Below are 48,659 nucleotides of genomic sequence, written 5' to 3'. Positions count from 1 at the left end.
GCGCCGGGACGCCTCACAAGCTTCAAGCGGCTGCGCCGGCCTCCGACCGGCGGCACGGGCGCAGGTCTTCGTCAGCCCAGCGGATCCGGCGCCGCCACGACCCCGTGCTCCGCCAGCTTCGCCTTGCCCCCGTCCGGGGACGTCAGCACCAGCGGGCCTGCCTCCGTGAGAGCTACCGAGTGCTCCCAGTGGGAGGACCATGTGCCGTCCGTGGTGATGACCGTCCAGTCGTCCTCGAGGACCTCGGTCCGCGGGGTGCCGAGGGACACCATCGGCTCGATCGCCAGGCAGAAGCCCGGGATCAGCTTCGGGCCCTTGCCCCGCTTGCGGTCGACGTAGTTCAGGAGGTGGGGGTCCATGTGCATCTCGGTGCCGATGCCGTGGCCGCCGTAGTCCTCGATGATGCCGTAGCGACCGCCGCCGGGCTTCGGCTGGCGGCGGATGTACGTCTCGATGGCCCGGGAGACGTCCACCAGCCGGCTGCCCTGCTTCATGGCGGCGATACCGGCCCACATGGACTCCTCGGTCACCCGGGAGAGCTCGACCAGCTCCGGAGCGTGACCCGAGCCCACGAACGCCGTGTACGCCGCGTCGCCGTGCCAGCCGTCCACGATCGCGCCGCAGTCGATGGAGATGATGTCGCCGTCCTTGAGGACGACCTCGTCGGACGGGATGCCGTGGACGACCACATCGTTCACGGACGTGCAGATCGTGGCCGGGAAGCCGCCGTACCCGAGGAAGTTCGACTTCGCGCCGTGCTCCGCGAGGACCTTGCGGGCGACCTCGTCCAGGTCCTTCGTCGTCGCCCCCGGCACCGCCACTTCGCGCGTGGCCGCGTGGATGGCGGCGACGACCAACCCCGCCGCACGCATCTTGGCGATCTGCTCGGGGCTCTTGATCTGCACCATGGGGGGCCTGCGCTCTCCGTCACTCAGGGGTCGGTCGGTTACGTATGTACACAACAGTACGGCCGTGGTGTCCGGAGGACTCCACGGCCGTACCTGGACGACGACTACTGGTCGTCGCCCTCGCGCTTCAGCGCCGCCAGCGCACGGCCGGTGACCTCGTCCACCGGGCCCATGGCCTCGATGGTCACGACCAGGCCCTGCGCCTTGTAGTAGTCGATGATCGGCTCGGTCTGCGTGTGGTAGACCTCGAGCCGCGTGCGGACCGTTTCCTCGGTGTCGTCGTCCCGCTGGTACAGCTCGCCGCCGCAGACGTCACAGACGTCGTCCTGCGCCGGCTTCTTGTACGTCACGTGGAAGACGTGCGCGGAGTCGTTGCGGCAGATACGCCGGCCGGCGATCCGCTTGACGACCTCCTCCTCCGGGGCCTCCAGGTCCAGTACCGCGTCCAGCTTGATGCCCTCGGTGGTGAGGAGCTCGTCCAGCGCCTCGGCCTGCGAGACATTGCGCGGGAAACCGTCCAGCAGGAAGCCGCGCTCGGCGTCCGGCTGCTCCATACGGTCCTTGGCCATGGCGATGGTGACCTCGTCGGGGACGAGGTTGCCGGCGTCCATGTAGGACTTCGCGAGTTTCCCGAGTTCCGTCTGCTGGCTGATGTTGGCGCGGAACAGGTCGCCCGTGGAGATGTGCGGAACGCGCAGCTTCTCGGCCAGACGTGTGGCCTGCGTTCCCTTTCCGGCGCCCGGCGGCCCGACGAGGACGATACGCATCAGCGGAGGAACCCTTCGTAATTGCGCTGCTGGAGCTGGCTCTCGATCTGCTTCACCGTCTCGAGGCCGACACCCACGATGATCAGGATGCTGGTACCACCGAACGGGAAGTTCTGGCTTGCCCCGAAGCCAACCAACGCCATCGTCGGTACAAGAGCGATCAGACCCAGATACAGCGAACCCGGCCAGGTGATCCGGTTGAGTACGTACGACAGGTACTCAGCGGTCGGTCGGCCAGCCCGGATGCCCGGGATGAAGCCACCATACTTCTTCATGTTGTCGGCGACTTCCTCGGGGTTGAAGGAGATCGCCACATAGAAGAACGCGAAGAAAACGATCAGCAAGAAGTACATGCTGATGTAGATCGGGTGGTCACCCTTGGTCAGGTTGGTCTCGATCCAGGTCTTCCAGCTGGACTGACCGCCGGAGAACTGGGCGACGAGAGCCGGGATGTAGAGCAGCGACGAGGCGAAGATGACCGGGATCACACCGGCCTGGTTCACCTTGAGCGGGATGTACGTAGAGGTACCGCCGTAGGACCGGCGGCCGATCATGCGCTTCGCGTACTGCACGGGGATCCGGCGCTGGGCCTGCTCGACGAAGACCACCAGGCCGACCATGACCAGACCGACCAGGATGACCGTGCCGAACTCGATCCAGCCGTCCGCCAGCGTGCCCTGCTTCTTGATGGCCCACAGGGCCGAGGGGAAGGTCGCGGCGATCGAGATGAACATGAGGATCGACATGCCGTTGCCGATGCCGCGGTCGGTGATGATCTCACCGAGCCACATGACCATGGCGGTACCGGCGGTCATGCAGATGACCATGGTGATGGTGGTGAAGATCGCGCGGTCCGGGACGATGCTCGACGCGACCGTGCAACCGGAGAACAGGGCGCCGCTGCGGGCGGTGGCCACGAGGCCGGTGCCCTGCAGGATGGCGAGCGCCACGGTGAGGTAACGCGTGTACTGCGTGATCTTCGCCGTGCCGGCCGAGCCCTCCTTCTTCAGGGCTTCCAGACGCGGGATGACCACGGTGAGCAGCTGAAGGATGATGCTCGCCGTGATGTACGGCATGATGCCCAGCGCGAAGATGGTGATCTGCAGCAGCGCACCGCCGCTGAACATGTTCACCAGACCGAAGAGGCCCTGGTTGCCGGACGCCTCGTCCACACACCGCTGAACGGACGTGTAGTCGACACCGGGGATCGGAATGTGCGTGCCGACCCGGTAGATCACGATGATCCCGAGCGTGATGAGGAGCTTCTTGCGCAGGTCGGGCGTCTTGAACGCCCGGGCGAACGCGGTGAGCACGGTGCCTCCTGCGACCCCCGCGCATCTGCGTCAAGGGTGACGGTCTTGAGGGTCCAATAAGAACAACGACTAAGAGCAACGACATGAGTAACGGTCGACTGCCGCTCAAGGTGCCCTCTTGAGAGAACCTTGTGAAAAGTGGGCAGTGCAGGTCACCTTACCCGCGACATAGCCGCCCTAGGAACGACCAACCGGGGATACCCCATTTGTGGGGTATCCCCGGTCGGGATCGCTCAAGTCATCGAGTCACCTGAGATGTCAGATGAGCTCGGTGACGGTACCGCCGGCGGCGGTGATCTTCTCCTTGGCGGAGCCGGAAACGGCGTCAACCGAAACCTGCAGCGCCACGGAGATCTCGCCCTGGCCGAGAACCTTGACGAGGCTGTTCTTGCGAACGGCACCCTTGGCGACGAGACCCTCGACGGTCACCTCGCCACCCTCCGGGTACAGCGCGGCCAGCTTGTCGAGGTTCACGACCTGGAACTCGGTCTTGAACGGGTTCTTGAAGCCCTTGAGCTTCGGAAGACGCATGTGGAGGGGCATCTGCCCACCCTCGAAGCGCTCCGGAACCTGGTAACGGGCCTTCGTGCCCTTGGTACCACGACCGGCCGTCTTACCCTTCGACGCCTCACCACGACCCACACGGGTCTTGGCGGTCTTGGCGCCCGGGGCGGGACGGAGGTTGTGGATCTTGAGCGGGTTGTTCTCCGCCATGATCAGTCGACCTCCTCGACCGTCACGAGGTGGCGGACGGTGTGCACCATGCCGCGGAACTCGGGACGATCCTCCTTGACGACCACGTCGTTCAGGCGCTTGAGCCCGAGCGAACGAAGGGTGTCACGGTGGTTCTGCTTGCTGCCGATGTACGACTTCGTCTGCGTGATCTTGAGCTGAGCCATTACGCACCAGCCCCGGCACGCGCACGAAGCAGAGCCGCGGGAGCGACGTCCTCGAGGGGCAGACCGCGGCGGGCCGCGATCTCCTCGGGACGCTGCAGACCCTTCAGGGCCTCCACGGTCGCGTGCACGATGTTGATCGCGTTGGACGAGCCGAGCGACTTCGACAGGATGTCGTGAACGCCGGCGCACTCGAGCACAGCACGCACCGGGCCACCGGCGATAACGCCGGTACCGGGGGAAGCAGGCTTGAGCAGGACGACGCCCGCGGCCTTCTCGCCCGTGATCGGGTGCGGGATGGTGCCCTGGATACGGGGGACCTTGAAGAAGTGCTTCTTGGCCTCTTCAACACCCTTGGCGATCGCGGCCGGCACCTCCTTGGCCTTGCCGTAACCGACACCCACGGTGCCGTCACCATCGCCCACCACGACCAGCGCGGTGAAGCTGAAGCGACGACCACCCTTCACAACCTTGGCGACACGGTTGATCGCGACGACGCGCTCAACGTACGCGGTCTTCTCGGCGGCAGCAGCGCCGCCGTCACGGCCCTTCCGGTCCCGCCGCTCGCCGCCACCGGCACCGCCACCGCGGCGCTGGGGTCCAGCCATTGGAATTACCTCTCTCTGTTTCCGCTAGCTACGGAGGCTCAGAACTTGAGCCCGGCCTCGCGGGCGGCGTCCGCCAGAGCGGCGATGCGCCCGGCGTACTGGTTACCACCACGGTCGAACACGACGGTCTCGACACCGGCGGCCTTGGCACGCTCGGCGACAAGCGCGCCGACCTGCTTGGCCTGCGAGGACTTGTCGCCCTCGCCACCGCGGACCGACGTGTCCAGGGTGGACGCCGACGCCAGGGTGTGACCCTTGATGTCGTCGATCACCTGGGCCACGATGTGGCGGTTCGAGCGGGTAACGACCAGACGAGGACGCTCCGCCGTACCGTTGATCCGCTTGCGGATCCGGATGTGACGGCGCTTGATCGCGGCGCGCTTGTAGGCGTCGCCCTTCAGGATCTTCTGTCCGTATGCCATGGCTTACTTACCCGCCTTTCCGACCTTGCGGCGGATGACTTCGCCCTCGTACTTGACACCCTTGGCCTTGTACGGGTCGGGCTTGCGCAGCTTGCGGATGTTGGCCGCAACCTCGCCGACCTTCTGCTTGTCGATGCCCTCGACCGAGAACCGCGTGGGGTTCTCGACCTTGAAGGAGATTCCCTCGGGGGCCTCGACCAGGATCGGGTGGCTGTAACCGAGCGCGAACTCGAGGTTCGAACCCTTCGCGGTCACGCGGTAACCGACACCACTGATCTCGAGCTTCTTCACGTAACCCTGGGTCACGCCGGTGATCATGTTCGCCACCAGCGTGCGGGACAGGCCGTGCAGGGCCTTGCTCTGACGCTCGTCGTTGGGGCGGGTGACGTTCAGAACGCCGTCCTCACCCTTGGCGATCTCGATCGGCGAAACGACGGTGTGGGTCAGCGAGCCCTTGGGGCCCTTGACCGCAACCGTCTGGCCGTCGATGGTGACGTCCACACCGGCGGGAACCGTGATGGGGAGCTTGCCAATGCGCGACATAGCTGTTTCCTCCGTTCCCTTCCGTTACCAGACGTAGGCGAGAACTTCTCCGCCTACGCCCTTCTTGCCGGCCTGCTTGTCGGTGAGGAGACCGTGCGACGTGGAGATGATCGCCACGCCGAGGCCGCCCAGCACCTTGGGCAGGGAGGTGGACTTCGCGTAAACCCGGAGACCGGGCTTGGAGATCCGCTTGATGCCCGCGATGGAGCGCTCACGGTTCGGGCCGAACTTCAGCTCGAGAACGAGGTTCTTGCCGACCTCGGCGTCCTCGACCTTCCAGCCCGTGATGAAGCCCTCCTGCTGGAGGATCTCCGCGATGTGAGACTTGATCTTCGATGCCGGCATCGTCACGGAGTCGTGGTACGCCGAGTTCGCGTTCCGCAGACGCGTAAGCATGTCTGCGATCGGATCAGTCATGGTCATGAATTGGCCTGTGGCCTCTCTCGCCGGGGTTTCCTGGTGCGCCATCCCTCTCCCCGATCCGAGACGGGACGGGTGCGGCGCGGTGGACCTACGGCGTAGTAAGTCGTACGGGCGACCGTCAGGACGCCCAACCCTCCCAGCCTAAGCCATGGAGAGGTGGGCGCCTGACACGCCCATTGCTTACCGAGAGACTCCGGGACCCCTGAAGTAGGGGTTTACCAGGAGCTCTTGGTCACGCCCGGCAGCTCTCCACGGTGAGCCATCTCACGAAGGCACACACGGCAGAGGCCGAACTTGCGGTACACGGAGTGGGGACGGCCGCAACGCTGGCAGCGGTTGTACGCCCGCACAGCGAACTTGGGCTTGCGAGCAGCCTTTGCGATCAGAGCCTTCTTCGCCATCTCGCTCACGCCTCCTTGAAGGGGAAGCCGAGGTGACGAAGGAGCGCGCGGCCCTCAGCGTCGTTGGTCGCCGTGGTGACCACGGTGATGTCCATACCCCGGACACGGTCGATCTTGTCCTGGTCGATCTCGTGGAACATGACCTGCTCCGTGAGACCGAAGGTGTAGTTGCCACGGCCGTCGAACTGCTTGGGGGACAGACCACGGAAGTCGCGGATGCGCGGCAGCGCGAGCGACAGGGTGCGGTCCAGGAACTCCCACATGCGGTCGCCACGAAGCGTGACGTGGGCACCGATCGGCTGACCCTCACGCAGCTTGAACTGCGCGATGGACTTGCGGGCCTTGGTGACGGCCGGCTTCTGACCGGTGATCGTGGTGAGGTCGCGAATCGCGCCGTCGATCAGCTTGGAGTCGCGGGCGGCGTCGCCCACACCCATGTTGACCACGATCTTGACGAGGCCGGGGATCTGCATGACGTTCTCGTACGAGAACTCCTCACGCAGCTTGCCCGCGATCTCCTCGCGGTACTTCGTCTTCAGACGCGGAGTGGTGGTGGTAGCCATCAGATGTCCTCACCCGTCCGCTTGGCAACGCGGATCTTGTTGCCCTCGTCGTCGAAGCGGTAACCGACGCGCGTGACGACCTTGTTGCCGTCCTTCTCCACGACCAGCTGAACGTTGGACACGTGGATCGGGGCCTCGGTGGTCACGATGCCGCCGGCCTGGGAGCCCTTGGCGGTCGGACCGGCCTTCGTGTGCTTCTTGACCCGGTTGACACCCTCGACCAGGACGCGGTCCTCGCGGGGGAAGGCCGCGATGACCTTGCCCTGCTTGCCCTTGTCCTTGCCCGTGATGACCTGGACCAGGTCGCCCTTCTTGATCTTCATGCTTACAGCACCTCCGGAGCCAGCGAGATGATCTTCATGAACTTCTTCTCGCGCAGCTCCCGGCCGACCGGGCCGAAGATGCGGGTGCCACGAGGGTCGCCGTCGTTCTTCAGAATGACAGCGGCGTTCTCGTCGAAGCGGATGTACGAGCCGTCCGGACGGCGGCGCTCCTTGACGGTGCGAACGATGACCGCCTTGATGACGTCACCCTTCTTCACGTTGCCGCCGGGGATCGCGTCCTTGACGGTGGCGACGATGACGTCACCGATGCCCGCGTAGCGGCGACCGGAGCCACCGAGCACACGGATGCAAAGGATTTCCTTCGCACCAGTGTTGTCGGCGACGCGCAGTCGCGACTCCTGCTGGATCACGTCTATCTCCTGTTTGTCTGCCGGTTCCCGGCAGGGGCCGCCTCTTCACGAGGGGAGCCCCTGCCGAGCCTGGCGGAACTGACCTGCGGGGTTTGCCGCAGGAATTACTTGGCCTTCTCGAGGATCTCGACGACGCGCCAGCGCTTCGTCGCGGACAGCGGCCGGGTCTCCGCGAGGAGGACACGGTCGCCGACGCCCGCAGCGTTCTGCTCGTCGTGCGCCTTGAGCTTGTTCGTACGGCGGATGACCTTGCCGTACAGCGCGTGCTTCACACGGTCCTCGACGGCGACGACGACGGTCTTGTCCATCTTGTCGCTGACGACCAGACCCTCACGGGTCTTGCGGAAGCCGCGGGCCTCTGCAGTCGCTTCAGTCACGTTGTTCTCACTCATCAGGCGCTCTCCACCGTCTCGATGCCCAGCTCGCGCTCACGCATCAGGGTGTAGATCCGCGCGATGTCCTTACGGACGGCCTTGAGCCGACCGTGGTTCTCGAGCTGACCCGTCGCCGCCTGGAAGCGGAGGTTGAACAGCTCTTCCTTGGCTTCGCGGAGCTTCGCAAGAAGCTCCTCGTCACCCAGTTCGCGCAGCTCGGACGCCTTGGTACCGGCCGACATCACGCTTCACCTGCCTCGCGCTTGACGATCCGGCACTTCATCGGCAGCTTGTGGGCTGCGCGAGTGAGGGCCTCACGGGCGATCTTCTCGTTGGGGTAGGACAGCTCGAACATGACCCGGCCCGGGTGCACGTTCGCGATCCACCACTCCGGAGAACCCTTACCGGAACCCATGCGGGTCTCGGCAGGCTTCTTCGTCAGCGGGCGGTCCGGGTAGATGTTGATCCAGACCTTGCCGCCACGCTTGATGTGGCGGGTCATCGCGATACGGGCCGCCTCGATCTGGCGGTTGGTCACGTACGCCGGCGTGAGGGCCTGAATGCCGTACTCGCCGAACGCGACCGTCGTACCGCCCTTGGCCTGACCACGGCGCTTCGGGTGGTGCTGCTTGCGGTGCTTGACCCTACGGGGGATCAGCATGTCGGTCAGGCCTCCGTTCCGGTGCTCTCAGCCGGAGCGGCAGCCGGAGCCTCGGCCTTGGGGGCCTCGGCAGCGGGAGCCGTCTGCGGCTTACGACCGCGACCGCCACGCTCGCCACCGCGGCCACCACGGCCGGCGGGGCGGTCAGCGCCGCCACGAGCCGGGCGGTTGCCTGCGCGGGCAGCGGCGTTCTCGGCGCGGACCTCGGCGATGTTCTTGACATCGCCCTTGTAGATCCAGACCTTCACGCCGATGCGGCCGAAGGTCGTCTTGGCCTCGAAGAAGCCGTAGTCCACGTTCGCGCGGAGCGTGTGCAGGGGCACACGGCCCTCGCGGTAGAACTCCGAGCGGGACATCTCGGCGCCGCCGAGGCGGCCACCGCACTGGATCTTGATGCCCTTGGCGCCCGCCTTCATCGCCGACTGCATGCTCTTACGCATGGCGCGACGGAAGGAGACGCGGGAGGAGAGCTGCTCGGCGACGGCCTGGGCCACCAGCTGAGCGTCGACCTCGGGGTTCTTGACCTCGAGGATGTTCAGCTGGACCTGCTTCTTGGTCAGCTTCTCCAGGTCGCCGCGGATACGGTCGGCCTCGGCGCCGCGGCGGCCGATGACGATGCCCGGGCGAGCGGTGTGGATGTCCACACGCACGCGGTCACGGGTGCGCTCGATCTCCACCTTCGAGATGCCGGCGCGCTCCATGCCGGACGTCATCATCCGACGGATGGCGACGTCTTCTCCGACGTATTCCTTGTACGACTTGTCGGCGTACCAGCGGGACTTGAAGTCCGTGGTGATGCCGAGCCGGAACCCATGCGGGTTAACCTTCTGGCCCATTACCGGGATCCTTCCTTGCTGCTGAGGACCACGGTGATGTGGCTGGTCCGCTTGCGGATCCGGTAGGCGCGCCCCTGGGCACGCGGACGGAACCGCTTCAGGGTCGGACCCTCGTCGACGTAGGCCTCGGAGATGAAGAGGCTGTCGGCGTCAGTGTGGTCGTAGTTGTGCGCGGCGTTGGCAATGGCGCTGTCAAGCACCTTGCCGACCGGCACGCTCGCGGCCTGCGGGGCGAAACGCAGGACCGCCTGAGCCTCCGTGGCATCCATGCCACGGATGAGGTCCACCACGCGGCGGGCCTTCATGGGCGTGACGCGGATGTACCGCGCCTGGGCCCTGGCTTCCATGGTTGTCCTTCCAGTGTCTGTCATGGTCATTCCACCCCGCGCTTAGCGGCGCTTCGACTTCCGGTCGTCCTTGACGTGACCCCGGAAGGTGCGCGTCGGCGAGAACTCGCCGAGCTTGTGGCCGACCATCGACTCGGTGACGAACACCGGAATGTGGGTCTTGCCGTTGTGCACCGCGATCGTGTGGCCCAGCATGGCCGGGATGATCATCGAGCGACGGGACCAGGTCTTGATGACGTTCTTGGAACCGGCTTCGTTCTGGGCGTCCACCTTCTTTACGAGGTGGTCGTCGACGAAGGGCCCCTTCTTGAGACTGCGCGGCATCTAAACCCGCTCCTAGCGCTTCTTGTTCGTCTTGCGGCGGCGGACGATGTACTTGTTCGAAGCCTTCTTCGGCGAACGAGTACGACCCTCCTTCTGACCCCAGGGGCTGACCGGGTGGCGACCACCGGAGGTCTTGCCCTCACCACCACCGTGGGGGTGGTCAACCGGGTTCATCGCCACACCGCGAACGGTCGGGCGGACGCCCAGCCAGCGCTTGCGGCCGGCCTTGCCCCAGTTGATGTTGCTCTGCTCGGCGTTGCCGACCTCGCCGACCGTGGCGCGGCAGCGCTGGTCGACCAGGCGGATCTCACCGGACGGCATGCGGAGGTGGGCCATCGAGCCCTCCTTCGCGAGCAGCTGCACGGAGGTGCCGGCGGAGCGGGCGAACTTGGCGCCGCCACCGGGACGGAGCTCGATCGCGTGGATCGTGGTACCGACCGGGATGTTGCGGAGCGCCAGGTTGTTGCCCGGCTTGATGTCGGCCCCGGGACCGTTCTCGACGCGGTCGCCCTGCTGCAGGTTGCGCGGGGCGAGGATGTAGCGCTTCTCGCCGTCCGCGTAGTGCAGCAGCGCGATACGCGCGGTGCGGTTGGGGTCGTACTCGATGTGCGCGACCTTCGCCGGCACGCCGTCCTTGTCGTGACGACGGAAGTCGATCACTCGGAAGGCGCGCTTGTGTCCGCCACCCTGGTGGCGAACGGTCACACGACCGGCGTTGTTACGGCCGCCCTTGCTGTGCAGCGGGCGGACCAGCGACTTCTCCGGCGTGGACCGCGTGACCTCGACGAAGTCGGCGACGCTGGAGCCACGACGGCCCGGCGTAGTCGGCTTGTACTTGCGGATTCCCATTTTTCAGTCCTCGTCCGATATCGGACGATCCGGACCGCCCTTAGGCGGTCGGACCGCCGAAGATGTCGATACGGTCGCCCTCAGCAAGGGTCACGATCGCGCGCTTGGTGCCGGCACGCTGACCGAAACCGGTCTTGGTGCGCTTGCGCTTGCCCTGGCGGTTGATCGTGTTGACCCCGGTGACCTTGACCGAGAAGACCGCCTGGACGGCCTGCTTGATCTGGGTCTTGTTGGCGTTCGGGTCGACGATGAACGTGTACTTGTTCTCGTCGAGGAGCGCGTAGCTCTTCTCCGACACGACCGGCTTCAGCAGCACGTCACGGGGGTCCGTGTACGCCTTGCTGGGCGCGGTGACGACGGTGTTCTTGCCCTCGGCCTCGTGGCGCTTCGCCTTGGCGAGGCGCGCGGCCTTGGCGGCCTTGGCGGCCTTGGGGGCGATGCTCGGGTGACGCGTAGCCATCAGGCGTCACTCCCTTCGGTGTCGTTGGCCTTCGGGCCGGCGACGAAGGACTCGAGAGCGGCCTGGGTGAAGACCACGTCGTCCGAGACGATCACGTCGTACGTGTTCAGCTGGCCCGGCTCCAGGATGTGCACCTGGGGCAGGTTGCGGGCGGACAGCCACGCGGCCTCGTCGGCGCGGTCGACGACCAGGAGCAGGTTCTTGCGCTCCGAGATCTTGCCGAACAGCGAACGAGCGGCCTTCGTGGAGGGGGTCTCGCCCTCGATCACGCCGGTGACGACGTGAATGCGGTTGTGGCGGGCCCGGTCGGTGAGGGCGTGACGCAGAGCGGCAGCCTTCATCTTCTTCGGGGTCCGCTGCGAGTAGTCACGCGGCTGCGGGCCGTGGACGACGCCACCGCCGGCGAACTGGGGCGCGCGGGTAGAGCCCTGGCGCGCACGGCCGGTGCCCTTCTGACGGTAAGGCTTCTTACCGCCACCACGAACCTCGCCGCGGGTCTTGGTCTTGTGCGTGCCCTGACGGGCAGCCGCGTTCTGCGCGACGACGACCTGGTGGATCAGCGGGATGCTGACCTTCTCCACGCCGAAGATCTCCGCGGGGAGCTCGACGCTTCCGGTCTTCTCGCCTGCAGGCGAAAGGATGTCAACAGTGCTCATCGGTACCTCAGGCCCCCTTGGCCGCGGTGCGGACCAGGACGAGGCCGCCGTTCGGACCGGGAACCGCGCCCTTGATGAGCAGCAGACCCTTCTCCGCGTCAACGGCGTGGACGGTCAGGTTCTGGGTGGTGACACGCTCGTTGCCCATGCGACCCGCCATGCGGAGGCCCTTGAACACGCGGCCCGGGGTGGCGCAGCCACCGATGGAACCGGGCGAGCGGTGCTTGCGCTGGGTGCCGTGTCCGGCGCCGAGGCCCTTGAAGTTGTGACGCTTCATGACACCGGCGAAGCCCTTGCCCTTGCTCTTGCCGGTCACGTCGACCTTGACGCCGGCCTCGAAGACCTCGGCGGTGATTTCCTGACCGAGCGTGTACTCGGCGGCATCGGCCGTCCGGATCTCGACGAGGTGGCGACGGGGCGTGACGTCGGCCTTGGCGAAGTGACCCTTGAGGGGCTTGTTCACCTTGCGCGGGTCGATCTCGCCGAAGGCGATCTGGACCGACTCGTAGCCGTCCACGTCGTTCGTGCGGACCTGGGTCACGACATTGGGGCTGGCCTTGACGACGGTGACCGGAACAACACGGTTGTTCTCGTCCCACACCTGCGTCATGCCGAGCTTCTCGCCCAGGATGCCCTTGATCTGCTTAGCCATTCTTCAGATCACCGGCCCCTAAAGCTTGATCTCGATGTCGACACCGGCCGGGAGGTCGAGTCGCATCAGAGAGTCAACGGTCTTGGGAGTCGGGTCGAGAATGTCGATCAGGCGCTTGTGCGTGCGCATCTCGAAGTGCTCGCGCGAGTCCTTGTACTTGTGCGGCGACTTGATGACGCAGTACACGTTCTTCTCAGTGGGCAGCGGCACCGGGCCCGCGACCGACGCACCAGTGCGGGTCACCGTCTCGACGATCTTCTTCGCCGAGGAGTCGATGACCTCGTGGTCGTAGGCCTTGAGCCGGATGCGGATCTTCTGTCCCGCCATGGCTACTCAGTAGTCCTGTCTCTTCTAACGCTCTGGAACCGGGTGTTCCCGTTACTCGTTCTCCGACCCACGCGGTCGGGTGTGTCGCGCTGTCACCGACACAGATGCCCCTTGTTCGAACATCCCTGCTGGGAAAGCACGGCCCTTCCGGAACCGCAAGCCGGGGACGAAAGGTCCACCGGGTGCCTGGTCGGTGCTGCACTGACACTTCCCGAAAGATTCCCGTACGTCCGCCCCAGCGCTGCCATCAGGCAGTTAGGGCGACGAGTACTGTGGGACTCGCTTCCGGTCCTCCCGGCGGGAGGCGCGCAGCATCAACACTCGACCGAGCAACTCGGACAGTCTGCCATATGGGGCACACCCTCCGCCAATCGAGCCGGAGAGAATACCCCGGGAGTGATGTAGGTCAAACGCGCGCCCTGACCCGCCCGGACCGTTGAGGGCCCAGGGCCCTATCGCATACGCGGGCGCCCTGTCCCCATATTTCAGCGAAACCCTCGCCCACCGAAGTCGTGACCGTACGGTCCGGAGGCGCACGCCTGCTGTTCCGGGCGGGCACCGGTGGGGAATGTTCGTGCTACCGAAGTCGGTGGCGTCATGAGGGGGACGATCGTGAAGCTGACAGTCGGATTGGTGAACGGCGGCGAGAGCGCCCCCCTGGAGTTGCTGTCGCTGTGCGAGTGGCTCACCGCCGAGGCCCGGGGTGCCCATGGGGCACGCATCACCCCGGGCGGGTCGGGGCCGGGGAAGATGAGCGGTACGGCGCTCGACGTTCTCGACATCGTCCTGTCCGGCGCCTTCGACGCCGCGTCGCTCACGGTGGCCGTCATGGCCTGGCGCTCCAGCCGCCGGGACGCCGCTCCCGTGCGCATCGAGATCGAGGGCGACGGCACGGTCGTGACCATCGCCGACGGCGGCGAGGAGACGGCCGCTCGCGTGATCGCGGCCCTGCAAGCGGCCCAGTCCCCCTCCCGTTCCGGTGAACGATGACCACCCTCTCCGACCCCGCCGGCTCCCGGGCCGTCCTCATCGGCGTGCACCACTACACGGATCCCGAGACCGACGACCTGCCCACGGTCGAGCCGGGCCTGCGGCGGCTGGCGTCGCTACTCGTCGACCCGGAAGTGTGGGGGCTGCCGCCCGCCCGGTGCGCCACGCTGAGCCAGCCTTCGCGTACCGAGGTGTTCGACGCCCTGCACTCGGCCGCCGCAGCAGCCGAAGACACCCTGCTGCTGTACTTCGCGGGACACGGCCTGCTAACCGGCAACAGCGAACTGCACCTGGCGCTCCCGCACACCACGCCGGACCGCCTGGACCACGCCCTGCGCTACGACGAGATCCGTTCGGTCGTGCTGAAGGCCAAGGCCCGATGCAAGGTGGTGATCCTGGACTGCTGCTGGAGCGGACGCGCGCACGCGATGGCCGTGGACGGCCGGATCAGCGACAGCACGGCAATCGACGGAGTCTTCATCCTGACCGCCACCTCCGGGACCCGACAGGCCCTGGCGCCGCCGGACGAACCGTACCCGGTCTTCACCGGGGAACTGATCTCGGTTCTGGAGCACGGCGTCGAGGACGCCCCGCCGCTGCTCAGCATGAACCACGTGTACGAGCGGCTGCGCCGTGGCCTTGCCGCTCGTTCGAAGCCGGTTCCGGAACAGACCAACAGCGCCATGGCCGGGAACGCCTGCATCGTGCGCAACCGTGCGCGGTCCTTGGGACCGGCGTCGATCGACTGGCCGCTCGTCCCGGACCCCGAGGCCGTCGCACACCACGCCGACGCCCCCGCCGCACTCCGAAAGTGGTGGGAATCCGTCACTCCGCCGGAACCGGCCCGGAACCGGCTGAGTGCCTGGGCGGCCCGCGAACGCGAGACCGGCGGACTGGCCGCCAATCTGACCGGGATCCACTGGCGTTCCCTCCGCGACACCGGCGCTGTCATGACACCTACTGCAGGGAAGGAATACGCCCGGCTCATGCAGGAGTTTTACCGTGCGGCCCCGGACATGGACCGCCTGGGTCGCGCCTTCACCGACTTCGCCCGCCGAGCGCCCCACACCGCCGCGAGCACACTGTGGGGCACGGGCATTCCGACCTTCCGCCGCAACCGAGTGCTCCTTCTGCGATATGCGGCACGAACGGAACCCGAGCTGGTAGCCGACCTGTTGCGGCAGGCGTTCGTCCGCTCCCCGCTGAAGGTCCACGACCTGTGCGACGCCGCGGGAATCCCTGCACCCCCGCTGCCCCTCACCCGCGACTTCCACCAACGGCTGACCAGCCACCCCGGCCAGCGCTGGGTCCAGTGACCTGCGGCTCGACTCACCCGACGACTGCCTACGGCCGAGGGAGGGCGTCCGCGCAAGACGGTCTGGGCGGAGATTCGTATGCCGTCGACACCGGAACCCGGTTTCCCGTGCTTCGGTGCCGGGGGCGGTCTTTCCCAAGGACCTCCGAGGTGAAATCACCTCACCAAGCCCCACCCCTCCCGCCCGCGGCTCAAACTCACTCCCGCGGGTGAATATGCCAACTCAGGTGGATTCGGGGCGGGTTGTCTGCCTTACGCTCAGCGCAACACCGCCGCAGACAAGCACGCAGACATGCGACGGCCCCCGCCGGGACGGCAATCCCGATGCGAGGGCCTGACCACCGAGGAAGGCACAAACTTCCTGATGGACACGGAAAACCCTAGCGCGCCCCCATGCGCCGAGTCCCGCATCCCGGGCAAAAACCACCCCTACGCGGCTGGACTCACCCACGAGAACGCCCGCCACACCGAACGCTTCACGGTGATCGGCAACCACCTCGCCCAGCACCAGGAGCTGTCGCTGCTGGCGATCGGCCTGGCCGTGCACCTCCAGTCGCTGCCCAAGGGCGTCCGTGTCGACATCAAGACCCTCGCCGCCCGCTTCCCCGAAGGCGCGACCCGCATCGCCGCCGCCCTGCGCGAACTGGAGACCCACGGCTACCTGCGCCGCGAACGCAGACGCAGCCCCGACGGCCGCATCACCACCCGCACGATCTCCTGCAACCGCCCCGGCCACCACGACCGCCGCCCGGCAACCGACCACGCGCCCAGGAAGCGCCCGGCACAGCCCCGCAAGGCCCTCCCCGCCGTGCCGCAGCCGGGTTACCGGTCCCCCACCCTCCTCCAGGCGGCCACCGACCTCCTCGCCGGCCTCCGCCGCCACGACCCCCGCCTGCTCCTCTCCGCCACCGACACGGAACACCTCGCTCCCGGCGTGGCCGCCTGGCTGGAACGCGAGGCCACCCCCACAGCCGTACGCCACGCCCTCACCGCGGACCTCCCGGACGACCCCCTACGCCGCCCGGCCGCCCTCCTGGCCCACCGCCTCACAGCCCAGCTCCCACCCCTACCCCCCTACCGGGCCCCGGCCACCCCACCGGACACCCGCCACCCCCTCCGAAACTGCGACAGCTGCGACCGAGCGTTCCGCTCACCGATCCCAGGACTCTGCCGTGCCTGCCACTGAGACCGTTCTGTCCCGTTCTCTGCCCCCAGGCCGGTTACTCTGGCCGCGGCACCGTCAGGAGGACACCATGAGCACTCAGGCCGACCACGGGCACGAGCTGATCCCCCGTCCCGAGCCGACTCCTGACGCCCTGCGTGCAGCCCTCACCGTCGTTGCCCCAGGCCGCCTGGACGAGATGCAGGCCATGAAGGACGACGCCTTTGCCAAGGCGGTCGAGTGGCAATCGCTCAGCCCGGTACAGAGCTGGGTCCTGATCTGGGCCAAGGAGATCGAGATCGCCCGCCGCCCGGACCTCTCCACCCGCTACGCGCAGGCGAAGAGCAACCTGGAACATGAAGATCCGGACATCGCGCGCGAAGCCCTCCGCGAGCTGAGCGCGGTCCTCGACGAGGCCCTGAAAGCAGTGCGCGAGTGAGCTGGAAGTGGGAATACGCCTTCGGCGCCGAAGAAGCCGCTCGTACTGTCCCTGCAGACTTCCTCACCGCCGTGGAACGCAAGGCCGACGAACTCGTCAGAGCGGCCGAAGCCCTCCACATGCACGGTCGGGCCCATGAAGGGATCGACCCGAAGGGCGGAGAAATCATCGTCGCCGGCGGCTGGTTCGGCTACCAGATCGTCGTCCGCAGCGAACGCGTCTACGTCGTACAGATCACCTATCTGGGGTTCTGAACCACCCAGCGCCGGACCGCCCAAGTCCGTTTCCTCAGGCTTCACTTGGGGGCGGATCGGCGCGATCATCGCGTCCATGTACAAGCGAAGACGTGTCCTCGGCACCTTCCTCGGCGTGACTCTCGGCACCGTCCTGCTGCCCGGGATCTCCACGGTCGGGGACGACCCGCCGTGGGCGGTGTTCACGTGCGGGGCGCTGTTCCTCATCGTCAACCAGCTGATCCACAGCTATCCGAGCGCCATCAGGACCTCGCCCCGGGGCTTGATCCTGGCCCTCGCCGGCGTCGGAGTCGTCCAGGACACGCTGCTCTGGCTGCTCGCCTCCTGGCTCGGCTCCCAACTGACCTACGGCATCCACGTCGACGGCTTCCTCGCCGCCCTGCTAGGCGGCCTCATCGCGCGCGTGACGGTCCTCGGGTGCATGGCGGTCGGGCCCCAGCCCGCAGTGGCCGAACACGCCTGAGCGGGCTGCGTGCGCACGCGAAAGGGCCCGTACGACCGGAGTCGTACGGGCCCTCTCAGGTGCTCAGCTCAGGCTGGAGCCACCAGGTCGATCACCGGACTTACTTGGTGATCTTGATGACCTGGCCGGCGCCGACCGTGCGGCCACCCTCACGGATGGCGAACTTCAGGCCCTCTTCCATCGCGATGGGCTGGATGAGCTGCACCGACATCTCGGTGTTGTCACCCGGCATGACCATCTCGGTGCCCTCGGGGAGGGTCACAACGCCCGTCACGTCCGTCGTACGGAAGTAGAACTGCGGACGGTAGTTGTTGAAGAACGGCGTGTGACGGCCACCCTCGTCCTTGGACAGGATGTAGGCCTGCGCCTCGAACTCGGTGTGCGGGGTGACCGAGCCCGGCTTGATGATGACCTGGCCGCGCTCGACGTCCTCGCGCTTGATGCCACGGAGGAGGAGGCCGACGTTCTCGCCCGCCTGGCCCTCGTCGAGCAGCTTGCGGAACATCTCGATGCCGGTGACCGTGGTGGTGGTCTTCTCGGTCTTGATGCCGATGATGTCGACGGTCTCGTTGACCTTCAGGACACCACGCTCGATACGGCCGGTGACGACCGTACCGCGACCGGTGATCGTGAAGACGTCCTCGATCGGCATGAGGAACGCCTTGTCGACGTCGCGCTCCGGCTGCGGGATCGACTCGTCGACGGCGGCCATGAGCTCGAGGACGGTGTTCGCCCACTCCGGGTCGCCCTCGAGCGCCTTGAGCGCGGAGACCTTGACGACCGGCAGGTCGTCGCCCGGGAACTCGTACTCGGAGAGGAGCTCACGGACCTCGAGCTCGACGAGCTCCAGGATCTCCTCGTCGTCCACCATGTCGGCCTTGTTCAGGGCGACGACGATGTACGGAACGCCGACCTGGCGGGCCAGGAGCACGTGCTCCTTGGTCTGCGGCATCGGGCCGTCGGTGGCGGCGACCACGAGGATGGCGCCGTCCATCTGGGCCGCACCGGTGATCATGTTCTTGATGTAGTCCGCGTGACCCGGGCAGTCGACGTGCGCGTAGTGACGCGTCTCCGTCTGGTACTCGACGTGCGCGATGGAGATGGTGATACCGCGCTGGCGCTCTTCGGGAGCCTTGTCGATCTGGTCGAAGGCCGAGGCCTCGTTCAGGTCCGGGTACTTGTCGTGCAGCACCTTGGTAATGGCGGCCGTGAGGGTCGTCTTACCGTGGTCGATGTGACCGATGGTGCCGATGTTGACGTGCGGCTTAGTCCGCTCGAACTTCGCCTTCGCCACTGGGGTCCTCCTGGGAGTGGTTCTGGTACGCCTTACTTCATCGGCGCCAGGTGATCTTTGCTGTCAAAGCCCGGGCCCGGGGCACACACCCATGAACGGTGACGAACCTGGGTGGATGCCCCTAAGGCTCCGGAGTCAAGCCTAAAGCGTGTGAACGGAGTGCGTTACTCGCCCTTGGCCTTCGCGATGATCTCCTCGGCGACGTTCCGGGGAACCTCGGCGTAGGAGTCGAACTGCATCGAGTAGCTTGCGCGACCCGAGGTCTTGCTGCGGAGGTCGCCGACGTACCCGAACATCTCCGACAGGGGCACCAGGCCCTTGACGATCCGGGCGCCCATCCGCTCCTCCATGGCCTGGATCTGACCACGGCGGGAGTTGATGTCGCCGATGACCTCGCCCATGTAGTCCTCGGGCGTGGTGACCTCGACGGCCATCATCGGCTCGAGCAGCACGGGGCTGGCCTTGCGCGCGGCCTCCTTGAAGGCCTGCGAACCGGCGATCTTGAAGGCGAGCTCGGAGGAGTCCACCTCGTGGTAGCCACCGTCGAGCAGGATGACGCGCACGCCGGTCATCTCGTAACCGGCGAGGATGCCGAACTGCATGGCCTCCTGCGCACCGGCGTCGACCGAAGGGATGTACTCCTTCGGGATACGACCACCGGTGACCTTGTTCACGAACTCGTACGACGCGTCGCCGCCCTCGATGGGCTCGATCGCGATCTGCACCTTCGCGAACTGGCCGGTACCACCAGTCTGCTTCTTGTGCGTGTAGTCGACCCGGTCGACCGCCTTGCGGATGGTCTCGCGGTACGCGACCTGCGGCTTGCCGACGTTGGCCTCGACCCGGAACTCACGGCGCATACGGTCGACCAGCACCTCGAGGTGCAGCTCGCCCATGCCACCGATGATGGTCTGGCCGGTCTCCTCGTCCGAGTGGACCTGGAACGACGGGTCCTCCTCGGCCAGGCGCTGGATCGCGATGCCCAGCTTCTCCTGGTCGCCCTTCGACTTGGGCTCGATGGCGACCTGGATGACCGGAGCCGGGAAGTCCATGGACTCCAGGATCACGGGCTGCTTGTCGTCGCACAGCGTCTCGCCGGTCGTGGTCTGCTTCAGACCCATGACGGCGACGATGTCGCCGGCGCCGACCGAGGCGATCTCCTCACGCTTGTTCGCGTGCATGCGGTAGATCTTGCCGATGCGCTCCTTCTTGCCCTTGACGGAGTTCAGCACGGCAGTGCCGGACTCCAGGCGGCCCGAGTAGACCCGGACGAAGGTGAGCTTGCCGAGGTGCGGGTCGCTCATGATCTTGAACGCCAGCGCCGACAGCGGCTCGTCGTCGGACGGCTTGCGCTTGACGACCTCTTCCGCGTCGTTCACGGCGTGGCCCTCGATGGCCTCGACGTCGAGCGGCGAGGGGAGGTAGCGCACGACCGCGTCGAGCAGGGGCTGAACGCCCTTGTTCTTGAACGCGGTACCGCAGAACACCGGGGTGACGGTGGTGTCGGCGGACTTGCCGGACGCGATGGTGATACGACGGATCGCGGCGTACAGCTGCTCCACGGAAGGCTCCTGGCCCTCCAGGTACAGCTCCATGATCTCGTCGTCGTTCTCGGCGACGGTCTCGACGAGCTTGCCGCGGTACTCCTCGGCAGCCTCGGTGTGGGTGGCCGGGATGTCGACGACGTCGTACATCTCGCCCTTCTCCGCCTCGGCGGACCACACGAAGGCCTTCATCGTGACCAGGTCGACGACGCCCTTGAAGTCGGCCTCGGCACCGATCGGGAGCTGCATGACGATCGGCTGCGCGCCAAGGCGGTTGCTGATCATGTCGACGCAGCGGTGGAACTCGGCACCGGTCCGGTCGAGCTTGTTGACGAAGCAGATGCGCGGGACGCCGTAGCGGTCCGCCTGACGCCACACGGTCTCGGACTGGGGCTCCACACCCGCGACGCCGTCGAACACCGTCACAGCGCCGTCGAGCACACGCAGGGAACGCTCCACCTCGACGGTGAAGTCGACGTGACCCGGGGTGTCGATGATGTTGATGGTGTGGTCGACATCGGCGAGCGGCCAGTGACAGGTGGTGGCAGCAGAGGTGATCGTGATGCCACGCTCCTGCTCCTGCTCCATCCAGTCCATGGTGGCGGCGCCGTCGTGGACCTCACCGATCTTGTAGGAAACGCCGGTGTAGAACAGGATCCGCTCAGTGGTGGTCGTCTTGCCCGCGTCGATGTGAGCCATGATCCCGATGTTGCGGACCTTGGCCAGGTCAAGTGAAGTGGTAGCCATAAGGCTTTCGTCTTCTCTCGGTCTCGTCGTGGGTAGCGACTACCAGCGGTAGTGCGCGAAGGCCTTGTTGGACTCGGCCATCTTGTGGGTGTCCTCGCGCTTCTTCACAGCGGCGCCGAGGCCGTTGGACGCGTCGAGAAGCTCGTTGAGCAGGCGCTCGGTCATGGTCTTCTCGCGACGGGCGCGGGAGTAGCCCACGAGCCAGCGCAGCGCCAGGGTGCTCGCGCGGCCCGGCTTGACCTCGACCGGAACCTGGTAGGTCGCGCCACCGACACGGCGGGACTTGACCTCGATGGTCGGCTTGATGTTCTCGAGAGCGCGCTTCAGCGTGATGACCGGGTCGTTGCCGGTCTTCTCGCGCAGGCCCTCCATGGCGCCGTAGACGATGCGCTCGGCGGTGGAGCGCTTGCCGTTCAGCAGCACCTTGTTGATGAGCGACGTGACAAGAGGAGAACCGTAGACCGGGTCGATGATGACCGGGCGCTTCGGGGCAGGGCCCTTACGAGGCATTTTTTACTTCTCCTTCTTGGCGCCGTAGCGGCTGCGGGCCTGCTTGCGGTTCTTGACACCCTGGGTGTCGAGGGAGCCGCGGATGATCTTGTAGCGAACACCCGGCAGGTCCTTCACACGGCCACCACGCACGAGCACGATGGAGTGCTCCTGCAGGTTGTGTCCCTCACCCGGAATGTAAGCGGTGACCTCGATCCCGCTGGTCAGACGCACACGCGCGACCTTACGCAGGGCCGAGTTCGGCTTCTTCGGGGTGGTCGTGAACACACGCGTGCAGACGCCGCGGCGCTGAGGGGAACCCTCGAGTGCGGGCGTCTTGTTCTTCTCGACCTTGTCCTGCCGGCCCTTACGGACCAGCTGCTGGATCGTAGGCACTACTTCTCCGGTTTCTGTGTGCCGATTTGTACAGCTAACCTGGAACATCGCCGACCCACGCGGTCGGGTGTGTCGAATCCGGCGGACTTCCGCCGCGAGGCAGAATGAGGCGCAGATTGCGGTGGCCGCTCCTTAGGCCCCGTGTGCGGTTGAAGACACGCACGAGGGCCAGGGCACACCCCAGGCACAAGGTCTGAGCGTACCTAGCGCACTGACTCCGGTCAAAACAAAAGCTCCGCCGTCGACACGCCGGAGGTTTACGAGCAGGTTCACGAGCGCTGCCTCGGCCTTTGTGCTACCAGAGCCGAGGACCCCGCGGAGCCCTCCCGTTCGGCCGGTTGCGCCGTTTCGGCGGGTTCAGTCGGTTCAGTCCGTTCCGCGGGTTCTGTCGCGGTGTCGTGGCCGATGAAATACGTCGGACGGTTCTGTACCGCCGTGTAGATGCGGCCGACGTACTCGCCGAGCAGGCCCACGCAGATCAGCTGGACCGCGCCGATGAACAGCACGCCGATGAAGAGGGACGTCCAGCCGGGGACGGTGTGCTGGAAGGCGTGGGCGCTCAGGGTGTAGGCCATCAGCCCCAGGCAGACCAGGAAGGCGAAGCCGCCCAGCCAGGTCGCTATGCGCAGGGGCGCCGCCGAGAAGCCCGTGACGCTGTCGACGGCCAGCCGGATCATCCGGCCGAGCGGGTACTTGCTCTGGCCGGCCGGCCGCGGGGCTCGCTCGTAGGTGACCTCGCCGCTGGGGAAGCCCAGCCAGGGCACCAGGAGGCGGTAGACGCGCTGCTGGTCCGGCAGGGCCTTCAGGGCGTCCACGGCGGCCCGGCTCAGCAGCCGGAAGTCACCGGCCTGGGCGGGCACGGACGGCCCGGCGAGCCGGCGCACGAGCCGGTAGTACAGGCCGGCCGTCCACCGCTTGAAGCTGCTGTCGCTGGCCCGGTCGGCCCGGATGCCGTACACGATGTCGAGGTGCTCGGCGCGAGCCAGCACGAGCATGTCGACGATCTTCTCGGGCGGGTCCTGGAGGTCGGCGTCGATGCTGACGACATAGGCGCCGACCGCCCGGTCCAGGCCCGCGGTGAGGGCGGCCTGGTGGCCCGAGTTGCGGCGCAGCCCGATGATGCGCAGTTCCGGCCAGCCGAGCCGGAAGGCGGCCAGCAGCTCGGCGGTGCGGTCGGTGCTCCCGTCGTCCACGGCGACCACCTCGTAGTCGACGCCGAGGCCCGCGAGGACCGGGCGCAACCGGCTGACCAGCGCGGGAAGGACCTCTTCCTCGTTGTACATGGGTATGACGACCGACAGGACGGCCGACGGGACGTTCTCCGCGGCCGTGGTCCGGGGCGCTTCGGCCACCCGTCCTCCCCCAAGCTGTGACGCACATGTGCGAGGCTGTTGCGATCTTATGACCACACTCTTGACCACTCTTTTTTGACCAGGCTTCACGATCATCACGATCATCCGGACCGCGGTGCCGCCCTGGGTGTCCGGCGGTCGGCCGAGGGGGACCCCAGCCATGAGCACGGCTTCCAGCGAGACGGCGACGGGCTCCGCCGTGCCCGACGGGCCGGAGGAGCGATCGCGAAGACTGCGCCGCCTCACCCTGCCGGACGGTGTACGACCGTACCTCGCCCCGCTGCTTCTCTACGGCGTCACCAAGCTCGTGGGGCTGACCGTCTTCGCCTGGCTCCTGGAGTGGGCCGACGACTACCAGGGGAAGAACCCGCGCTTCGGCGGCGGCGCCCACTGGTGGGACGTCCTCGCCACCTGGGACGGCTGGTGGTACCTCCAGGTCGCCGAGAAGGGGTACGACCCGGGTCCGCTGGAACCGCTCAAGCCCGGCGGACTGTTCACCGTCCAGCAGAACTCGGTCGCCTTCTTCCCGCTCTACCCGGGCCTGATCCGGGGCACGTCCGAGATCACCGGCCTGGGTCTGTACGGCTCCGGGATCCTGGTGTCCGTCCTGGCCTCCTTCGTCGCCGCCGCCGGCGTCTACGCCGTGATCTCGGCGCTCGCCGGGGTGCGGGCGGGCACGATCGCGGCCGGGCTGTGGGCGGTGGTGCCCGGCGCGGGCGTGGAGTGGGCGGTGTACTCGGAGTCGGTCTTCGTCGCCATAGCCACCTGGTGCTGCTACTGCGTGATGAAGCGCCGCTGGGTGGCGGCCGGACTGCTCGCCTTCGTGGCCGGGCTCAACCGGCCGACCTCCGCCGCGCTCATCGGCGCGGTCGGGCTGGCCGCGATCGTGGCCCTCGCGCGGCGGGAGAGCAGGCGCGAGCACGGGGTGTCGGGGCCCCTGTACGCGATGTTCGCCGCGCCGCTCGGCCTGCTCACCTACATCACCTGGGTCGGCCTCAGCTCGAACGACCTCACCGCGTACTTCACGCTCCAGCGCGAGGGCTGGGCGCACTACTTCGACTTCGGCAAGTACACGCTGGACGTGCTCGGCAACACGGCGGTCGGTCGCCACGACTACCTGTTCGCCTTCTCCGTACCTGACCTCCTCGGCGTGCAGATCGTGCTGGCGCTGCCCTTCCTGATCGCGCTGATGCTGCGCAAGAAACCGCCGCTGGTGCTGGTCGCGTACACGCTGGCGAGCGTGATCACCGTGCTGGGCACCCAGCAGATGTTCGGCAACACCGGGCGGTACCTGCTGCCCGTCTTCCCGCTGCTGCTGGCCCCGGCGGCGGCGATGAGCCGGCTGAAGTGGCCGAGCCTGGCGGTGTTCTTCGTGACGGCGGCGCTGGCTTCGGGGTGGTACGCGCACTATGTGATCTTCGAGTTGGGGATTCCGTAGCCGGACCCGGCTTCCGTGGCCGGCCCCGGCTTCCGTGGCGGTCAGTTCTTCCCGCGGGCCGCGCGTTCGGCGGCGAAGACGTCCTCCAGCCGGAAGAGCTGGGCGCGGCCCGCCTTGCCGGCCGGCCTGAGGTGACCCAACTGGACCCACTTGCGAATGGTGGCGGGCGCCACACCGACCTCCTGGGCGGCAAGGGGGCCGGGGATGAGGGTGGGACGGTCGGGGCCGGTCATGCGCGCGCCCACTCCCCCTCGTCCCAGGTGTGGCGGTAGGCCGGGTCGTCGTGGCAGCCGCAGTCGGGTTCGGGGCAGCGGCAGGCCGGGTTGACGCACAGGACGGCCGCGCGGTCGGGGAAGGCCCGCAGGGAGACGGAGTCGCACCAGGGGCAGCGACCGGCGACCCGTACGACAGTCTCGGTGTCGCCCAGCGCGCGGGCGCAGCGACGGGCCATCCGACGGGTCTCGTCGCGCACGTGCGCGGCCAGGACGGGGTCGGCGGCGATCCGGTCGAGGAGGGACGCGACCCTGCGCAGCCGCTCGGGCACGGAGGCGCGGCGCGGGCGGGGCAGGCCGAGCCGGTCGCGCACCGCCTCCTCGAGTTCGAGCACGCCGTCGGTGATGTCCCGGATGGCGTCGGAGACGTGCAGGCGGAGCGGGGCCGCGCCGTGGCCGGGGGCCACGAGGCCGTGACGCTGCTGGAGCAGCAGCTGCTCCTCGCGTTCCTCGCGGAGCCGGGCGCCGAGGTCGGCCGGGGGCCGCGGTGCGGAGGAGCGGGGGGCGGGGGTGGTGCGGCCCGGGACCAGTTCCGTGGACAACTCGGGGAACTGCTGGAGGAGGGTGCTGATCCAGAGGGCGGCCTGGGCGGTGGGGCGGTCTTCGTGAGCGGCGTGATCGTCGTGAGCGGTGCGGTCTTCGTGCGCTTCAGGCACGGGGGCCTCCCTGGACCGCCGGGAGGAGATGCGCGGGTACGGGGACCGGGCGGCCCGAGCGCCAGAGACGGCCGCCGCAGACGCCGTCGAATCCGCTCTCGGCCGGTGCCACGGCCTCCTCGCAGGCCCGGCGCACGGGGCAGTCGGCGCAGGCCCGGAGCGCGGGGGCGGCGTCCTTGGCCTTCTTGGAGAAGACGACCCGCGGGGGGAGCCCGACGCAGGCGGCCGCGGACTGCCAGCGATCGGTCGAGGCGGGTGGGCAGGAACTCGTTTCGGGCATGGACATGGGACCCCCCTGGGTTCGTGAACGAGCCGTGCTGAGTGAACGCCTCCCAGACTTACAGATTGCGTGCGCGCCCGCAACGAAATTCGGATGGCCCGCCTCCGTCACATCCACCGAATCTCCACGAACGGCGCGAATTTTCCTCAGTGCTTGCACGAGAGCACGTAATTCCGTGCGCGCAAGCAAGCTAAACTCTTGCCCACCCCCGAAGGAAGAGAGAAGGACGATGACCAACCAGGGCTTGGACGCGTTCGCCGCGTGGGTCGAAGACCTCATGCGCGAACGCGGCTACGACATCGACAGTCCACGCGGCGGCGGCAAGTCGAGAATCGCGGACGAGGCGGGCGTGCACCGCGCCGCGGTGACCCGCCTGCTGCAGCGGCAGAGCATGCCGGACCTCGAGACCACCCGCCGGCTCGCCCGCGTGCTCGGCGTGCCGGTCCGCGACATGCTCATCCGCTCCGGCCGGCTGACCGCGGAGGAACTGGCCGACCCCCACGACCACCTGGCCACCCCCGCACCCAGCGCGGAGTTCGGCCGCCGTCCCACGCTGGAGGAGGTCGCCGACCTGCTGGGCGTGCCCGCCGACCGACGGGAGATGTTCGTCAGGGTGGTGGAGCAGTTCCTGCCGAGCGAGGCGGAGGCCATACAGGGTCCGTCGACGACGCAGGGGGCCCGCGTGGCACATATGACACCGATGCATGAGGACCGGCGAGCCCTGCTGGAGACGGCGGCGGGCGTGCCCGTCTCCATCGACTGACCGGCAGTCCGACCCGCAAGCCGTTCCGCAAGCCGTTCCGCAAGCGGCTCCGCAGCGGTTTCGCAGCGGTTTCGATCGACGAGCGCCCGTGGGCCGACGGGAGCTCCGTTCGACGACCCGACCTGCCCTGGTCCGCCTGGCCCGCCCTGGCCTGGCCCGGCTTGTCCTTCTCGCTCGCACCACCCGCACCACCCGCGCGACCTGCGCCTCTCGCCTCTCCCGCACCTCCCCCCACAACTTCCTCGCCGATTTAGTTGCGTGCGCGCACGCTCCTCTGTCACAGTTGGTGCAGCGGCGGAGCTGTGCCCGCGAGCCCCGAGCGGGCCGCACCCGTCGCCGTACGCCGGGCCGAGGCGCCGTGCGCCTCCCCTTCCCCGCCCCCGCGCGGCGCCCGCCCGGCGACTTCCCTTCTTCCCGGCGAGGTGACCCGGCATGACCACACCCACCCCACCGAGCGCCTTCCCGGACGTCGAGGCCCTGGTCGTCGACATCCTGGAGGCCGACTCGGCGCTCTCCACGGCGTACGTCGCCGTCGATCCGCCCGAGAACTTCGACGGCACGACCGCCGCCGTCCTCGTCAACCGGCGGGGCGGCGCGTGGGTCGGCGAGCTGCACGTCGACCAGCCGCTGATCGAGCTGGAGGTGTACGGCCCGACCAAGCAGGCCGCGCACGTCCTGGCCAACTCCGCCCGCCGCGCGCTGCTGGCCGCGGCCGGCAACCGGTACGGCACGAACCTCATCACCGAGGTGGAGGAACAGGACGGCCCGCGCTGGCTGCCCGACTACCTCTACTCCGCGGCCAACCGCTACGTGAACGTGCTCAAGGTGTTCCTGGACGTCTACTGACGCCTACTGAGGCACCGCACCCGTAGAGCACCCCACAGACCGAAGGCCCCGCCGTCCCACGGCGGGGCCTTCGCCGTACCCGGACTGCTCCACCCCCGGGCGGCAGCACCACTCCACACCCCTCTCTATAAGGAGAACCATCCATGGCAGGCACCAACTCCTCCGAGATCCGCATCGCAGGCGTCGGCCGGCTCTACGTCGCCGCCGCCGACACCAAGGTTCCGACGACCTTCTCCACCGACCCGTCCACCGACTGGGCGGCCGGCTGGAAGAACCTCGGCTTCACCTCCGGTGAGGGCGTCACGTTCAGCAAGAAGGACAAGCTGGAGCCGGTCGACGTGTGGCAGGCCGTCAGCCCGGTGCACTTCGTGTACTCGGACCGCGACCTGACCCTGAAGTTCTCGCTGATGCAGTTCAACGAGGACACGCTGCCGTTCTTCATGGGCGGCGGCGCCGTCACGGCGGTCACCGGCTCGACCGGCGTCTACAAGTACGACATCGCCGACCGGCCGTACTCCGACGTCCGCGCCCTCGGCCTGGAGTTCACGGACGTCCGCGCCGACGACGGGGCCACCGTGACCTACCGCTTCGGCGTCCCGCGCGGCCAGGTCACGGCGGCGGACGACATCAAGCTGGCCCGCAAGTCGGCGGCCCAGCTCGGCATCACCTACACGGCGATGGCCTCCGCTGACGGTTCGGCGCTGGCCAGCTTCGTGATGAAGGACGCCGCGTACGCCGCGTCCTGACCCGCCGGGGCGGGACGGGCGCCGACCCCGGCCGCCCGTCCCGCCCCGGGCCTCACCTTCTCTTCTCCCTCACCCAAGGAGCGCTCATCACCATGGCCCGTTTCGACGTCAACGCCGCCCGCGCCCAGCGCCTCGAAGCCCTCGGCCGTACCTGGTCGTTCGAGCTCGACGGCGAGAGCTACACCCTGCCCACGGAGCTGACCCGCGCCACCGCGAAGGCGCTGCGGGAGCTCGACGACAACGACGTGGACGGGCTGCTCGGGCTGCTCATGGGCGAGCAGCAGTTCGCCCGCTTCGAGCGGCACGAGATCACCATGCAGGACATCGCCGCGATCCTGGAGGCCTACGGCAAGGAGACCGGGCTCGGCCTGGGGGAAGGCTGAGCCTCGTCGGGTTCGTCGACGAACACGCCGAGGCCCTCGAGGCGGACCTGCTCCGCTACTACGGGATCGACCTGCTCGACTGGCACCGCGAGCGCCTGACCGCGCGACGGCTCGCGGTGCTCATCGAGCAGTTGCCGCGCGACAGCGCCCTGAACCGGGAGCTGCACGGCGAGGCAGCCGAATGGTCGGTGACGGACCACCTGCTGGCCGCCGCCGTGGACCATCTGGCGGCCGCGAACTGGATGTTCGCCTGCGTCAACTCGGAGGAGGGGGATCAGCCGGAGCCACCGGCCCCGGTGCCCCGTCCGACGGGCCTGGCCGAGGACGACGACGTCACGTATGAGGAGTACGTCGAGCCCGACGAGGACACCGGAACCGGCCGGGAGCAGAACGCGACCGCGCCGGACGGGACTCCGTCGGCAGTCCAACTGGCCCGATTCTTCGGCTGACCGCTCTCCGGCCGACCGTTCGCCGGCCGACCGTTCTTCGGTTGGTCGTTCCTCGGGTGGTCGTTCGTCGGCCGACCGTTCCTCGACCGGTCGTTCCTCGGCCGGCCGCTCCTCGGCCGGCCGCTCCTCGGCCGACCGTTCCTCGGGTGGCCATTCCTCGGCCGGCCGCTCCTCGACCGGTCGTTCCTCGATTGGTCGTTCCTCGGGTGGTCGGCTCCGGTCAACCGGAGCCGGGGCCCGACGGCCCGCTCTCCTCGTCCCGGTGTCGGCCGCCCGCCCGGCCCTCCAGTTCGTCCGCGAGGGCCCGGGCCTTGTCGGAGAGTCGGGGCCGGACGTCGTCACGGACGACCGGCGCATCGGGCGGCGAGGGCTCCTCGGTCTGCCGGCGCCCCCGCTCCCGCCCGGCGGCTCCCATGTCGCCGGGCAGGGCCAGCGGGGGCACGCTCGGCCGGCCGTTGCGCCGGACGACCGGCCGCCGGTCGGAGGGCGGCACGCGCTTCTCCCGCACCTCGCGGGCGGAGAGCAGGATCTCCCTCTCGGCGCCGGAACCGGCCTCCGCCTCACCCCCACCGCCGACCTCATCGTCGTCGTGGCCCTCATGGACCTCATGGACCTCCCCCGCCGGAGGTGTCGGCGCCGGCAGCGGAGTTCCGTCCGCCACCGAGCGTTCCCGTTCCCCGCGCTGTTCGACTCGCGTCAGTTCGGACGGGGGGCGCAGAAGCTCGACATAGGGGAGCGGAATGACGTCGCCGCCCCGCTCACCACCGCCCGCGCGCTCATGCTGCTCGCGTTCGCCCTCGGCCCGTCTGGCGGCCCGGCGCGGACGGCGGCCGGTGCGGGCGTCCTCCTGGCCCTGGAGGTAGGCGGCGGTGATCCGCTCCTCGTACGCGCGCCGTATGGCGGGCAGTTGTTCGTCGACCATGTCGGCCCAACCGGCGCTGTACGCGGCGAGTTCGCGCCGGTCGAGTTCGCTCCGGGGAAGGACCACCAGATCGTCCGGTTCATAGCCGAGACGGAGGACCAGCTCCGAGACCCGCGCGATGAGATGCGGCAGATCGGAGGCTTGTTCGAGCCAGTCGATCGCATGCTGGTGCCGCACGTTGCTCGCGTCCCCGTCCACCCCGTAGGCCTTGCTCTCGTCCCCTGGCCCCATCGCGCCCCCCGCGCGAGGACGGCTGCCCCGTCACCGTCCAACGTTTCTGGCGAGCCCTCAGTTCCCTTGCTGGGCCCGGCTGTTCACCGTTTCCTTACCCGGAGGAAGTTCGGCCGGATCCTACTCCACGAACCTGGCACCACTCTGGGCGCATCCTGCATCACCGCAGGTCCGGACCACCGAACGACGGAGAGTCCTCGCCAAACACAAACGACCCCACGGGATTACTCGTACACTAGTTCGAACAACCGTTTCGAACGCCCCCGAGGCGCCACCTGAACCACTGCCCAGCGGACAGACCGGAAAGCAGGCCGATATGGCGACTGGCACGAGCAACTCCCCGAAGCAGCCGATCGACACCTACACCCGCCTCGCCCACCTCCTGCACACCACACCTCCCGACCGGGAGGCCGTGCTCGACCGGGTGTACGAAGAACTGCTCGCCCGGGAGTCCCGCGCCTACGCGGCCGGCTGGTCGGACGCCCTGACGGAGGCGCGACGGACCACCCGCCCGGGCCGCCGACCGTAAGGCCGGCCCTCCCGGCCGCCCCAGCCGCCCCCACCCGTCACCGGACCCCACGCCGAACCGGCGTACGCCCGCCCGTGCCCGTGCCCGTCCCCGTCGCCGTCTCCGCCCCGCCACCCCCGCCACCCCGCCACCCCGCCACCCCCGCAGGCCGACGTCGTCCTCGCCTCGACGCCGCCTCGACAGGCCCGAGCCTTCGCCCGCCGTCCGCCGGAAGATCCCGCGACGGCGGGCGCTCGGCTTTACGAGCGACGTCGAGGCCACCGGCGGCCACCCTTGTCGGCCGGCGCTTCGTCCTGCTGAGGCGCGAGCGACTCGTGCGCTTCCAGGAGTTCGGCCACCGTGACTCTGAAGGACTCGGGGATGTACCCGTACCCCGCCCGCAACACCACCCTGATCGACCTCTCGGACAGTCGGTAGATCTCGCGCGCGCAATCCGCTCGGGTTCCGGGAAAGCGCTCATGGGTCCGGGCGACCTCGAGTGCCGCCTCCCATGCCTCCTCGGGCCCCCCGTCGACGGGGATCGTCTTCGCGACGACGAACTCGCTCTCGACGCTGCCGGTTTCCTCGATGAGGACGAACCAGTTTCCGGGCGTACTCATTTTCCCCTCCATGCCCCCGCTGGGTATGAATCCCGCCCGCAGAACCTACCCGACACAAGGAGATGAGATGGCCGCACCGCCCGAAGCCGACGTTGTGGAAATGGTCACATGGATCGAGGCGAGCGAATACAAAAGAGCGCGTGAAGTAGCGTTCGGCGTCACCAGCACGATCACCGGACTCAAGGGTGATGTGACGGGAATGCAGTTCGCCCTGAACATCATGAAGGCCGAGATCGCCGGACTGGCCATCGGCGTGACAGCCGTAAAGTTCGACTACACCTTCTTCAAGGTCGACGAGAAGGGCATCTCCTGGCGCGGCAGGCAACTCGTCGGCTGGAAGTACGCCGACGCGGCGAAGAGTTTCTCGGCGAAGATCGAACGGAACCAGCGAGCACTCGGCAAGGCGCAGAAGAAGCTGGAGACAAAGCTCGACAGGTTCGAAAAGTCTCAGGCGAAACGCAAAGAGGCCCTGACGGACCGCGATGCCGCCAAGCGGCGGCTCACCAGTGCCCAGAACCGTGCGGCGGCAAGGCCTTCAGTGCTCAACACCAGCAGGGTCGAAACCGCCGAGAAGGCGCTCAGGAAGGCCGAGAAGGCACTGGAGAGGTTCGACAAGAAACACGACAAAGCGAAGAAGAAAGCGGAGAAGATCCGCGACTGGGGCGTGAATCTGGAAAAACAGATAAAGAAGGCAGGAGAAGGCGCGACGGAGGCGAAGAAGAAGTTCGATCAGGCCACCGCAGCAGGAACCGCCAATCTCACCAAACTGAAGGACGCCCTCGACAATGCCGCTCGGGCCGCCTGACGTCCGGGAGCGAAACAGAATCTCTGCCCATCCTCCCCGACACGGAAAGCGGTGAACATGTCTCTCGCCACGGCATTGAACAGAACATCGTCCGCGCTCAGGACGCTCAAGGGCCAGGCCGAGCAGAGCTCACAGGCCATGACCCGTATCGCGAACGGATCCACCACCGCCGCAAACGGTGTGAAACAACTCCGGTCCGCGACACAGGGCACCACCACCGAACTGAAGAACCTCAAGACATCCTCCGACCAGGCCGAGAAGTCCATCGCCAAGGCTGGAAAGACCGGTTCGACCGCCGGCAAGAACCTCGGGAAGTACGAGTCCGGGGCGAGCAAGGCGGCCAAGGGCCAGGACAAGATGAACAAGTCGATGAAGGGCAACTTCTTCGGCATGCTCATGGACCTGCTCGCGCCGCTCATCCAGAAGGTCGTCGAGATGGCGACCAAGTCGAAGACCATGCAGAAGGTCCTGGGGACGGCCTTCGGCGTCATCAAGACCGTGATCGGCACCGTCATGAAGGCCATCGGGCCGATCATGAAGAACGCCGCCAAACTCATCAAGTCGATCTGGACCGGCATCAAGACGGCGATCTCGGCCGTCGTCAAGGCCATCGCCACGGTCATCAAGACCTACGTCAACATCTGGAAGAAGGTCATCAGCACCGCGCTGAACGCGATCAAGACGGTCGTCTCCGGCGTCTGGAAGGGCATCAAGGCCGTCATCTCGCCGGTCGTCAACTGGGTCAAGTCCGCGATCCCGAACGCCTTCAAGGCCGTCAAGGACAAGCTGTCCAGCATCTGGGGCGGCCTCAAGGGCATCGCGAGCCGCGCTTTCGACGGCATCAAGGGCGCGGTGAAAGGCCCGATCAACGCGGTCATCGGCATCATCAACCGGGCGATCGGCGCCCTCAACGGCATCAAGGTGTCGATCCCCGGCTGGGTGCCGGGCGTCGGCGGCAAGACCTTCGGCGTCAGCCTGCCCAGGATCCCCATGCTGGCCACCGGCGGTGTCGTCATGCCCCGCTCCGGCGGTGTCCCGGCGATCCTCGCCGAGGCCGGTGAGGCGGAGGCCGTCCTGCCGCTCAGCAAGCTGGACCGGCTGCTGCGCCGGGCCGCCGCCCAGGGCCCGGCGTACGCCGGAGCCGCCGGGGCGGGCGGCGCGCTGCACATCGAGCACTACTACGCGGCCGAGACCAGCACTCCGCAGCGCACCGCCGACGCGCTGATGTTCCTGGCGAAGGCACGCGGATGAGTGCCGACGCGGCAGGAGCGATGATCGCCTCGCGCGATCTGTTCAGGGACGCCACCACGGCGTTGACCGGCATCCGCGCCCGGCTGACGGAGACCACCGACGCCCTGCGCCGGATCACCGACGGGCTCGGCAGGGCCGCCGGGGCCACCGCCGGCATCCGCTCGGGTGCGGGCCAGGCCGCCACCGCCGTACAGCAGACGAAGGCGGGCGCCGACGCCGCCGCCCGTTCCCTCACCAAGACCGGCCAGACCGCCGCGACCGCCGCGACCGGAGTCAAGAAGGCCGGCGGCGACGCCAGGACGGCGGGCCGGACCGTCGACCGGCTGTCCGCCGCCGGAGGCGTGCTCGCCCTCGCCGCCGGCTTCATCGACATCGCCGGCATCGTCGGCGACCTCATGGGGACCTTCGGCGTCGCCATGACCATCGGCGCCGGCGTCATGCTGATCATCAACGCGCTCACCCGGGCCAACCCCATCGGGTTCGTCACCGGGCTGCTGCTGCCCGTCGCCGGGTGGCTGCTCGATCTCGCGATGAACTCGGAGACCGGTCAGCGGCTGATGGAGCAGCTCGCCACCCTCGTGCTGAAGTACGTCGAGGGCTATCTGACGGTCATGACGCCGCTGCTCAAGGCCGTCGCGAGCGCGGTGAACACGTACGTCACCGGCTACCTCGGCGTCATCACCACCGCGCTCACGGTCGTCGGCGCCCTCATCGGCACCGGTTTCGCCGTCCTGAAGGCGCTGACCACCGGGGACACCCGGGCGCTCAGCGGCAAGGTGTCGTCGGTCTGGCGCGGGTTCAAGGACGCGGTGCGGCCGGCGCTGGACTGGATCACCAAGGACGTCCCCCGGATGTTCACCCGGATCAAGGAGGCCACCTCCAACACCCTGGGCGCGATGGGGCAGTTCGTCACCACCGGCACGCAGACCGTCGCCGGCGTGGTCAAGGGACCGATCCAGGGGCTCATCGCCTTCGCCAACTGGGTCATCGACAAGCTCAACTCGCTGAGCTTCTCGTTCCTCGGCAAGAAGTTCGGCGTCCACCTGGACAAGATCCCGATGCTCGCGGAGGGCGGCGTCGCCGTCCCCGGCGCCTCCCGGGGCGCGGGCCGGGTGCTGTCGCTGACGGCCCTGGACCGGCAGCGGACCCTCGCCCGGCGGCGCGGCTCACAGGCCTCCCGACAGCCGCACCGCATCCGGGAGTTCCACGAGAGCGCGGGCACGGGCGCCCGGGGCACCGCGGAAGACCTGCTCTTCCTGGCCGCAGCACACGCATGCACCTGAACCCGAGAGTGAGGTGACGGCCGAGATGGCCGAGACCACGACAACCGCATACACCGACGATGTGGCCCCCGGCTCACTCATCACCCGCGACGGGCAGATGCAGTGGGCCGGACTGCTGATGGGCCCCGGCACCCTGTACGAGATCGACCGCGGGGGCCTCAGCGGCTGGGAGGACCTGCCGGAGTACGACTCCTCCGACGCCGACCACCCCACCGCGCACGGCGCCTGGCCCGGCGCCCGCTACGCCAAGCCGCGCCGGGTCGGCGGCACGGTGTGGACCGTCCCGGCGCAGGACGACTCCGCCGCCTCGCTCGGCGCGATCCGGATCCTGCGCCAGGCGCTGCTGCTCGGCGACACGGAGCGCTGGCTGGCGGTGCGGCTGCACGGCGAGACGCTGGCCGTGCGGGCCCGGGTCAGCCAGCGGCTGCTGGCCGCGGACCGGGCCTACACCACGCAGGGCGTGTCCCGGGCGTCCGTGCAGTGGTACGCCACCGACCCGCGCCGCTACTCGGTCACCGAGCAGACCGCGGTCACCGGCGCCCCGCAGCCGGAGAGCGGGCTGACCTGGCCGCTGACCTGGCCGCTGTACTGGGGACAGGCGGACTCCACCGGAGACGTCAACGCCGACAACAGCGGCTCGGCGCCCACCCACCCGGTGATCACCTTCACCGGCCCGTGCGCCAACCCGACGGTGACCGACCGGACCTCGGCGCAGCGGCTGCGCTACGAGATCACGCTGGCCGGCGGGGACGAACTCGTCGTCGACACCGCCGCCGGCACGGTCACCCTCAACAGCACCGCGTCGCGCCGGCACACCGCGGCCGCCGACAGCAGCCCCGAGGAGCTCTTCGCCTTCGCCCCCGGCCGCGCCCAACTGGCCTTCCGCCCCGACGCCCACGGCGCGGGCGCGCAGATGAGCGTGCGCTGGCGGGAGGCGGAGTGGTGACCGGCGTCTCCGACAGGCCCCTCACCTCACCCCTCTAGACCACGGGAGACCAGCAGATGAACCTGCGCAGCTCATGGGTGGCCGAGACCGGCCAGACCCGCGAGGACACCCGCCTGACCCAACTGGGCGCGACCACCCCGGCCAACCCGCTGGACGTCCGCTCCGGCATCCTCCCCGGCTCCTACGACGGGCTGTACCGGCTCGCCGGCTTCTGGATGGAGGGCGGCGCCGGCACCATGACCGCGACCGTCCACGAGGGCCGGGCCGTCGTCCAGGCCGACAGCAACCAGGGCGCCTACCCGGTCACGCTGGCCGAGCCGATGACCCTCACCTTCGCCGACGGCGACGCCCAGTACGCCCGGTTCGACATCGTCGTCCTGCGGATCTACGACAACCTCTACGACGACTCCGGCTTCACCAAGGCCGCCATCGAGATCGTCAAGGGCACCCCGGCCGTCCCCCCGGAGGCGCCCCCGCTCCCGGGCATCGTGCTGCCGATCTACCGGGTCCGGATCCGGGCCGGCAGCAGCGCCGGCACCGGGGGCGTCAACTGGAACGAAGACGTCGTCGACCTCCGCACGCCCACCGTCGCGATCGGCGGCATCCTGCCCGTGGTCGGCGAGACCGGAAACGGCGCCTACCCCGGCCAGTACCGCGACTCCGGCGGCGCCCTGCAGCGCTGGGACGGTTCCGCCTGGGTCGGCTACCCGAGCGCCCTGGGCGGCATCGCCCCCAACGGCGCGGCCACCACGGCCAGTTACACCGGCCAGTACCGGGACAGCTCCGACGGCACCCTGCAGCGCTGGAACGGCTCCACCTGGGTGTCGTACCAACGCGTCCCCACCTGGACCGACTACACGCCCGTCTGGTACTCGTCCACGGGCGCAGCGCCCGTGGTCGGCAACGGCAGCCTCAACGGCAGGTACGTCAAGCTCGGCACGCTCGTCCACGTCCGGATGCGGCTGGCCATCGGCACGACGACCAACCTCTCCGCACTGGACACCGCCGGCGCCTGGTCCGTCTCGATGCCGGTCCTCCCCGCGACGGGCTGGATGACCGACATCCTGCTGAACGTCGTCGGCTACAGCAGCAACGGCTTCCGGTTCTTCCAGGGCACCGCCCAACTGTCGGCGACCAACGGGGGCGTGGCCACCAGGTTCACCGTCGCCTCGGGCACGACCGCGGCCAGCACGGGCTGGACCAAGGCAGTGCCCTACACCTGGCAGGCCGGCGACGTCCTGTCGATCTGGGGCTCCTACGAATCGGCCTCCTGAGCCCGCCCGCTCCCCCCTCACCCGTCCGGCATTCGGAAGGAAGCGCCATGACCGTACGTTCCGCCTGGCTGTCGCCCAACAGCCAGACCCGGGAGGACACCCGGGTGACCCAGATCGGGGCGGTCACCCCGGTCACCGACATCAAGGGCCGCTCCGGTGTCCTGCCCGGCTCCGCGAACGGCCAGTACCGGGTCACCGGCCTCTGGCTGAACGGCACCACGGGCGGTATGACGGCCACCGTCGGCGTCGGCCGGGCCGTCGTCCAGACGTCCGTCGCCCGGGGCGCCTACCCGGTCGCCGTCACCGAGCCGGTCCCGCTCACCTTCGAGGCGGGCGACCCCCAGTTCGGCCGGATCGACCTCGTCGTCCTGCGGATCTACGACAACGACTACGACGGCTCGGGCCGCACCGAGGCCGTCGTCGAGATCGTCAAGGGCGCCCCGGCCGACGTCCCGGCCGCGCCCGCCACCCCGGACGCCTCCCTCGTCCTGTTCACCGTCGCCGTCGCCAAGAACGCGGCCGCCGGCACCGGCGGCATCGACTGGGACAGCGCCCGCGTCGACCTGCGTCCCACCACCGTCCCGGTGGGCGGCATCCTGCCGACCCGCTCCGACGACACCGCCCCCGGCGGCTACCCCGGGCACTACCGCGACGTCAACAACACGCTCCAGCGCTGGGACTCCACCGCCTGGGTGGCGTATCCGAAGGGCATCGGCGGGCTCGTCCCGGCCGGAGTGCTCACCACCGGCGGCTACACCGGCCAGTACCGGGACTCCGCCGCCGGACAGCTCCAGCGGTGGAGCGGCGCCGCCTGGCTGCCCGCCGTACCGGGGCCGGCCTTCGCGTCCTCGCTCGACGCCGGCTACACGGCCTCGACGACCTACACGGCCGCCCTGGTGGACACGAGCGTCGCGGCGCTCACGCTCACCTTCGTCGCCCCGCCGTCCGGCGCCGTGATCATCAGTCTGGGCGCCCGGATGGCCACCACGAGCAGCGAGTCCGTGTCCGCGCATATGTCCCCGCAGGTCACGCTCGGTACGACGGTGATCTGGGCGGCGGACGACGAGCGGGCCGCGTCGGGCTCGGGCGCGCTCTACAAGTCGGTCTCGACCCAACTGCGCCTGGGCTCCCTCACCGTCGGCTCGACCTACACGATCACCGCGATGCACCGGTCGTCCAGCGCCACCGTCAACGCCTGGTTCGACAACCTCTTCATTCGCGTCGACCCGATCGCCTGACCCCCTCTCCGCTTCCCGAAAAGGAGTCGATCATGCCCGTGCGCTCCGGATGGCTGTCCCCCGACGGTCAGTCGCGCGAGGACACCCGCCTCGTCTCGCTCGGCGCCCTGACGCCCACCTCGCCGGTCGCCACCCGCTCCGGTGTGCTGCCGGGCTCCTCCGAAGGCCTCTACCGCATCGCCGGCTTCACCCTCACCGGCACGTCGAACAGCATGTCCGCCACGGTCAGCCCCGGCCGTGCCGTGCTCCAGAGCACCGCCGCCCGGGGCGCCTACCCGGTCGCCCTCACCGAGTACCTGCCCCTGACGTTCGCGGACGGCGATCCCCTGTACAGCCGCATCGATCTCGTCGTCCTGCGGATCTACGACGACGTCTACGACGCCTCCGACACCGACGACCGCACCGAGGCCGTCGTCGAGATCGTCCCGGGCACCCCGGCCGCCGCCCCGGCCGTACCCGCCGCGCCCGGCCTGTCCCTGCCGCTGTACCAGGTCACCGTGGCGGCCAAGGCGAGCGCCGGCACCGGCGGCATCACCTGGAGCTCGGCGGTCGACCGCCGGACGGCCACGGTCGGTGTCGGCGGCATCCTCCCGGTGGTCTCCGACACCACGGGCGGCAGCTACCCCGGCCAGTACCGGGACCTGGGCGGCCAGCTCCAGCGCTGGAGCGGAACCGCCTGGACCGACTACCCGGTGCTGCCGACCTGGCAGAGCTGGACGCCGGCCTGGACGACCGGTTCCGGCCTGGCCACCCCGTCGTACGGCAACTCCGTCCTCAACTGCCGGTACGTCAAGTTCGGCACCACCGTGCACCTCAGCTTCTCGATCCAGTTCGGCACCACGACCAACTTCGGCACCAGCCCCCTCACCTCGGACAACTGGCGGTTCGCGCTGCCGGCGCCCGCGTCCGCCGTCCACCAGGTGCTCGGCTGGGCCGAGTTGGGCGCCTCCAACGGCGCGCGCGCCATGTGCCGGATCTACCTCGCCACGACCGACACCTTCGAGCTGGGGATCGCCTCGGGCCGGCCCGACGCCACCGCCATCGTCACGCCCACCTGGGGCACCGTCGACTCCCTGACGCCGTGGACCTGGGTCAGCGGCAACGCCGTCAGGGGCACCGCCACCTACGAGGCCGCGTCATGACGACCACCACCACGCCGTACCGGGCGATCTTCTGCGATCTGCGCACCGACGACACCATCGACATCCTGCCCCTGCGGGACGTCACCGTCGACGACTACATCGGCAAGCCGGGATCCCTCTCCGGCACCATCCCGGTCCCCAACGCGGAGGTGGCCGCCCGGGTCCGCCGCATCGAGGAGGGCCGCACCTCGGTCTACCTCCAGCGCGGCAACGACCTGTGGTGGGGCGGCATCATCTGGACGTCCACCCTGCAGAGCGACGACCGGGGCGTGCTCACCCTCGGCATCCAGGCGGCCACCTTCGAGTCCTACGCGGGCCGCCGCCGTATCCGCCAGGACCTCACGTTCACCGGGACCGACGACCAGCTGGAGGTGGCGCGACGGCTGTGGCGGCACCTCCAGACCGGCGAGCTCGTCGAGGTGGTCGACGACGACGACGGCGACGGTGTGCCCGAAGGCCGGGGCGAGGAGGGCGACGTCACCACCGTCGTCGGCGGCGACATCGGCGTCACCTTCGGCAACGAGTCCTCCCCGGCCAGGCGCGCGGTGTCGTACCGCGACGGCGACGAGACCGTCTACCTGGAGGCGATCGACGCGCTCGCCGCCCTGGAGAACGGCTTCGAGCACTACATCGCCGTCTACCGCGACCCGGTCACCGGCATCCGCGTCCGCCGGCTGCGGCTGGGCAGCCCGAAGATCACCACCGGCACCACCGACCTGGTGATGGACCGGCCCGGCACGATCCTGTCGTACACCTTCCCGCGCGACGCCACCCGCGGCGGCACCACCGCCCGGGCCCGCGGCGCCACCGACAACACCAACCAGGCCGTGGAGTCCCGCCCGCTGTTCGCCGACGCCGACATCGCCGTCGGCGAGAACCTGATCAAGGTCGGCTACCCGCGCATCGACCTCGCCTCGGACCACAACGACATCGCCAGCATCCCGGTCCTGCGCTCGCTGGCCAACGCCGAACTCGCCGAGGGCGTCGGCGCGGTGGTGATCCCAGAGATCAGCGTCCGCCTCGACGACCTGGTGCCGTCCGCGCTGCTGGGCCGCACCGTCCGGCTGCGGATCACCGACGAATGGTGGACCGAGGGCCTGGACGCCCGCTACCGGATCGTCGGCGTCAAGGTCAGCCCGGCCCAGCGCGGCCGCCCGGACACCGCCGAGCTCTACCTGGAGGAGGTCTGATGCCCCAGCTCCCCGAAGACATCATCGACCGGCTCACCCAGATGGAACGCCGCATCCAGCAGCTGTCCACCGCCGTGAACACCCGGCCCGCACTCAACACGATCACCGGCGGCGAGGTGGAGATCAAGGACGGCGCCCTGAAGGTGACCGACGGCGGCACCTTCGTGGTCCAGCGGCCCAACACCGAGGAGCCGATGTTCCGGGTCGGCTCCTGGAAGGGCGAGGAATACGGCCTGGAGATCCACCGCCAGACCGGCAGCCTCGCCATGACCCTGTTCAACGGCGACAGCAGCGCCGGCTCGCTCCAGCCGCTGCGGATCTACGACAACGGCAACCGGGAGATCATCTCCGACGACGTCAACACCGGCGGCCTGGCCCGGCCCTGGCTGACCATGCTGCCGCCGCAGGACACGACGCCGGCGCGCTGGCCGCAGTCCACGTCGACGGCCTGGACGACGATCGCGAGGTCGTACAACCCGGTCTGGCAGCCGAAGATGCGGCTCCGGGTGAGCACAAGCGTCAGTTCCGGCGGGGCCGGCCAGGTCCGGGTGCTCGTCAACAGCGTCCAGTGGGGTCCCACGGTCACCGCCGGCGTCGAGTTCGACTACACGGACGTGATCGCCACCACCTTCTCCACGGCGTTCACCGGCACGGTCACGGTCGAGATCCAGGCCATCGTCACCACGTCCGGCACCGTCTACGCGACCCCGACCCTCATGCACGGCCGCCAGAGCTGACCCACGGCGCAACCGAGGAAGGCAGCACCTCCATGGACATCGACCCCACCCAGCCCTGGGGCCTCGCGATCGACTACGCGGGCCGGGCCACCCTCACCGAGGACGGCCACACGATCCACGTCAACGTCTCCGACACCAGCCTCAGCTCGATCATCGGGCCCGACTCGATCACCGGCACCTACTCGGCCGTCAACATCACCGCCCAGTTCACCCGGAGCGGCGCGGGCGGCGCCGTCCTGCGCGGCTACGGCCGGATCACCGTGATGCCCGTCGGCACGGCCCCGGTCGTCCCCGACCAGACGGCGATCCAGCGCGCGGTCGCCGCGGCCCTGGCCGACTTCGGCGCCAACACGGCCGCGTACGCCGCCCTGTGCGCCCAGTGGCAACCGGGCGACGGGGACGACACCGCCACGGACCCCGAGACCGACCCCGAGACCGACACGGACACGGATACAGACACGGACATCGTCGTCTGAGGTCCTGCCCGCCGACCACCACCCGACCCCGCCCCGAGCCGCTCCCCCGCCGGCCGGGGTTTTCTCATGCCCAGAACCACCCAGGGAGGCACCACCATGGCCAACCCCCTCTCCGCCGACGCCCTCGTGTCCGCACTGCGGGCCGAGGGCGTCACCGTCGTCGAGCACTCCGACTGGCGCACCCACAACCGCAACCACAAGGGAAGTTGGGGCCCGGTCAACGGCGTGATCATCCACCACACCGTCACCTCCGGCACCAGCAACAGCGTGAGCCTCTGCTACAACGGCCACTCCGCCCTGCCCGGCCCCCTCTGCCACGGCGTGATCGCCAAGGACGGCACGGTCCACCTCGTCGGCAACGGCCGCGCCAACCACGCGGGCAGCGGCGACGGCGACGTCCTCAAGGCCGTCGTCGACGAGAAGGCGCTGCCCGCACCGAACGAGAACGACACGGACGGCAACGTCCACTTCTACGGCTTCGAGTGCGTCAACCTCGGCGACGGCAAGGACCCCTGGCCCGCCGTCCAGCTGGAGGCCATGGTCCGGGCCTCCGCCGCGCTGTGCCGGGCGCACGGCTGGTCGGCCGGCTCGGTGATCGGCCACAAGGAGTGGACCGACAAGAAGATCGATCCGCGCGGCTTCTCGATGTCGGACTTCCGCATCAGGGTCGCGAGCCGCCTCGGCACCAAGCCCAGCGGCTCCACCGGCTCCACCGGCTCCGGCAACTCCGGTACGGCCAAGCCGACTTACCAGCCCTTCCCCGGCGACGCCTGGTTCAGGAAGAGCCCGAAGTCGGCGATCGTCACCGCGATGGGCAAGCGCCTGGTCGCCGTCGGCTGCTCCGCGTACGCCTCCGGCCCCGGCCCGCAGTGGACCGACGCCGACCGCCGCTCCTACGCCGGCTGGCAGCGCAAGCTCGGCTACACCGGCACCGCCGCCGACGGCTGGCCGGGCGCCACGTCCTGGGCGGCCCTCAAGGTCCCGTACAGCTCCTGAGAATCGAGGAACCCGATGTCAGAGGCCGCCAAGCGCACCCTCCGCACTGTTGTCCAGACCGCTGTCGGCCTGTGCGTCCTGCTGCCGACGGTCGTCGACGCCGCCGGCATCCCCGAGACCCTGCCCTGGGTCGCCGGCGCGCTCACCGCCGCCGCGGGCATGACCAGGATCATGGCCCTGCCCGCCGTCCAGGCCCTGCTGCCCTCGTGGCTGCGCACGGACGCCCGGCCGAACGAGGACACCGAACTGCTGTCACTGGCCCGGACGACCGACGAACGGGGCGACGCATGAACGAACCCCTCTCCGACCCGGCCGCCGTCGCCCTGGAACTGGAACGGTTGCGCGGCACCGTCGAGGCCGGGTTCGCCCGGGTCGACGGCTCGCTCGCCCTGCTGGTCCAGCGCAGCGACCAGACCGACAAGCAGCTCGCCGACCACGAACACCGCCTCGACGCCCTGGAACGCTCCCGCTGGCCGCTCGCCAGCATCGGCGCCCTGGCCGCCCTGGCGACGGTGGCCGTCGCCGCCTGGGAAATGACGGCACGCTGAAACGCCGAAGGGCGGTCACCCCGTACGAACCGGGGTGACCGCCCTTCAGAACCAACTACCAGAACCAACTACTACTGGTTGTACGGACCGTAGTCGTAGTCCTCCAGCGGAACGGCCTGGCCGGAGCCCGTGCCGAACGGCGAGTAGTCGATGTCGTCGTAGCCGACGGCCGAGTACATCGCGGCCTTGGCCTCTTCGGTCGGCTCGACCCGGATGTTGCGGTAGCGGGCGAGACCCGTACCGGCCGGGATGAGCTTACCGATGATGACGTTCTCCTTGAGGCCGATCAGGGAGTCGGACTTGGCGTTGATCGCCGCGTCCGTCAGCACCCTGGTCGTCTCCTGGAAGGACGCCGCCGACAGCCAGGACTCCGTGGCCAGCGAGGCCTTGGTGATACCCATGAGCTGCGGACGACCGGAGGCCGGGTGACCGCCCTCCTGCACCACACGACGGTTCTCGACCTCGAACTTCGAGCGCTCGACGAGCTCGCCGGGCAGCAGCTCGGCATCGCCGGACTCGATGATCGTCACCCGGCGCAGCATCTGCCGGATGATGATCTCGATGTGCTTGTCGTGGATCGACACACCCTGCGAGTTGTACACCTTCTGGACCTCGCCGACCAGGTGGACCTGGACGGCACGCTGACCCAGGATGCGCAGCACGTCGTGCGGGTTGGTGGCACCCACGGTGAGCTTCTGGCCCACCTCGACGTGCTCGCCCTCGCTGACCAGGAGACGGGCGCGCTTCGAGATCGGGAACGCCGTCTCGTCGCTGCCGTCGTCCGGCGTGATGACGATCTTCTTGGTCTTCTCGGTCTCCTCGATCCGCACGCGGCCCTGGGCCTCGGAGATCGGGGCGACACCCTTCGGGGTACGGGCCTCGAAGAGCTCGACGACACGCGGCAGACCCTGGGTGATGTCGTCACCGGCCACACCACCGGTGTGGAAGGTACGCATCGTCAGCTGGGTGCCGGGCTCACCGATGGACTGGGCGGCGATGATGCCGACCGCCTCACCGATGTCGACCAGCTTGCCGGTGGCCAGCGAACGGCCGTAGCACATGGCGCAGGTGCCGACCTGGGACTCACAGGTCAGGATCGAGCGGGTCTTGACCTCCTCGACACCGTGTCGGACCAGCTGGTCGATGAGCACATCGCCCAGGTCCACGTTGGCCGGCGCGATCACCTTGCCGTCGATGACGACGTCCTCGGCGAGCATGCGGGCGTAGACGCTGGTCTCGACGTCCCCGGCCTTGCGCAGAACGCCGGTCTCGTCCTTCGAGGCGATCCGCAGCTTCAGACCGCGCTCGGTGCCGCAGTCCTCCTCGCGGATGATGACGTCCTGCGAGACGTCCACCAGACGACGGGTCAGGTAACCCGAGTCGGCGGTACGCAGGGCGGTGTCCGCCAGACCCTTACGGGCACCGTGCGTGGAGATGAAGTACTCCAGCACGGACAGGCCCTCACGGAAGGACGCCTTGATCGGACGCGGGATGGTCTCGTTCTTCGCGTTCGACACCAGACCACGCATACCGGCGATCTGCCGCATCTGCATCATGTTTCCTCGGGCACCCGAGTCAACCATCATGAAGATGGGGTTCGTCTTGGGGAAGTTCGCGTTCATCGCCTCGGCGACCTCGTTGGTCGCCTTGGTCCAGATCGCGATGAGCTCCTGCGTGCGCTCTTCCTTGGTGATCAGACCGCGCTCGTACTGCTTCTGGACCTTCTCGTCCTGCGCCTCGTAGCCCTTGACGATCTCCTTCTTCGCCTCGGGAACGACGACGTCGGAGATGGCCACGGTGACGCCGGAACGGGTCGCCCAGTAGAAGCCGGACGCCTTCAGGTTGTCGAGCGTCGCCGCCACGATGACCTTGGGGTAGCGCTCCGCCAGGTCGTTGACGATCTCGGAGAGCTGCTTCTTGCCCACCGAGTAGTCGACGAACGGATAGTCCTCGGGCAGCAGCTCGTTGAAGAGCGCACGGCCCAGGGTCGTCCGCAGGCGGAAGGTGTCACCCTGCTGCCACTCCGGCTCGCCCTCCTCGCGCGCCGGCGGCGTCCAGCCACGCGGCGGGATGGTGCCCACCGGGAAGCGGATGTCGATCGCCGACTGCAGCGCGAGCTCACCTGCGTCGAACGCCATGATCGCCTCGGCCGTGGAGCCGAAGGACCGGCCCTCGCCCTTGGTGTCACGCAGCTCGCCGTCGGTGGTGAGGAAGAACAGACCGAGGACCATGTCCTGGGTCGGCATCGTCACCGGACGGCCGTCGGCGGGCTTGAGGATGTTGTTCGAGGACAGCATCAGGATGCGGGCCTCGGCCTGCGCCTCCGCGGAGAGCGGCAGGTGGACGGCCATCTGGTCACCGTCGAAGTCCGCGTTGAACGCGGTGCAGACGAGCGGGTGGATCTGGATGGCCTTGCCCTCGACCAGCTGCGGCTCGAAGGCCTGGATGCCGAGGCGGTGCAGCGTGGGCGCACGGTTCAGCAGAACCGGGTGCTCCGCGATGACCTCTTCCAGGACGTCGTACACGACCGTGCGGCCGCGCTCGACCATCCGCTTGGCGCTCTTGATGTTCTGCGCGTGGTTCAGGTCGACCAGGCGCTTCATCACGAACGGCTTGAAGAGCTCCAGCGCCATCGCCTTCGGCAGACCGCACTGGTGCAGCTTCAGCTGCGGACCGACGACGATCACGGAACGCGCGGAGTAGTCCACACGCTTGCCGAGCAGGTTCTGACGGAATCGACCCTGCTTGCCCTTCAGCATGTCGCTGAGGGACTTCAGCGGGCGGTTACCGGGACCGGTGACCGGACGACCACGACGGCCGTTGTCGAACAGCGCGTCCACGGCCTCCTGGAGCATGCGCTTCTCGTTGTTCACGATGATCTCGGGCGCACCGAGGTCAAGAAGGCGCTTCAGACGGTTGTTGCGGTTGATCACACGGCGGTACAGGTCGTTCAGGTCGGAGGTCGCGAAGCGGCCACCGTCCAGCTGCACCATCGGGCGAAGGTCCGGCGGGATGACCGGCACGCAGTCCAGCACCATGCCCTTGGGGCTGTTGCTGGTCTGCAGGAACGCGGAGACGACCTTGAGGCGCTTGAGCGCACGGGTCTTCTTCTGGCCCTTGCCGGTCCGGATGATCTCGCGGAGCTTCTCGGCCTCCTCGTCGAGGTCGAAGGACTCCAGGCGCTTCTGCAGCGCCGCGGCACCCATCGAGCCGTCGAAGTACGTGCCGAAGCGGTCACGCAGCTCGCGGTAGAGCAGCTCGTCGCCCTCGAGGTCCTGGACCTTGAGGTTCTTGAAGCGCGTCCACACCTCGTCGAGACGGTCGATCTCGCGCTGCGCACGGTCGCGCAGCTGCTTCATCTCACGCTCGGCGCCTTCGCGCACCTTGCGGCGCACATCGGCCTTGGCGCCCTCGGCCTCGAGCTCGGCCAGGTCGGTCTCGAGCTTCTTGGCGCGGGCCTCGAGGTCGGCGTCGCGCCGGTTCTCGATCTGCTGACGCTCGACGGAGACGTGCGCCTCCAGCGAGGGCAGGTCACGCGTACGACGCTCGTCGTCGACGAACGTGATCATGTACGCCGCGAAGTAGATGACCTTCTCGAGGTCCTTCGGGGCGAGGTCGAGCAGGTATCCGAGGCGCGACGGAACGCCCTTGAAGTACCAGATGTGCGTGACGGGGGCGGCCAGCTCGATGTGGCCCATCCGCTCACGACGCACCTTGGCGCGAGTGACCTCGACGCCGCAGCGCTCGCAGATGATGCCCTTGAACCGGACACGCTTGTACTTGCCGCAGTAGCACTCCCAGTCCCGGGTCGGACCGAAGATCTTCTCGCAGAAGAGTCCGTCCTTTTCCGGCTTGAGCGTGCGGTAGTTGATCGTCTCGGGCTTCTTGACCTCGCCGTGGCTCCACTGACGGATGTCGTCCGCCGTAGCCAGGCCGATCCGGAGCTCGTCGAAGAAGTTGACGTCGAGCACTATGCGTCAATCCCTCTCAGGGTTGTAAGTCTTGGGGTCTGATACGGGGGTCCCGGGGCCGGCCGGAGGTTCAGGGATCTTCATCGCTGAACCTCCGGACCGAACTCCCGTCAGACCTCTTCGACGCTGCTCGGCTCGCGCCGGGACAGGTCGATGCCGAGCTCCTCCGCCGCGCGGAAGACGTCCTCGTCGGTGTCACGCATCTCGATGGACATACCGTCGCTGGACAGCACCTCCACGTTCAGGCAGAGAGACTGCATCTCCTTGATGAGCACCTTGAAGGACTCGGGGATGCCGGGCTCGGGGATGTTCTCGCCCTTGACGATGGCCTCGTAGACCTTCACGCGGCCGGTCACGTCGTCGGACTTGATGGTCAGGAGCTCCTGGAGGGCGTACGCGGCGCCATAAGCCTCCAGCGCCCACACCTCCATCTCACCGAAGCGCTGACCACCGAACTGCGCCTTACCACCCAGCGGCTGCTGGGTGATCATCGAGTACGGACCGGTCGAACGGGCGTGCAGCTTGTCGTCGACCAGGTGGTGCAGCTTGAGGATGTACATGTACCCGATGGAGATCGGGTCCGGGAACGGCTCACCGGAGCGGCCGTCGAACATCCTCGCCTTGCCGGTCGGCTGCACCATGCGCTCGCCGTCGCGGTTCGGGATGGTGTGCTGGAGCAGACCCGCCAGCTCGTCCTCACGCGCACCGTCGAACACCGGGGTGGCGACGTTGGTGCCCGGGGCGACCTGGTCGGCGCCGATGACCTGGAGCCGCTGCGCCCAGTCCTCGCCGAGCCCGGAGACGTCCCAACCGCGGCTGGCGAGCCAGCCGAGGTGGATCTCCAGGACCTGTCCCGGGTTCATTCGGGACGGCACACCCAGCGGGTTGAGGATGATGTCGACCGGGGTCCCGTCCTCGAGGAACGGCATGTCCTCGATGGGCAGGATCTTGGAGATGACACCCTTGTTGCCGTGTCGGCCGGCGAGCTTGTCACCGTCCGTGATCTTGCGCTTCTGCGCCACGTAGACGCGAACCAGCTGGTTCACGCCCGGCGGCAGCTCGTCGCCCTCTTCACGGTCGAAGACGCGGACGCCGATGACCTTGCCGATCTCGCCGTGCGGGACCTTCAGCGAGGTGTCACGCACCTCACGGGCCTTCTCACCGAAGATCGCGCGCAGCAGGCGCTCCTCCGGCGTCAGCTCGGTCTCGCCCTTGGGCG

At 68.4% G+C, this 48,659-nt stretch carries 62 protein-coding genes (1 of these 62 only partly in view); 26 read left to right on the top strand and 36 right to left on the bottom strand.

Translation table 11 applies throughout. The features are described 5' to 3' along the window. Positions 1-71: 71 nt before the first annotated feature. The 24 genes from map to rpsJ form a co-directional block, all read right to left on the bottom strand. Positions 72-908 (bottom strand): type I methionyl aminopeptidase, encoded by an 837-nt coding sequence (gene map, locus ABZ725_RS01395; protein WP_358800791.1) that lies wholly within the window; start codon positions 906-908, stop codon positions 72-74. 104 nt (positions 909-1,012) lie between these two features. After that, entirely contained in the window at positions 1,013-1,675 is a 663-nt protein-coding gene (locus tag ABZ725_RS01390) for an adenylate kinase (RefSeq protein ID WP_351903770.1), read from the bottom strand. Beyond that, entirely contained in the window at positions 1,675-2,988 is a 1,314-nt protein-coding gene (gene secY, locus ABZ725_RS01385) for a preprotein translocase subunit SecY (RefSeq protein ID WP_358800790.1), read from the bottom strand. Before secY ends, ABZ725_RS01390 begins: the two co-directional genes overlap by 1 nt. Positions 2,989-3,246: 258 nt before the next feature. Then, positions 3,247-3,702 carry a 50S ribosomal protein L15 gene (gene rplO / locus ABZ725_RS01380; protein ID WP_079660409.1) on the bottom strand — a complete coding sequence of 152 codons (456 nt, stop codon included), beginning with the start codon at positions 3,700-3,702 and terminating at the stop codon, positions 3,247-3,249. Positions 3,703-3,704: 2 nt separating this feature from the next. Further along, complete coding sequence (rpmD, locus tag ABZ725_RS01375; protein ID WP_030788246.1) at positions 3,705-3,887, bottom strand: 50S ribosomal protein L30; 183 nt, start codon at positions 3,885-3,887, stop codon at positions 3,705-3,707. After that, on the bottom strand, positions 3,887-4,492 hold the full coding sequence (gene rpsE, locus ABZ725_RS01370; RefSeq protein ID WP_046704422.1) for a 30S ribosomal protein S5: 606 nt from the start codon (positions 4,490-4,492) through the stop codon (positions 3,887-3,889). The genes rpmD and rpsE overlap by 1 nt, the downstream gene beginning before the upstream one ends. Positions 4,493-4,530: 38 nt before the next feature. Next, the gene (rplR, locus tag ABZ725_RS01365; RefSeq protein ID WP_351903777.1) at positions 4,531-4,914 is read right to left on the bottom strand and encodes a 50S ribosomal protein L18; all 384 of its coding nucleotides are present in this window, start codon (positions 4,912-4,914) and stop codon (positions 4,531-4,533) included. A gap of 3 nt (positions 4,915-4,917) precedes the next feature. Further along, positions 4,918-5,457: a 50S ribosomal protein L6 gene (rplF, locus tag ABZ725_RS01360; RefSeq protein WP_358800789.1), complete on the bottom strand. Its 540-nt coding sequence runs from the start codon at positions 5,455-5,457 to the stop codon at positions 4,918-4,920. A gap of 24 nt (positions 5,458-5,481) precedes the next feature. Next, positions 5,482-5,880 (bottom strand): 30S ribosomal protein S8, encoded by a 399-nt coding sequence (gene rpsH / locus ABZ725_RS01355; protein ID WP_013001411.1) that lies wholly within the window; start codon positions 5,878-5,880, stop codon positions 5,482-5,484. Positions 5,881-6,095: 215 nt separating this feature from the next. Then, positions 6,096-6,281: a type Z 30S ribosomal protein S14 gene (locus tag ABZ725_RS01350; RefSeq protein WP_030890724.1), complete on the bottom strand. Its 186-nt coding sequence runs from the start codon at positions 6,279-6,281 to the stop codon at positions 6,096-6,098. A gap of 5 nt (positions 6,282-6,286) precedes the next feature. Then, complete coding sequence (gene rplE / locus ABZ725_RS01345) at positions 6,287-6,844, bottom strand: 50S ribosomal protein L5 (RefSeq protein ID WP_307661676.1); 558 nt, start codon at positions 6,842-6,844, stop codon at positions 6,287-6,289. Continuing rightward, complete coding sequence (rplX, locus tag ABZ725_RS01340) at positions 6,844-7,167, bottom strand: 50S ribosomal protein L24 (protein ID WP_030039760.1); 324 nt, start codon at positions 7,165-7,167, stop codon at positions 6,844-6,846. The genes rplE and rplX overlap by 1 nt, the downstream gene beginning before the upstream one ends. A 2-nt stretch (positions 7,168-7,169) precedes the next feature. Continuing rightward, the gene (gene rplN / locus ABZ725_RS01335; RefSeq protein ID WP_003992364.1) at positions 7,170-7,538 is read right to left on the bottom strand and encodes a 50S ribosomal protein L14; all 369 of its coding nucleotides are present in this window, start codon (positions 7,536-7,538) and stop codon (positions 7,170-7,172) included. A 104-nt stretch (positions 7,539-7,642) separates the two neighbouring features. After that, complete coding sequence (gene rpsQ / locus ABZ725_RS01330; protein WP_358800788.1) at positions 7,643-7,930, bottom strand: 30S ribosomal protein S17; 288 nt, start codon at positions 7,928-7,930, stop codon at positions 7,643-7,645. Beyond that, on the bottom strand, positions 7,930-8,154 hold the full coding sequence (gene rpmC / locus ABZ725_RS01325; protein WP_003998824.1) for a 50S ribosomal protein L29: 225 nt from the start codon (positions 8,152-8,154) through the stop codon (positions 7,930-7,932). Before rpmC ends, rpsQ begins: the two co-directional genes overlap by 1 nt. Next, complete coding sequence (gene rplP / locus ABZ725_RS01320) at positions 8,154-8,573, bottom strand: 50S ribosomal protein L16 (protein WP_004927269.1); 420 nt, start codon at positions 8,571-8,573, stop codon at positions 8,154-8,156. Before rplP ends, rpmC begins: the two co-directional genes overlap by 1 nt. 5 nt (positions 8,574-8,578) lie before the next feature. After that, entirely contained in the window at positions 8,579-9,409 is an 831-nt protein-coding gene (gene rpsC / locus ABZ725_RS01315; RefSeq protein ID WP_351903787.1) for a 30S ribosomal protein S3, read from the bottom strand. Further along, complete coding sequence (gene rplV, locus ABZ725_RS01310; RefSeq protein WP_054238783.1) at positions 9,409-9,756, bottom strand: 50S ribosomal protein L22; 348 nt, start codon at positions 9,754-9,756, stop codon at positions 9,409-9,411. The genes rpsC and rplV overlap by 1 nt, the downstream gene beginning before the upstream one ends. A 42-nt stretch (positions 9,757-9,798) precedes the next feature. Next, complete coding sequence (rpsS, locus tag ABZ725_RS01305; protein WP_266401783.1) at positions 9,799-10,080, bottom strand: 30S ribosomal protein S19; 282 nt, start codon at positions 10,078-10,080, stop codon at positions 9,799-9,801. Positions 10,081-10,092: 12 nt separating this feature from the next. Next, a complete protein-coding gene (gene rplB, locus ABZ725_RS01300) occupies positions 10,093-10,929 on the bottom strand; it encodes a 50S ribosomal protein L2 (protein WP_046263524.1) in 837 nt (278 codons plus the stop codon). A gap of 40 nt (positions 10,930-10,969) precedes the next feature. Further along, on the bottom strand, positions 10,970-11,389 hold the full coding sequence (gene rplW / locus ABZ725_RS01295) for a 50S ribosomal protein L23 (RefSeq protein WP_358800787.1): 420 nt from the start codon (positions 11,387-11,389) through the stop codon (positions 10,970-10,972). After that, complete coding sequence (rplD, locus tag ABZ725_RS01290) at positions 11,389-12,045, bottom strand: 50S ribosomal protein L4 (RefSeq protein ID WP_351903796.1); 657 nt, start codon at positions 12,043-12,045, stop codon at positions 11,389-11,391. The genes rplW and rplD overlap by 1 nt, the downstream gene beginning before the upstream one ends. A gap of 7 nt (positions 12,046-12,052) precedes the next feature. Next, positions 12,053-12,697 (bottom strand): 50S ribosomal protein L3, encoded by a 645-nt coding sequence (rplC, locus tag ABZ725_RS01285; RefSeq protein WP_351903799.1) that lies wholly within the window; start codon positions 12,695-12,697, stop codon positions 12,053-12,055. An 18-nt stretch (positions 12,698-12,715) separates the two neighbouring features. Continuing rightward, positions 12,716-13,024 (bottom strand): 30S ribosomal protein S10, encoded by a 309-nt coding sequence (gene rpsJ, locus ABZ725_RS01280; protein ID WP_003948644.1) that lies wholly within the window; start codon positions 13,022-13,024, stop codon positions 12,716-12,718. A 612-nt stretch (positions 13,025-13,636) separates the two neighbouring features. Between rpsJ and ABZ725_RS01275 the strand changes: the two genes are divergently transcribed. The 6 genes from ABZ725_RS01275 to ABZ725_RS01250 all read left to right on the top strand — a co-directional run bounded on the left by ABZ725_RS01275 (position 13,637) and on the right by ABZ725_RS01250 (position 17,647). Continuing rightward, positions 13,637-14,014 carry a hypothetical protein gene (locus ABZ725_RS01275; protein WP_358800786.1) on the top strand — a complete coding sequence of 126 codons (378 nt, stop codon included), beginning with the start codon at positions 13,637-13,639 and terminating at the stop codon, positions 14,012-14,014. Then, positions 14,011-15,330 carry a caspase family protein gene (locus tag ABZ725_RS01270; protein WP_358800785.1) on the top strand — a complete coding sequence of 440 codons (1,320 nt, stop codon included), beginning with the start codon at positions 14,011-14,013 and terminating at the stop codon, positions 15,328-15,330. The genes ABZ725_RS01275 and ABZ725_RS01270 overlap by 4 nt, the downstream gene beginning before the upstream one ends. 363 nt (positions 15,331-15,693) lie before the next feature. Further along, entirely contained in the window at positions 15,694-16,515 is an 822-nt protein-coding gene (locus ABZ725_RS01265) for a helix-turn-helix domain-containing protein (RefSeq protein WP_358800784.1), read from the top strand. Positions 16,516-16,582: 67 nt separating this feature from the next. Beyond that, on the top strand, positions 16,583-16,930 hold the full coding sequence (locus ABZ725_RS01260) for a hypothetical protein (RefSeq protein WP_358800783.1): 348 nt from the start codon (positions 16,583-16,585) through the stop codon (positions 16,928-16,930). Then, complete coding sequence (locus ABZ725_RS01255; protein WP_358800782.1) at positions 16,927-17,184, top strand: hypothetical protein; 258 nt, start codon at positions 16,927-16,929, stop codon at positions 17,182-17,184. The genes ABZ725_RS01260 and ABZ725_RS01255 overlap by 4 nt, the downstream gene beginning before the upstream one ends. 76 nt (positions 17,185-17,260) lie before the next feature. Further along, positions 17,261-17,647, top strand: a complete 387-nt coding sequence (locus tag ABZ725_RS01250; RefSeq protein ID WP_358800781.1) for a hypothetical protein — start codon at positions 17,261-17,263, stop codon at positions 17,645-17,647. A 100-nt stretch (positions 17,648-17,747) separates the two neighbouring features. Here ABZ725_RS01250 and tuf read toward each other — a convergent pair whose 3' ends face one another. The 5 genes from tuf to ABZ725_RS01225 form a co-directional block, all read right to left on the bottom strand. After that, entirely contained in the window at positions 17,748-18,941 is a 1,194-nt protein-coding gene (tuf, locus tag ABZ725_RS01245) for an elongation factor Tu (RefSeq protein WP_351903814.1), read from the bottom strand. A gap of 164 nt (positions 18,942-19,105) precedes the next feature. Further along, a complete protein-coding gene (fusA, locus tag ABZ725_RS01240) occupies positions 19,106-21,232 on the bottom strand; it encodes an elongation factor G (RefSeq protein ID WP_351903817.1) in 2,127 nt (708 codons plus the stop codon). A gap of 39 nt (positions 21,233-21,271) precedes the next feature. Further along, positions 21,272-21,742 (bottom strand): 30S ribosomal protein S7, encoded by a 471-nt coding sequence (gene rpsG / locus ABZ725_RS01235; protein ID WP_030788318.1) that lies wholly within the window; start codon positions 21,740-21,742, stop codon positions 21,272-21,274. 3 nt (positions 21,743-21,745) lie between these two features. Continuing rightward, entirely contained in the window at positions 21,746-22,117 is a 372-nt protein-coding gene (rpsL, locus tag ABZ725_RS01230; RefSeq protein WP_003948652.1) for a 30S ribosomal protein S12, read from the bottom strand. Positions 22,118-22,386: 269 nt separating this feature from the next. Beyond that, positions 22,387-23,469 (bottom strand): glycosyltransferase family 2 protein, encoded by a 1,083-nt coding sequence (locus ABZ725_RS01225; RefSeq protein ID WP_358800780.1) that lies wholly within the window; start codon positions 23,467-23,469, stop codon positions 22,387-22,389. A gap of 160 nt (positions 23,470-23,629) precedes the next feature. Between ABZ725_RS01225 and ABZ725_RS01220 the strand changes: the two genes are divergently transcribed. After that, positions 23,630-24,907, top strand: coding sequence for a hypothetical protein (locus ABZ725_RS01220; RefSeq protein WP_358800779.1), 1,278 nt, complete (start codon positions 23,630-23,632; stop codon positions 24,905-24,907). A gap of 41 nt (positions 24,908-24,948) precedes the next feature. Here ABZ725_RS01220 and ABZ725_RS01215 read toward each other — a convergent pair whose 3' ends face one another. The 3 genes from ABZ725_RS01215 to ABZ725_RS01205 all read right to left on the bottom strand — a co-directional run bounded on the left by ABZ725_RS01215 (position 24,949) and on the right by ABZ725_RS01205 (position 26,121). Beyond that, positions 24,949-25,140 (bottom strand): hypothetical protein, encoded by a 192-nt coding sequence (locus ABZ725_RS01215; protein WP_358800778.1) that lies wholly within the window; start codon positions 25,138-25,140, stop codon positions 24,949-24,951. Continuing rightward, positions 25,137-25,751, bottom strand: coding sequence for a hypothetical protein (locus ABZ725_RS01210; protein ID WP_358801347.1), 615 nt, complete (start codon positions 25,749-25,751; stop codon positions 25,137-25,139). Before ABZ725_RS01210 ends, ABZ725_RS01215 begins: the two co-directional genes overlap by 4 nt. A gap of 76 nt (positions 25,752-25,827) precedes the next feature. Beyond that, positions 25,828-26,121, bottom strand: a complete 294-nt coding sequence (locus ABZ725_RS01205; RefSeq protein ID WP_358800777.1) for a WhiB family transcriptional regulator — start codon at positions 26,119-26,121, stop codon at positions 25,828-25,830. A gap of 223 nt (positions 26,122-26,344) precedes the next feature. On the opposite strand from ABZ725_RS01205, the gene ABZ725_RS01200 reads away from it, so the two are divergent. The 5 genes from ABZ725_RS01200 (at position 26,345) to ABZ725_RS01180 (ending at position 29,302) form a co-directional block, all read left to right on the top strand. Continuing rightward, a complete protein-coding gene (locus tag ABZ725_RS01200) occupies positions 26,345-26,878 on the top strand; it encodes a helix-turn-helix transcriptional regulator (RefSeq protein WP_358800776.1) in 534 nt (177 codons plus the stop codon). A gap of 432 nt (positions 26,879-27,310) precedes the next feature. Beyond that, complete coding sequence (locus ABZ725_RS01195) at positions 27,311-27,724, top strand: hypothetical protein (protein ID WP_351903835.1); 414 nt, start codon at positions 27,311-27,313, stop codon at positions 27,722-27,724. 143 nt (positions 27,725-27,867) lie between these two features. Next, positions 27,868-28,470 (top strand): phage tail protein, encoded by a 603-nt coding sequence (locus ABZ725_RS01190; RefSeq protein ID WP_351903838.1) that lies wholly within the window; start codon positions 27,868-27,870, stop codon positions 28,468-28,470. Between the two features lie 92 nt (positions 28,471-28,562). Further along, positions 28,563-28,853, top strand: a complete 291-nt coding sequence (locus ABZ725_RS01185) for a hypothetical protein (RefSeq protein ID WP_351903841.1) — start codon at positions 28,563-28,565, stop codon at positions 28,851-28,853. 65 nt (positions 28,854-28,918) lie between these two features. Next, complete coding sequence (locus ABZ725_RS01180) at positions 28,919-29,302, top strand: hypothetical protein (protein ID WP_351904304.1); 384 nt, start codon at positions 28,919-28,921, stop codon at positions 29,300-29,302. 220 nt (positions 29,303-29,522) lie between these two features. Here the strand turns inward: ABZ725_RS01180 and ABZ725_RS01175 are convergent, their stop codons facing one another. Beyond that, positions 29,523-30,455 (bottom strand): hypothetical protein, encoded by a 933-nt coding sequence (locus ABZ725_RS01175; protein ID WP_358800775.1) that lies wholly within the window; start codon positions 30,453-30,455, stop codon positions 29,523-29,525. Between the two features lie 316 nt (positions 30,456-30,771). Between ABZ725_RS01175 and ABZ725_RS01170 the strand changes: the two genes are divergently transcribed. Further along, on the top strand, positions 30,772-30,984 hold the full coding sequence (locus ABZ725_RS01170) for a hypothetical protein (protein WP_351903846.1): 213 nt from the start codon (positions 30,772-30,774) through the stop codon (positions 30,982-30,984). A 239-nt stretch (positions 30,985-31,223) separates the two neighbouring features. On the opposite strand, the gene ABZ725_RS01165 is transcribed toward ABZ725_RS01170, so the two are convergent. Further along, a complete protein-coding gene (locus ABZ725_RS01165; RefSeq protein ID WP_358800774.1) occupies positions 31,224-31,583 on the bottom strand; it encodes a hypothetical protein in 360 nt (119 codons plus the stop codon). Between the two features lie 67 nt (positions 31,584-31,650). On the opposite strand from ABZ725_RS01165, the gene ABZ725_RS01160 reads away from it, so the two are divergent. From ABZ725_RS01160 to ABZ725_RS01100, 13 genes are all read left to right on the top strand, one after another. Continuing rightward, positions 31,651-32,388 carry a hypothetical protein gene (locus ABZ725_RS01160; protein WP_358800773.1) on the top strand — a complete coding sequence of 246 codons (738 nt, stop codon included), beginning with the start codon at positions 31,651-31,653 and terminating at the stop codon, positions 32,386-32,388. 57 nt (positions 32,389-32,445) lie between these two features. Next, entirely contained in the window at positions 32,446-33,639 is a 1,194-nt protein-coding gene (locus ABZ725_RS01155; protein ID WP_358800772.1) for a phage tail protein, read from the top strand. Continuing rightward, positions 33,636-34,922: a tape-measure protein gene (locus ABZ725_RS01150; RefSeq protein ID WP_358800771.1), complete on the top strand. Its 1,287-nt coding sequence runs from the start codon at positions 33,636-33,638 to the stop codon at positions 34,920-34,922. The genes ABZ725_RS01155 and ABZ725_RS01150 overlap by 4 nt, the downstream gene beginning before the upstream one ends. 25 nt (positions 34,923-34,947) lie before the next feature. Then, complete coding sequence (locus tag ABZ725_RS01145) at positions 34,948-35,868, top strand: phage tail protein (protein ID WP_358800770.1); 921 nt, start codon at positions 34,948-34,950, stop codon at positions 35,866-35,868. 56 nt (positions 35,869-35,924) lie between these two features. Continuing rightward, positions 35,925-37,142 (top strand): hypothetical protein, encoded by a 1,218-nt coding sequence (locus tag ABZ725_RS01140; protein WP_358800769.1) that lies wholly within the window; start codon positions 35,925-35,927, stop codon positions 37,140-37,142. 47 nt (positions 37,143-37,189) lie between these two features. Next, complete coding sequence (locus ABZ725_RS01135; RefSeq protein ID WP_358800768.1) at positions 37,190-38,380, top strand: hypothetical protein; 1,191 nt, start codon at positions 37,190-37,192, stop codon at positions 38,378-38,380. 32 nt (positions 38,381-38,412) lie between these two features. Beyond that, on the top strand, positions 38,413-39,522 hold the full coding sequence (locus ABZ725_RS01130) for a hypothetical protein (protein ID WP_358800767.1): 1,110 nt from the start codon (positions 38,413-38,415) through the stop codon (positions 39,520-39,522). After that, positions 39,519-40,712, top strand: a complete 1,194-nt coding sequence (locus tag ABZ725_RS01125) for a hypothetical protein (RefSeq protein ID WP_358800766.1) — start codon at positions 39,519-39,521, stop codon at positions 40,710-40,712. Before ABZ725_RS01130 ends, ABZ725_RS01125 begins: the two co-directional genes overlap by 4 nt. Then, positions 40,712-41,449: a hypothetical protein gene (locus ABZ725_RS01120; RefSeq protein WP_351903871.1), complete on the top strand. Its 738-nt coding sequence runs from the start codon at positions 40,712-40,714 to the stop codon at positions 41,447-41,449. The genes ABZ725_RS01125 and ABZ725_RS01120 overlap by 1 nt, the downstream gene beginning before the upstream one ends. Positions 41,450-41,481: 32 nt before the next feature. Then, entirely contained in the window at positions 41,482-41,925 is a 444-nt protein-coding gene (locus ABZ725_RS01115) for an ATP-binding protein (RefSeq protein WP_358800765.1), read from the top strand. Positions 41,926-42,021: 96 nt separating this feature from the next. After that, positions 42,022-42,921 carry a peptidoglycan-binding protein gene (locus ABZ725_RS01110; protein WP_358800764.1) on the top strand — a complete coding sequence of 300 codons (900 nt, stop codon included), beginning with the start codon at positions 42,022-42,024 and terminating at the stop codon, positions 42,919-42,921. Between the two features lie 15 nt (positions 42,922-42,936). Then, positions 42,937-43,212 carry a hypothetical protein gene (locus ABZ725_RS01105; protein ID WP_358800763.1) on the top strand — a complete coding sequence of 92 codons (276 nt, stop codon included), beginning with the start codon at positions 42,937-42,939 and terminating at the stop codon, positions 43,210-43,212. After that, positions 43,209-43,469, top strand: a complete 261-nt coding sequence (locus ABZ725_RS01100) for a hypothetical protein (RefSeq protein ID WP_358800762.1) — start codon at positions 43,209-43,211, stop codon at positions 43,467-43,469. Before ABZ725_RS01105 ends, ABZ725_RS01100 begins: the two co-directional genes overlap by 4 nt. A 71-nt stretch (positions 43,470-43,540) precedes the next feature. Here ABZ725_RS01100 and ABZ725_RS01095 read toward each other — a convergent pair whose 3' ends face one another. Next, entirely contained in the window at positions 43,541-47,440 is a 3,900-nt protein-coding gene (locus ABZ725_RS01095) for a DNA-directed RNA polymerase subunit beta' (protein ID WP_351903885.1), read from the bottom strand. Between the two features lie 110 nt (positions 47,441-47,550). Then, positions 47,551-48,659: the final stretch of a DNA-directed RNA polymerase subunit beta gene (rpoB, locus tag ABZ725_RS01090; protein ID WP_358800761.1), read on the bottom strand. It continues 2,377 nt past the right edge of the window; 1,109 of the gene's 3,486 nt are visible here — the last part of the coding sequence; its start codon lies off the right edge, out of view; its stop codon occupies positions 47,551-47,553.

The sequence above is a fragment of the Streptomyces sp. NPDC006872 genome (genome assembly GCF_040635845.1).
Classification (GTDB): Bacteria; Actinomycetota; Actinomycetes; order Streptomycetales; family Streptomycetaceae; genus Streptomyces.
The sequence above is the reverse complement of the archived record's forward strand: the minus strand, read 5'-3'. Positions and strand labels throughout refer to the sequence as shown.

Excerpts from the sequence above, each read along its gene's own strand:
- rpsJ (WP_003948644.1), bottom strand. The coding sequence starts at position 13,024 with ATGGCGGGACAGAAGATCCGCATCCGGCTCAAGGCCTACGACCACGAG.
- ABZ725_RS01130 (WP_358800767.1), top strand. The coding sequence starts at position 38,413 with ATGCCCGTGCGCTCCGGATGGCTGTCCCCCGACGGTCAGTCGCGCGAG.
- rplX (WP_030039760.1), bottom strand. The coding sequence starts at position 7,167 with ATGAAGATCAAGAAGGGCGACCTGGTCCAGGTCATCACGGGCAAGGAC.
- fusA (WP_351903817.1), bottom strand. The coding sequence starts at position 21,232 with ATGGCTACCACTTCACTTGACCTGGCCAAGGTCCGCAACATCGGGATC.
- rpmD (WP_030788246.1), bottom strand. The coding sequence starts at position 3,887 with ATGGCTCAGCTCAAGATCACGCAGACGAAGTCGTACATCGGCAGCAAG.
- ABZ725_RS01205 (WP_358800777.1), bottom strand. The coding sequence starts at position 26,121 with ATGTCCATGCCCGAAACGAGTTCCTGCCCACCCGCCTCGACCGATCGC.
- rpsS (WP_266401783.1), bottom strand. The coding sequence starts at position 10,080 with ATGCCGCGCAGTCTCAAGAAGGGGCCCTTCGTCGACGACCACCTCGTA.
- ABZ725_RS01185 (WP_351903841.1), top strand. The coding sequence starts at position 28,563 with ATGGCCCGTTTCGACGTCAACGCCGCCCGCGCCCAGCGCCTCGAAGCC.
- ABZ725_RS01110 (WP_358800764.1), top strand. The coding sequence starts at position 42,022 with ATGGCCAACCCCCTCTCCGCCGACGCCCTCGTGTCCGCACTGCGGGCC.
- ABZ725_RS01135 (WP_358800768.1), top strand. The coding sequence starts at position 37,190 with ATGACCGTACGTTCCGCCTGGCTGTCGCCCAACAGCCAGACCCGGGAG.
- rpsH (WP_013001411.1), bottom strand. The coding sequence starts at position 5,880 with ATGACCATGACTGATCCGATCGCAGACATGCTTACGCGTCTGCGGAAC.
- ABZ725_RS01105 (WP_358800763.1), top strand. The coding sequence starts at position 42,937 with ATGTCAGAGGCCGCCAAGCGCACCCTCCGCACTGTTGTCCAGACCGCT.
- rplW (WP_358800787.1), bottom strand. The coding sequence starts at position 11,389 with ATGGCTACGCGTCACCCGAGCATCGCCCCCAAGGCCGCCAAGGCCGCC.
- rplD (WP_351903796.1), bottom strand. The coding sequence starts at position 12,045 with ATGAGCACTGTTGACATCCTTTCGCCTGCAGGCGAGAAGACCGGAAGC.
- rpmC (WP_003998824.1), bottom strand. The coding sequence starts at position 8,154 with ATGTCGGCCGGTACCAAGGCGTCCGAGCTGCGCGAACTGGGTGACGAG.
- ABZ725_RS01175 (WP_358800775.1), bottom strand. The coding sequence starts at position 30,455 with ATGGGGCCAGGGGACGAGAGCAAGGCCTACGGGGTGGACGGGGACGCG.
- rpsE (WP_046704422.1), bottom strand. The coding sequence starts at position 4,492 with ATGGCTGGACCCCAGCGCCGCGGTGGCGGTGCCGGTGGCGGCGAGCGG.
- rplE (WP_307661676.1), bottom strand. The coding sequence starts at position 6,844 with ATGGCTACCACCACCACTCCGCGTCTGAAGACGAAGTACCGCGAGGAG.
- map (WP_358800791.1), bottom strand. The coding sequence starts at position 908 with ATGGTGCAGATCAAGAGCCCCGAGCAGATCGCCAAGATGCGTGCGGCG.
- rpsG (WP_030788318.1), bottom strand. The coding sequence starts at position 21,742 with ATGCCTCGTAAGGGCCCTGCCCCGAAGCGCCCGGTCATCATCGACCCG.
- rplF (WP_358800789.1), bottom strand. The coding sequence starts at position 5,457 with ATGTCGCGCATTGGCAAGCTCCCCATCACGGTTCCCGCCGGTGTGGAC.
- ABZ725_RS01125 (WP_358800766.1), top strand. The coding sequence starts at position 39,519 with ATGACGACCACCACCACGCCGTACCGGGCGATCTTCTGCGATCTGCGC.
- ABZ725_RS01270 (WP_358800785.1), top strand. The coding sequence starts at position 14,011 with ATGACCACCCTCTCCGACCCCGCCGGCTCCCGGGCCGTCCTCATCGGC.
- rpsC (WP_351903787.1), bottom strand. The coding sequence starts at position 9,409 with ATGGGCCAGAAGGTTAACCCGCATGGGTTCCGGCTCGGCATCACCACG.
- ABZ725_RS01265 (WP_358800784.1), top strand. The coding sequence starts at position 15,694 with ATGGACACGGAAAACCCTAGCGCGCCCCCATGCGCCGAGTCCCGCATC.
- rplV (WP_054238783.1), bottom strand. The coding sequence starts at position 9,756 with ATGGAAGCCAGGGCCCAGGCGCGGTACATCCGCGTCACGCCCATGAAG.
- ABZ725_RS01220 (WP_358800779.1), top strand. The coding sequence starts at position 23,630 with ATGAGCACGGCTTCCAGCGAGACGGCGACGGGCTCCGCCGTGCCCGAC.
- rplC (WP_351903799.1), bottom strand. The coding sequence starts at position 12,697 with ATGGCTAAGCAGATCAAGGGCATCCTGGGCGAGAAGCTCGGCATGACG.
- rpsQ (WP_358800788.1), bottom strand. The coding sequence starts at position 7,930 with ATGAGTGAGAACAACGTGACTGAAGCGACTGCAGAGGCCCGCGGCTTC.
- rplO (WP_079660409.1), bottom strand. The coding sequence starts at position 3,702 with ATGGCGGAGAACAACCCGCTCAAGATCCACAACCTCCGTCCCGCCCCG.
- ABZ725_RS01260 (WP_358800783.1), top strand. The coding sequence starts at position 16,583 with ATGAGCACTCAGGCCGACCACGGGCACGAGCTGATCCCCCGTCCCGAG.
- ABZ725_RS01115 (WP_358800765.1), top strand. The coding sequence starts at position 41,482 with ATGGACATCGACCCCACCCAGCCCTGGGGCCTCGCGATCGACTACGCG.
- ABZ725_RS01390 (WP_351903770.1), bottom strand. The coding sequence starts at position 1,675 with ATGCGTATCGTCCTCGTCGGGCCGCCGGGCGCCGGAAAGGGAACGCAG.
- ABZ725_RS01145 (WP_358800770.1), top strand. The coding sequence starts at position 34,948 with ATGGCCGAGACCACGACAACCGCATACACCGACGATGTGGCCCCCGGC.
- ABZ725_RS01160 (WP_358800773.1), top strand. The coding sequence starts at position 31,651 with ATGGCCGCACCGCCCGAAGCCGACGTTGTGGAAATGGTCACATGGATC.
- ABZ725_RS01150 (WP_358800771.1), top strand. The coding sequence starts at position 33,636 with ATGAGTGCCGACGCGGCAGGAGCGATGATCGCCTCGCGCGATCTGTTC.
- ABZ725_RS01120 (WP_351903871.1), top strand. The coding sequence starts at position 40,712 with ATGCCCCAGCTCCCCGAAGACATCATCGACCGGCTCACCCAGATGGAA.
- ABZ725_RS01250 (WP_358800781.1), top strand. The coding sequence starts at position 17,261 with ATGTACAAGCGAAGACGTGTCCTCGGCACCTTCCTCGGCGTGACTCTC.
- rplR (WP_351903777.1), bottom strand. The coding sequence starts at position 4,914 with ATGGCATACGGACAGAAGATCCTGAAGGGCGACGCCTACAAGCGCGCC.
- ABZ725_RS01140 (WP_358800769.1), top strand. The coding sequence starts at position 35,925 with ATGAACCTGCGCAGCTCATGGGTGGCCGAGACCGGCCAGACCCGCGAG.
- ABZ725_RS01100 (WP_358800762.1), top strand. The coding sequence starts at position 43,209 with ATGAACGAACCCCTCTCCGACCCGGCCGCCGTCGCCCTGGAACTGGAA.
- ABZ725_RS01165 (WP_358800774.1), bottom strand. The coding sequence starts at position 31,583 with ATGAGTACGCCCGGAAACTGGTTCGTCCTCATCGAGGAAACCGGCAGC.
- rplP (WP_004927269.1), bottom strand. The coding sequence starts at position 8,573 with ATGCTGATCCCCCGTAGGGTCAAGCACCGCAAGCAGCACCACCCGAAG.
- ABZ725_RS01170 (WP_351903846.1), top strand. The coding sequence starts at position 30,772 with ATGGCGACTGGCACGAGCAACTCCCCGAAGCAGCCGATCGACACCTAC.
- ABZ725_RS01155 (WP_358800772.1), top strand. The coding sequence starts at position 32,446 with ATGTCTCTCGCCACGGCATTGAACAGAACATCGTCCGCGCTCAGGACG.
- ABZ725_RS01215 (WP_358800778.1), bottom strand. The coding sequence starts at position 25,140 with ATGACCGGCCCCGACCGTCCCACCCTCATCCCCGGCCCCCTTGCCGCC.
- ABZ725_RS01200 (WP_358800776.1), top strand. The coding sequence starts at position 26,345 with ATGACCAACCAGGGCTTGGACGCGTTCGCCGCGTGGGTCGAAGACCTC.
- ABZ725_RS01195 (WP_351903835.1), top strand. The coding sequence starts at position 27,311 with ATGACCACACCCACCCCACCGAGCGCCTTCCCGGACGTCGAGGCCCTG.
- ABZ725_RS01350 (WP_030890724.1), bottom strand. The coding sequence starts at position 6,281 with ATGGCGAAGAAGGCTCTGATCGCAAAGGCTGCTCGCAAGCCCAAGTTC.
- ABZ725_RS01190 (WP_351903838.1), top strand. The coding sequence starts at position 27,868 with ATGGCAGGCACCAACTCCTCCGAGATCCGCATCGCAGGCGTCGGCCGG.
- rplB (WP_046263524.1), bottom strand. The coding sequence starts at position 10,929 with ATGGGAATCCGCAAGTACAAGCCGACTACGCCGGGCCGTCGTGGCTCC.